The sequence below is a fragment of the Streptomyces humicola genome (assembly GCF_024436035.1).
Lineage (GTDB): Bacteria > Actinomycetota > Actinomycetes > Streptomycetales > Streptomycetaceae > Streptantibioticus_B > Streptantibioticus_B humicola.
Window position 1 is genome coordinate 172,779 of the sequence record NZ_JANFNG010000010.1, and the last position, 40,958, is coordinate 213,736.

At 70.9% G+C, this 40,958-nt stretch carries 35 protein-coding genes (1 of these 35 only partly in view); 25 read left to right on the top strand and 10 right to left on the bottom strand.

What is annotated here, in order from left to right; all coding sequences use genetic code 11:
- Both NGB36_RS15600 and hemW read left to right on the top strand, forming a co-directional pair.
- Positions 1–1,428, top strand: the 3' portion of a protein-coding gene (locus tag NGB36_RS15600) for an AMP-dependent synthetase/ligase (RefSeq protein WP_255920870.1). Its footprint begins 453 nt before the window's first position; only the last 1,428 of its 1,881 coding nucleotides appear in the window; its start codon lies off the left edge, out of view; the stop codon is at positions 1,426–1,428.
- 54 nt (positions 1,429–1,482) lie between these two features.
- Positions 1,483–2,715, top strand: coding sequence for a radical SAM family heme chaperone HemW (gene hemW / locus NGB36_RS15605; protein WP_255920871.1), 1,233 nt, complete (start codon positions 1,483–1,485; stop codon positions 2,713–2,715).
- 160 nt (positions 2,716–2,875) lie between these two features.
- On the opposite strand, the gene NGB36_RS15610 is transcribed toward hemW, so the two are convergent.
- Positions 2,876–3,703 (bottom strand): DUF3097 domain-containing protein, encoded by an 828-nt coding sequence (locus tag NGB36_RS15610; protein ID WP_255920872.1) that lies wholly within the window; start codon positions 3,701–3,703, stop codon positions 2,876–2,878.
- Positions 3,704–3,740: 37 nt separating this feature from the next.
- The gene (locus tag NGB36_RS15615; protein ID WP_255920873.1) at positions 3,741–4,481 is read right to left on the bottom strand and encodes an MBL fold metallo-hydrolase; all 741 of its coding nucleotides are present in this window, start codon (positions 4,479–4,481) and stop codon (positions 3,741–3,743) included.
- A gap of 318 nt (positions 4,482–4,799) precedes the next feature.
- Between NGB36_RS15615 and hrcA the strand changes: the two genes are divergently transcribed.
- The 8 genes from hrcA (at position 4,800) to NGB36_RS15655 (ending at position 15,035) form a co-directional block, all read left to right on the top strand.
- Positions 4,800–5,816: a heat-inducible transcriptional repressor HrcA gene (gene hrcA, locus NGB36_RS15620; protein ID WP_255920874.1), complete on the top strand. Its 1,017-nt coding sequence runs from the start codon at positions 4,800–4,802 to the stop codon at positions 5,814–5,816.
- On the top strand, positions 5,817–6,956 hold the full coding sequence (dnaJ, locus tag NGB36_RS15625) for a molecular chaperone DnaJ (RefSeq protein ID WP_255920875.1): 1,140 nt from the start codon (positions 5,817–5,819) through the stop codon (positions 6,954–6,956).
- Positions 6,957–7,023: 67 nt separating this feature from the next.
- On the top strand, positions 7,024–8,094 hold the full coding sequence (locus tag NGB36_RS15630) for a nitronate monooxygenase (protein WP_255920876.1): 1,071 nt from the start codon (positions 7,024–7,026) through the stop codon (positions 8,092–8,094).
- 153 nt (positions 8,095–8,247) lie between these two features.
- Positions 8,248–8,985 (top strand): 16S rRNA (uracil(1498)-N(3))-methyltransferase, encoded by a 738-nt coding sequence (locus NGB36_RS15635; protein WP_255920877.1) that lies wholly within the window; start codon positions 8,248–8,250, stop codon positions 8,983–8,985.
- A gap of 77 nt (positions 8,986–9,062) precedes the next feature.
- Positions 9,063–12,365: a S41 family peptidase gene (locus NGB36_RS15640; protein WP_255920878.1), complete on the top strand. Its 3,303-nt coding sequence runs from the start codon at positions 9,063–9,065 to the stop codon at positions 12,363–12,365.
- A 116-nt stretch (positions 12,366–12,481) separates the two neighbouring features.
- Positions 12,482–12,841: a histidine triad nucleotide-binding protein gene (locus NGB36_RS15645; RefSeq protein ID WP_255920879.1), complete on the top strand. Its 360-nt coding sequence runs from the start codon at positions 12,482–12,484 to the stop codon at positions 12,839–12,841.
- 56 nt (positions 12,842–12,897) lie between these two features.
- Entirely contained in the window at positions 12,898–13,803 is a 906-nt protein-coding gene (locus NGB36_RS15650; RefSeq protein ID WP_255920880.1) for a ribonuclease Z, read from the top strand.
- Positions 13,804–14,003: 200 nt separating this feature from the next.
- On the top strand, positions 14,004–15,035 hold the full coding sequence (locus NGB36_RS15655) for an adenosine deaminase (RefSeq protein WP_255920881.1): 1,032 nt from the start codon (positions 14,004–14,006) through the stop codon (positions 15,033–15,035).
- On the opposite strand, the gene NGB36_RS15660 is transcribed toward NGB36_RS15655, so the two are convergent.
- Complete coding sequence (locus tag NGB36_RS15660) at positions 15,022–16,413, bottom strand: family 4 glycosyl hydrolase (protein ID WP_255920882.1); 1,392 nt, start codon at positions 16,411–16,413, stop codon at positions 15,022–15,024. The genes NGB36_RS15655 and NGB36_RS15660 overlap by 14 nt on opposite strands.
- Positions 16,414–16,509: 96 nt before the next feature.
- Between NGB36_RS15660 and NGB36_RS15665 the strand changes: the two genes are divergently transcribed.
- From NGB36_RS15665 to era, 6 genes are all read left to right on the top strand, one after another.
- Positions 16,510–17,598, top strand: coding sequence for a carbohydrate kinase family protein (locus NGB36_RS15665; protein ID WP_255920883.1), 1,089 nt, complete (start codon positions 16,510–16,512; stop codon positions 17,596–17,598).
- 219 nt (positions 17,599–17,817) lie between these two features.
- Positions 17,818–18,909: a PhoH family protein gene (locus NGB36_RS15670; RefSeq protein ID WP_255920884.1), complete on the top strand. Its 1,092-nt coding sequence runs from the start codon at positions 17,818–17,820 to the stop codon at positions 18,907–18,909.
- An 11-nt stretch (positions 18,910–18,920) separates the two neighbouring features.
- Entirely contained in the window at positions 18,921–19,418 is a 498-nt protein-coding gene (ybeY, locus tag NGB36_RS15675) for an rRNA maturation RNase YbeY (protein WP_255920885.1), read from the top strand.
- A 19-nt stretch (positions 19,419–19,437) separates the two neighbouring features.
- Positions 19,438–20,751 carry a hemolysin family protein gene (locus NGB36_RS15680; protein WP_372509453.1) on the top strand — a complete coding sequence of 438 codons (1,314 nt, stop codon included), beginning with the start codon at positions 19,438–19,440 and terminating at the stop codon, positions 20,749–20,751.
- 28 nt (positions 20,752–20,779) lie between these two features.
- Complete coding sequence (locus tag NGB36_RS15685) at positions 20,780–21,133, top strand: cytidine deaminase-like protein (RefSeq protein ID WP_255920887.1); 354 nt, start codon at positions 20,780–20,782, stop codon at positions 21,131–21,133.
- Positions 21,134–21,181: 48 nt separating this feature from the next.
- Complete coding sequence (gene era, locus NGB36_RS15690) at positions 21,182–22,123, top strand: GTPase Era (RefSeq protein ID WP_255920888.1); 942 nt, start codon at positions 21,182–21,184, stop codon at positions 22,121–22,123.
- On the opposite strand, the gene NGB36_RS15695 is transcribed toward era, so the two are convergent.
- The gene (locus NGB36_RS15695) at positions 22,120–22,407 is read right to left on the bottom strand and encodes a protealysin inhibitor emfourin (protein WP_255920889.1); all 288 of its coding nucleotides are present in this window, start codon (positions 22,405–22,407) and stop codon (positions 22,120–22,122) included. The two genes, era and NGB36_RS15695, sit on opposite strands and share 4 nt — an antisense overlap.
- 9 nt (positions 22,408–22,416) lie before the next feature.
- The gene (locus NGB36_RS15700; protein ID WP_255920890.1) at positions 22,417–23,544 is read right to left on the bottom strand and encodes a M4 family metallopeptidase; all 1,128 of its coding nucleotides are present in this window, start codon (positions 23,542–23,544) and stop codon (positions 22,417–22,419) included.
- 263 nt (positions 23,545–23,807) lie between these two features.
- Here NGB36_RS15700 and leuA point away from each other — a divergent pair, with 263 nt between their 5' ends.
- The 5 genes from leuA to NGB36_RS15725 all read left to right on the top strand — a co-directional run bounded on the left by leuA (position 23,808) and on the right by NGB36_RS15725 (position 28,522).
- Positions 23,808–25,574, top strand: a complete 1,767-nt coding sequence (gene leuA / locus NGB36_RS15705; protein ID WP_255920891.1) for a 2-isopropylmalate synthase — start codon at positions 23,808–23,810, stop codon at positions 25,572–25,574.
- Positions 25,575–25,757: 183 nt separating this feature from the next.
- Positions 25,758–26,513: a TerB family tellurite resistance protein gene (locus NGB36_RS15710; RefSeq protein ID WP_372509451.1), complete on the top strand. Its 756-nt coding sequence runs from the start codon at positions 25,758–25,760 to the stop codon at positions 26,511–26,513.
- A gap of 12 nt (positions 26,514–26,525) precedes the next feature.
- Positions 26,526–26,888: a response regulator gene (locus NGB36_RS15715; protein ID WP_255920892.1), complete on the top strand. Its 363-nt coding sequence runs from the start codon at positions 26,526–26,528 to the stop codon at positions 26,886–26,888.
- 4 nt (positions 26,889–26,892) lie between these two features.
- Positions 26,893–27,666 carry a DNA repair protein RecO gene (recO, locus tag NGB36_RS15720; protein ID WP_255920893.1) on the top strand — a complete coding sequence of 258 codons (774 nt, stop codon included), beginning with the start codon at positions 26,893–26,895 and terminating at the stop codon, positions 27,664–27,666.
- A gap of 13 nt (positions 27,667–27,679) precedes the next feature.
- Positions 27,680–28,522 (top strand): isoprenyl transferase, encoded by an 843-nt coding sequence (locus NGB36_RS15725; protein ID WP_255920894.1) that lies wholly within the window; start codon positions 27,680–27,682, stop codon positions 28,520–28,522.
- Positions 28,523–28,575: 53 nt separating this feature from the next.
- Here the strand turns inward: NGB36_RS15725 and NGB36_RS15730 are convergent, their stop codons facing one another.
- Positions 28,576–28,992, bottom strand: a complete 417-nt coding sequence (locus tag NGB36_RS15730; RefSeq protein WP_255920895.1) for a Fur family transcriptional regulator — start codon at positions 28,990–28,992, stop codon at positions 28,576–28,578.
- Between the two features lie 301 nt (positions 28,993–29,293).
- On the opposite strand from NGB36_RS15730, the gene NGB36_RS15735 reads away from it, so the two are divergent.
- Entirely contained in the window at positions 29,294–30,676 is a 1,383-nt protein-coding gene (locus NGB36_RS15735; protein ID WP_255920896.1) for a glycine--tRNA ligase, read from the top strand.
- Positions 30,677–30,749: 73 nt separating this feature from the next.
- Here the strand turns inward: NGB36_RS15735 and NGB36_RS15740 are convergent, their stop codons facing one another.
- The 3 genes from NGB36_RS15740 to NGB36_RS15750 all read right to left on the bottom strand — a co-directional run bounded on the left by NGB36_RS15740 (position 30,750) and on the right by NGB36_RS15750 (position 34,209).
- Positions 30,750–31,205, bottom strand: a complete 456-nt coding sequence (locus NGB36_RS15740) for a MarR family winged helix-turn-helix transcriptional regulator (protein WP_255920897.1) — start codon at positions 31,203–31,205, stop codon at positions 30,750–30,752.
- Positions 31,205–32,650: an MFS transporter gene (locus NGB36_RS15745; protein ID WP_255920898.1), complete on the bottom strand. Its 1,446-nt coding sequence runs from the start codon at positions 32,648–32,650 to the stop codon at positions 31,205–31,207. Before NGB36_RS15745 ends, NGB36_RS15740 begins: the two co-directional genes overlap by 1 nt.
- Positions 32,651–32,745: 95 nt before the next feature.
- Positions 32,746–34,209 (bottom strand): MFS transporter, encoded by a 1,464-nt coding sequence (locus tag NGB36_RS15750; protein WP_255920899.1) that lies wholly within the window; start codon positions 34,207–34,209, stop codon positions 32,746–32,748.
- A gap of 101 nt (positions 34,210–34,310) precedes the next feature.
- Here NGB36_RS15750 and NGB36_RS15755 point away from each other — a divergent pair, with 101 nt between their 5' ends.
- From NGB36_RS15755 to ppdK, 3 genes are all read left to right on the top strand, one after another.
- On the top strand, positions 34,311–35,189 hold the full coding sequence (locus tag NGB36_RS15755; protein ID WP_255920900.1) for a helix-turn-helix transcriptional regulator: 879 nt from the start codon (positions 34,311–34,313) through the stop codon (positions 35,187–35,189).
- A gap of 68 nt (positions 35,190–35,257) precedes the next feature.
- On the top strand, positions 35,258–36,475 hold the full coding sequence (gene dusB, locus NGB36_RS15760; RefSeq protein ID WP_255920901.1) for a tRNA dihydrouridine synthase DusB: 1,218 nt from the start codon (positions 35,258–35,260) through the stop codon (positions 36,473–36,475).
- Between the two features lie 458 nt (positions 36,476–36,933).
- Positions 36,934–39,648 (top strand): pyruvate, phosphate dikinase, encoded by a 2,715-nt coding sequence (gene ppdK / locus NGB36_RS15765; RefSeq protein ID WP_255920902.1) that lies wholly within the window; start codon positions 36,934–36,936, stop codon positions 39,646–39,648.
- A 66-nt stretch (positions 39,649–39,714) separates the two neighbouring features.
- Here the strand turns inward: ppdK and NGB36_RS15770 are convergent, their stop codons facing one another.
- On the bottom strand, positions 39,715–40,653 hold the full coding sequence (locus NGB36_RS15770; protein WP_255920903.1) for an oxidoreductase: 939 nt from the start codon (positions 40,651–40,653) through the stop codon (positions 39,715–39,717).
- Positions 40,654–40,958: the final 305 nt, after the last annotated feature.

The following is a 40,958-nucleotide window of genomic DNA, read 5'->3' on the forward strand; positions in this document are numbered from 1 at the left end:
AAGGCCTCCGACGCGCAGGACCTGGACGGCGACGGCTGGGTGCTCTCGCTGGAGGAGCTGGAGAAGCGCGGCCAGGCCTACCTGGAGAAGCACCCCGAGTGCATCAACGAGACCGTCGCCGGGATCGCTCCCCCGCAACTGGCCACCCTCATCTACACCTCGGGCACCACCGGCCGCCCCAAGGGCGTGCGGCTCCCGCACGACGCCTGGGCGTACATGGCCAAGGCGATCGCCTCGACGGGCCTGATCGGCGCCGAGGACGTGCAGTACCTGTGGCTGCCGCTCGCGCACGTCTTCGGCAAGGTGCTCACCGCCGGCCAGATCGAGGTCGGGCACGTCGTCGCCGTCGATGGCCGCGTCGACAAGATCATCGAGAACCTGCCGGTGGTCAAGCCCACCTACATGGCGGCCGTGCCCCGGATCTTCGAGAAGGTCTACAACGGTGTGGCCGCCAAGGCCCGCGAGGGCGGCCCCGCCAAGTACAAGATCTTCCAGTGGGCCGCCGAGGTCGCCCGCGAGTACGGCAGGGTCAGCCAGGAGAACCGGCGCGCCAGCGGCAACCCCTCGGTGCCGTTCGGCCTCGCCGCCAAGCACGCCGTGGCCGACAAGCTCGTCTACGTCAAGCTGCGCGAGGCCTTCGGCGGCCGGCTGCGTGCCTGCGTCTCCGGTTCGGCCGCGCTCGCACCCGAGATCGGCTACTTCTTCTCCGGCGCCGGCATCCACATCCTTGAGGGCTACGGCCTGACGGAGTCCAGCGCGGCCAGCTTCGTCAACCCGGGCGAGGCGTACCGCACGGGCACGGTCGGCAAGCCGCTGCCGGGCACCGAGGTCCGCATCGCCGAGGACGGCGAGATCCTGCTGCGTGGGCCGGGCATCATGCAGGGCTATCACGGGCTGCCCGACAAGACCGCGGAGGTCCTGGAGCCGGACGGCTGGTTCCACACCGGGGACATCGGCGAGCTCTCCGACGACGGCTTCCTGAAGATCACCGACCGCAAGAAGGACCTGATCAAGACCTCCGGCGGTAAGTACATCGCGCCGGCCGAGGTCGAGGGCCAGTTCAAGGCGGTCTGCCCGTTCATCAGCAACGTCATGGTCATCGGAGCCAACCGCAACTTCTGCACCGCGTTGTTCGCCCTCGACGAGCCGACGATCATGGGTTGGGCGAAGGAGAACGGCCTCGCAGGCGTCAGCTATGCCGAGGTCGTCGCATCGCCGCAGGTCAACGACTTGATGGGCGGCTATGTCGCTCGTGTCAACGAGGGCCTGCAGAAGTGGCAGACGATCAAGAAGTACCGCGTTCTGCCGCGCGACCTCGACATCGAGCACGGTGACCTCACCCCGAGCCTCAAGCTCAAGCGCCCGGTGGTCGAGCGGGAGTTCAAGGACCTGATCGACGACATGTATGCGGGCACCAGGGAGGCGTAACCGCCAGGGGGAAGCCGTGGCGGCCGATGCGGGCCGATGCCGGACAATGGCGGTATGCCTTCCGCACTGCCCGACGGTGAGCCCATGCCCGTGGACGGCGCGCTGCCCGCCCATGCACTGGCGGGCGCCGCCGACCGGCCGCTCGGCTTCTACCTGCACGTTCCGTATTGCGCAACGCGTTGCGGATACTGCGACTTCAACACCTACACGGCGAGCGAGCTGCGCGGCTCCGGCGGCGCGCTCGCGTCGCGCGACAACTACGCCGACACCCTCATCGAGGAGATCCGGCTCGCCCGCAAGGTGCTGGGCGACGACCCCCGGCAGGTCGGGACGGTCTTCGTCGGCGGCGGCACGCCGACCCTGCTCGCCGCCGCCGACCTCGGCCGCATGCTGGGTGCGATCCGGGACGAGTTCGGGCTCGCCGCAGGCGCCGAGATCACCACTGAGGCCAATCCGGAATCGGTCGACCCGGCGTACCTGGAGCAGCTGCGCGCGAGCGGCTTCAACCGCGTCTCGTTCGGCATGCAGAGCGCCCGGCAGCACGTGCTGAACGTCCTCGACCGCACACACACGCCCGGGCGCCCCGAAGCGTGCGTAGGGGAAGCGCACGCCGCCGGGTTCGACCACGTCAACCTCGACCTGATCTACGGCACGCCGGGGGAGAGCGACGACGACTGGCGCGCCTCCCTCGACGCCGCGCTCGGCGCCGGCCCCGACCACATCTCGGCCTACGCGCTGATCGTCGAGGAGGGCACGCAGCTGGCGCGCCGCATCAGGCGTGGCGAGGTGCCGATGACCGACGACGACGTGCACGCCGACCGCTATCTGATCGCCGAGGAGCGCCTCGCCGCCGCCGGCTTCGGCTGGTACGAGGTCTCCAACTGGGCCACGTCGCGCGAGGCGCGCTGCCGCCACAACGAGCTGTACTGGACGGGCGCCGACTGGTGGGGCGCGGGACCGGGAGCGCACAGCCACGTCGGCGGCGTGCGCTGGTGGAACGTCAAGCACCCTGGCGCCTACGCGCAGGCGCTGTCGGAGGGGCGCTCCCCGGGCGCCGGGCGGGAGCTCCTGGGCGCCGAGGACCGCCGCGTCGAACGCATCCTGCTGGAGCTGCGGCTGGCCGACGGCTGCCCGCGTGACTTGCTCACGCCGGTCGGCTCCCGAGCAGCCGAGCGCTTCATCGCGGACGGCTTGCTGGAACCGGAATCGTACGAGCAGGGGCGGGCGGTGCTGACGCTGCGCGGGCGGCTGCTGGCGGACGCGGTGGTGCGCGATCTGGTGGACTGATCATCCGGTGGGGTGAACTCAGGTGCGTACCGGGTATGGCCCCCTCATCTGGACATGGGCTGCCGTGCGTACGCGCGGCGGATCGGGATGTGGAGGACCACGGAGATGACCGCTGTGGAAGAACGACCTGTGGCCAAGGACACCGCCAAATTCCAGACCCTCAGCTGACCGCCGTCACGAAATCGATCAACTCCTCCACTCTGCCCAGCAGTTCCGGCTCCAGGTCCTTGTACGAGCGCACCGCGCTCAGAATCCGCTGCCAGGCGGCTCCGGTGTTCTCCGGCCAGCCCAGCGCCCGGCACACGCCCGTCTTCCAGTCCTGGCCGCGCGGCACGGACGGCCAGGCCGGGATGGCGACGGCCGACGGTTTCACCGCCTGCCAGACGTCGATGTAGGGGTGGCCGACGATCAGAACATTCTCGTCCGTCACCTCGGCCGCGATCCGGGACTCCTTCGAGCCGGGGACGAGGTGGTCGACGAGGACGCCGAGGCGCGCATCCGGACCGGGCGCGAACTCCGCGACGATCGCCGGGAGATCGTCGATCCCCTCCAGGTACTCCACGACCACCCCCTCGATCCGCAGGTCGTCGCCCCAGACACGCTCGACCAACTCGGCGTCGTGCCGCCCCTCGACGTAGATGCGCCCGGCGCGTGCGACCCGCGCCCGCGCGCCCGGCACCGCGATCGAGCCGGAGGCGGTCAGCCGCGGGCCGCGGGGAGCCGTCACGCCTTGCGGGCGCACCAGGGTGACGACCTTGCCGTCCAGCAGGAAGCCGCGCGGCTGGAGCGGGAAGACGCGCAGCTTGCCGAAACGGTCCTCCAGTGTCACCGTGTGGCCCTGCGCGGTCTTCTCGCAGCGTACGACCGCCCCGCAGAATCCCGTTGTGACCTCCTCGACCACCAGATCGCGCTCGGCGGCGACCTCGGGGACGGGCTTGTTCCTCTTCCAGGGCGGCGTGAGATCCGGGCCGTAACTCCTGCTGCGCATGGGCGAGATCGTATCCGTGCGGCGCCTGCGCAGCCGTCTAGACCGCCCCGAACCGCTCGGCCAGCCGGTCGCGTTGCTCACGGACGAACCGGGCGTCCACCACCGCTCCGTGGCCGGGGACGTACGCGGCCGTCTCCCCGCCGAGCTCCAGCAGCCGGTCCATCGCCAGCGGCCACTCGCGGGGCACCGCATCCGGCCCGGCCTGCGGCTCGCCCGACTCCTCCACCAGGTCGCCGCAGAAGACGACGGTGGGCGTGCCCGGCACGGCGACCGCCAGGTCGTGGCCGGTGTGGCCGGGCCCGACGGAGGCGAGCACCACCTCGCGGCCCCCGAGGTCAAGCCGGCACGAACGGTCCACCGGATGGTCCGGGCGCACCAGCACATCGGCCGCCTCGGCGGCCGCGTGCTGGTCGACGCCGTACCGTACGGCGTCCGCCCTCAGCTCGTGGCGGTGCCGGTCGAGATAGGCGCCGAGCGCGGCGTCACCGTAGACCTCGACGCCGGCGAAGGCGGCCGTGCCGAAGACGTGGTCGAAGTGGCCGTGGGTCAGTGCGACATGGGTGACTGGGCGGCCGGTCAGCTCGCGGATCTCCCGGCGCAGCCGTGCTCCGTCGCCAAGCGTCGGACCGGTGTCCACGACCAGCAGACCGTCGGTGCCGACCACGACGCCGACTGTCACATCCAGGTCGGGCAGCCGCCGCCGCGCGCATCCGGCGGCGAGTTGTTCCCATCCGGAGCCCTTCTCCGGGTCCGCGAGCTCTTCCCATCCTGCGTCCACACCGCGACGCTATCCGCAGGCAGCGCGCGTCGCTCGCGGTACGGTGAGCGTCGCACACGAGCAGGCGGAGGGGTGCCCCCGTGGAGCTGGGGGAGGCCGGCCGAGGAACGAGGCCGTCCGCGAAGCCTGCGAGTGGGCGACCGCAACATCAGCCGCCGGCGGGGCGGGGCGAACTCAGAGCGGTGACTGATCGCACCCGCGGCTGCCTTGCCTGGCCCTCGCTACTGCGCCGTACACTTATTGGGGGGATCTGGCACTCACGCACAGCGAGTGCCAGGGGGAACGAACCGACGGACCTGACGCTTGGAGGTGCGCGCGATGCTGAGCGAACGCAGACTCGAGGTGCTGCGCGCCATCGTCCAGGACTACGTCGGCACCGAAGAGCCTGTCGGGTCGAAGGCGCTCACCGAGCGCCACCGACTCGGCGTCTCGCCCGCCACCGTGCGCAACGACATGGCGGTGCTGGAGGACGAGGGCTTCATCCAGCAGCCGCACACCAGCGCCGGGCGGATCCCGACCGACAAGGGCTACCGGCTCTTCGTCGACAGGCTGGCGGGCGTCAAGCCGCTCAGCCCCGCAGAGCGCCGCGCGATCCAGAACTTCCTCGACGGTGCGGTGGACCTCGACGACGTCGTGGCCCGCACGGTACGGCTGCTCGCCCAGCTCACGCGTCAAGTCGCCGTCGTCCAGTACCCGTCGCTGACCCGGTCCACGGTGCGCCACGTCGAGCTGCTCGCGCTCGCGCCGGCCCGCGTCATGCTCGTCCTGATCACCGACACCGGGCGGGTCGAGCAGCGGCTGGTGGACTGCCCGGCGCCGGTCGGCGAGACGACGCTCGCGGATCTGCGGGCGCGGCTGAACAGCCGGGTGGTGGGCCGCCGCTTCACCGACGTGCCGTCGCTGGTGCAGGATCTGCCCGACGCGTTCGAACACGAGGACCGCGCAACGGTCTCCACGGTGCTCTCCACGCTGCTGGAGACGCTCGTCGAGGAGACCGAGGAGCGGATCATGCTCGGCGGCACAGCGAACCTGACCCGGTTCGCCCACGACTTCCCCTTGACGATCCGCCCGGTCCTGGAGGCGCTGGAGGAGCAGGTGGTCCTGCTGAAGCTCCTCGGCGAGGCCAAGGACGCGGGCGTAACGGTGCGAATCGGTCACGAGAACGCCCATGAGGGCCTGAACTCCACGTCCGTCGTCGCGGTCGGCTACGGTTCGGGAGACGAGGCGGTCGCCAGGCTGGGTGTGGTCGGGCCGACCCGTATGGACTACCCCGGAACGATGGGAGCGGTACGCGCAGTGGCGAGGTACGTCGGACAGATCCTGGCGGAGTCGTAAGTGGCCACGGACTATTACGCGGTCCTGGGCGTACGCCGCGACGCCGGTCAGGACGAGATCAAGAAGGCGTTCCGCCGACTCGCTCGCGAGCTGCACCCGGACGTCAACCCGGACCCGAAGACCCAGGAGCGGTTCAAGGAGATCAACGCCGCTTACGAGGTGCTCTCCGATCCGCAGAAGAAGCAGATCTACGACCTCGGCGGCGACCCCCTGTCCTCCTCGGGTGCGGGTGCCGGCGGCGCGGGCGGCTTCGGCGCGGGCTTCGGCAACTTCAGCGACATCATGGACGCCTTCTTCGGGCAGGCCTCGCAGCGCGGGCCGCGCTCGCGGACCAGGCGCGGCCAGGACGCGATGATCCGGCTCGAGATCGAGCTCGACGAGGCTGCGTTCGGCACCACCAAGGAGATCCAGGTCGACACCGCCGTCACCTGCACCACGTGCAACGGCGAGGGCGCCGCGCCCGGGACCTCCGCGCAGACATGCGACATGTGCCGCGGCCGCGGCGAGGTCTCCCAGGTCACACGCTCCTTCCTCGGCCAGGTCATGACCTCGCGGCCGTGTCCGCAGTGCCAGGGCTTCGGCACCGTCGTCCCGACGCCGTGTCCGGAGTGCGCGGGCGACGGGCGGGTGCGCTCGCGCCGCAGCCTGACGGTGAAGATCCCGGCGGGCGTCGACAACGGCACGCGCATCCAGCTGGCGGGCGAGGGCGAGGTCGGCCCCGGCGGTGGCCCGGCCGGCGACCTGTACGTCGAGATCCGCGAGCTGCCGCACCCCGTCTTCCAGCGGCGCGGCGACGACCTGCACTGCACGGTCACCATCCCGATGACGGCGGCTGCGCTCGGCACCAAGGTGCCGCTGGAGACGCTCGACGGACTCGACGAGGTGGACATCCGCCCCGGTACCCAGTCCGGTCAGTCGATCCCGCTCCACCAGCGCGGCATCACGCACCTGCGTGGCGGCGGCCGTGGCGACCTGGTCGTCCATGTGGAGGTGCAGACGCCCACCAAGCTCGACCCCGAGCAGGAGGAGCTGCTGCGCCGCCTCGCCGTGCTGCGCGGCGAGGAACGTCCCTCGGGGCACTTCCAACCTGGGCAGCAGGGGCTGTTCTCCCGCCTGAAGGACGCGTTCAACGGCCGCTGACAGGGGTCGTTGCGGGTCCCGACGGGGCGGGAGAGGCGCTGTCACAGGGGCGTGACAGGATGTGTCCATGCCCGCGTTGACCGAGCTCTCCCCGCTGCCGATCGTCCAGGCCCCGATGGCCGGCGGAGCGTCCTGTCCGCAGCTCGCCGCTGCGGTGAGCGAGGCCGGCGGCCTCGGGTTCCTCGCTGCCGGGTACAAGACGCCCGAGGCGATGTACCAGGAGATCAAGACGCTGCGGACGCTCACCGCCCGCGCCTTCGGCGTCAACCTGTTCATGCCGCAGCCCTGCACCGCCGACCCCTCGGCCGTCGCCGTCTACCGCGAGCAGCTCGCCGGCGAGGCGGCCTGGTACGACACCCGGCTCGGCGACCCCGACTCCGGTCTGGACGACGGGTTCGAGGCGAAGGTGGCGATCCTCCTCCAGGACCCGGTGCCGGTGGTCAGCTTCACCTTCGGCTGCCCGGAGCGTTCTGTCTTCGACGCGTTCGCCCGCGCCGGGACGTACACCGTCGTCACCGTCACTTCGGTGGCCGAGGCGCAGGCGGCGCAGTGGGCGGGCGCGGACGCGGTGTGCGTGCAGGGAGTGGAGGCCGGCGGCCACCAGAGCACGCATCGCGACGACCCGTGGCTCGACGCGGCGGGCGTGGGGCTGCTCTCCCTTCTCCCCGCGGTACGGGAGGCCATACAGCTGCCCATCGTCGCGGCGGGCGGCATCATGCGCGGCGGGCAGGTCGCGGGGGTGCTCGCGGCGGGCGCGAGCGCCGCGCAGCTGGGCACGGCGTTCCTGGTGTGCCCAGAGTCCGGCGCGCACGAGCTGCACAAGCAGGCGATGACCGATCCGGTCTTCACCCACACCGAGTTGACGCGCGCCTTCTCCGGACGCCCGGCGCGCGGCCTGGTCAACCGTTTCGTCCGTGAGCACGGCCCGTACGCGCCGGCCGCCTATCCGCAGGTGCACCACCTGACCTCCGGGCTGCGCAAGGCGGCCGCCGCGGCCGGCGACCCGCAGGCGATGGCGCTGTGGGCAGGGCAGGGCCACCGGCTCGTCCGCGCGATGCCGGCGGCCCAGCTGGTGGAGGTGCTCAGCGCTGAACTGGAGGCGGCGCGCCAGGCGTTGAGCACGGAAGCGACGCTGTGAGCGACGCATGCGAGGCCACCGGGCCGCAGGCGGCGACGAAACCCGCGCCTCGCGCCTCGCGGCCGTGCCCGTGGCGGAGCCACTGATGTTGCCCGTGGCAAAGCCACTGATGTTGCCCGTCGCCGCTGGCGCGGCGGGGCGAAGGGAGGGACCGTGACCGCTCCCGTTTTCGTCGTCGCGCCCGGGGCGCTGCGCGGCGGCCGCGTGATGCTCGACGGGCCCGAGGGACGCCATGCGGTGTCGGTGCGGCGGCTGCAGGTGGGGGAGGAGATCGTGCTCACCGACGGCGCGGGCAGCGGCGCATACGGCACGGTGGCTGCCATCGAGGGCAAGGACCGCCTCGACGTCGCCGTCACCGAGCTGCGCACCGAGCCCGAGCCGGCGCCCCGCATCACCGTCGTCCAGGCGCTTCCCAAGGGCGACCGCGGCGAGTTGGCCGTCGAGACGATGACCGAGACAGGGGTCGACGTGATCGTTCCGTGGGCGGCCTCGCGCTGCATCACCCAGTGGAAGGGCGAACGCGGCGCGAAGTCGCTCGCCAAGTGGCGGGCGACCGCCCGGGAGGCCGGCAAGCAGGCGCGGCGGCTCCGGTTCCCTGACGTGACAGACCTGATGACGACACGTCAGGTCGCGGAGTTGCTCTCCGGCGCGGCCCTCAGCGCCGTGCTCCACGAGGCGGGCGGTGAACCGCTCGCGTCCGCGCCGCTGCCCGCCGACGGCGACATCGTGCTCGTCGTCGGCCCCGAGGGTGGTGTCGCCCCGGACGAGCTCGATGCGTTCGCGGCGGCGGGCGCCAGGCCGTACCGGCTCGGACCGAGCGTGCTGCGCACCTCGACCGCCGGGGTCGCCGCCACCGCGGTGCTGCTGGCACGCACCGGCCGCTGGGGCTGACACGGGGCGCGGCTGCCGACGTTCGCCGATCACGAAACACCTCGTGGCATCGGCGTTGTGTGGCTAATGTGGCCAGGGTGACGCAGCCTTCCTACCTCCGGTATCCGCACCCGCACGGCGACCTGATCACGTTCACGGCCGAGGACGACGTCTGGGCGGCGCCGTTCGACGGCGGCCGAGCCTGGCGGGTGAGTGCCGACAACGTTCCCGTCACACACCCACGCATCTCGCCGGACGGCGAGCACATCGCCTTCACCTCCACGCGTGACGGGGCGCCCGAGATCCACGTCGCGCCCGTCGACGGCGGCCGGACCAGGCGGCTGACGTACTGGGGCAGCGGCAAGACCTCCGTGCGCGGCTGGACCCCGGACGGCGAGATCCTCGCCATCAGCACCTACGGGCAGGCCACGCTGCGCCGCACCTGGGCCTGGGCCGTCCCCGTCGACGGCGGGCCCGCGCGCAGGCTCCCGTACGGGCCGGTCGGCGATGTGGCTTTCGACGGGCGCGAAGCGCCTTCCATTGAGGGGGGTGGTGGGCGACGGGCGGAAGGGCCCGGCGGCGCCGTGGTGCTGCTGTCGGCGACGATGGGGCGCGAGGCCGCCCACTGGAAGCGCTACCGCGGCGGCACCGCAGGCAAGTTGTGGATCGACCGCACCGGTGACGGCGAGTTCGAGCGGCTCCACGCCGACCTCGACGGCAACATCGAATGCCCGCTGTGGATCGGCGGCCGCGTGGCCTTCCTCTCCGACCACGAGGGAACCGGAGCCCTCTACTCCAGCCTCTCCGACGGCTCCGACCTGCGCAGGCACAGCCCCCTCGACTCCTTCTACGCCCGCCACGCCGCCACCGACGGCACCCGCGTCGTCTACACCTCGGCCGGCCGCCTCCACGTCCTCGAAAGCCTCGAGGACGAGCACGCCGAGCCGCGCCCGCTCGACGTGCGCCTCGGCGGCCAGCGCACCGACCAGCAGCCGCACCCCATCCGCGCCGCCCACTACCTCGCCGACGCCCACCCCGACCACACCGGCCGCGGCAGCGCCGTCGAGGTGCGCGGCGCCATCCACTGGCTCACCCACCGCGAGGGCCCTTCCCGCGCCCTCGCCGCCCAGCCGGGAGTGCGCGCCCGGCTGCCGCGCACCTTCACGCAGGGCGGCGCCGACACCGAACCGCAGGTCGTGTGGGTCACCGATGCCGAGGGTGAGGACGCAATCGAATTCGCCCCCGCGGCGGGACGGCCCGCGGGCACCGCGCCGCGCCGGCTCGCCGCAGGACGCCTCGGCCGCGTCCTGGATCTCGCCGTCTCGCCCGACGGCCGCCGCATCGCGGTGGCCTCGCACGACGGCCGCGTGCTGCTCGTCGAACGCGAGACCGGCGAGGTGCGCGAGGTCGCCGCCAGCGAGCACGGCGACGCCTCGGGGCTCACCTTCTCGCCCGACTCCGGCTGGCTCGCCTGGTCCCACCCCGGGCCCGAACCGCTGCGCCAGCTGAAGATCGCCAACACCGCGACCCTCTCCGTCGCCGACGCGACACCGCTGCGCTTCAACGACTTCGCGCCCGTCTTCACCGCCGACGGCAAACACTTGGCGTTCCTCTCCGAGCGGGCCTTCGATCCCGTCTACGACGCGCACGTCTTCGACCTGTCGTTCCCCAACGCCTGCCGCCCGCACCTGATCACACTCGCCGCCGACACCCCCTCCCCGTTCGGTCCGCAACGCCACGGCCGCCCGCTCGGCGGTGCGGGCGAGGAGAAGTCCGACGGCGACTCGCGGCACGACGGTGAGCACGAGGGCGAGGAGAGCCCGCGCACGCCCGTCACCCGCGTGGAACTCGACGGCCTCGCCGACCGCATCGTGCCGTTCCCCGTCGAGGCCGCCCAGTACTCCACGCTGCGCGCCGCCAAGGGCGGAGTACTGTGGCTGCGCCACCCGCTGCAGGGCGTGCTCGGCTCCTCGCTCGCCACGCCGCAGGCACAGCCGCCCACCACCGGCCTGGAGCGCTACGACCTGGAACGGCTGAAGTTCGACCAACTCGCTGACGACGTCGACGACTTCGCCGTCACCGGAGACGGCGAACGGCTCGTCGTGCACACCGGCGGCAAGCTGCGCGTCGTACCCGCCGACAGCAAGGGCTCCGACGAGGACGAGAGCGACAACAGCATCACCGTCGACCTGTCGCGGCTGCGCCTGACCGTCGACCCGGCCGCCGAATGGCGCCAGATGTACGACGAGGCGGGCCGCCTGATGCGCGACAACTTCTGGCGCGCCGACATGTCCGGCGTCGACTGGGACGGCGTCCTCGAACGCTACCGCCCGGTGCTCGACCGGGTCGCGACCCACGACGACCTTGTCGACCTGCTCTGGGAGGTCCACGGCGAGCTCGGCACCTCCCACGCCTACGTCACCCCTCCGGGCGGCCACCGCGACGGGCTGTGCGGTCAGGGCCTACTCGGCGCCGACATCTCCCGCCACCAGGACGGCCACTGGCGCATCGACCGCGTGCTCCCCTCGGAGAGCTCCGACCCACAGGCCCGCTCCCCGCTCGCCGCGCCCGGCGTCGCCGTACGGCCCGGGGACGCGATCCTCGCCGTCGACGGCCACCCGCTCGACCCGGCCGCGGGCCCGGGACCGCTGCTGATCGGCACCGCCGGCAAGCCCGTCGAGCTCACCATCGCCGCGGCCGGCGGCGAACCGCGCGCGGTCGTCGTCGTCCCGCTCTCAGATGAGGAGCCGCTGCGCTACCACGACTGGGTGCGGGATCGCCGCGCCTACGTCCACCGCCAGTCCGGTGGACGGCTCGGCTATCTGCACGTGCCCGACATGGTCGGCTCCGGCTGGGCTCAGCTCCACCGCGACCTGCGCGTCGAGGTCGCCAGAGAGGGGCTCGTCGTCGACGTACGGGAGAACCGCGGCGGCCACACCTCGCAGCTCGTCGTCGAGAAGCTGGCCCGGCGGATCGTCGGCTGGGACCTGGCGCGGGGCATGCAGCCGATGAGCTACCCGCAGGACGCCCCGCGCGGCCCGGTCGTCGCGGTCGCCAACGAGTTCTCCGGCTCCGACGGCGACATCGTCAACGCGGCGATCAAGGCGCTCGGCATCGGTCCGGTCGTCGGCACCCGCACCTGGGGCGGCGTGATCGGCATCGACCAGCGCTACGAGCTCGTCGACGGCACGAGCGTCACCCAGCCCAAGTACGCCTTCTGGTTCGACGGTTACGGGTGGGGCGTGGAGAACCACGGCGTCGACCCCGACGTCGAGGTGGTCCAGGCGCCGCAGGACTGGGCCGCCGGCCGGGACCGGCAGCTCGACGCCGCCATCGGCCTGGCCCTCGACGCCCTCGCCTCCACGCCGGCAAAGACGCCGCCGGCCAGGCCCGGGCAGTGACGCTGCCGCCGGGCTTCGCCGGTGCCCTGCTGCTGCGGCGGCGCGTCGCCACCGAGGACAACGCGGCCCGGTAACATGCGGCCCGTAGGAAACACACCCACGAGGGAGACGCCGCCGTGGCGGGAGAACCGCAGGCCGACTGCCTGTTCTGCAAGATCGTGACGGGCGACATCCCCGCGACCATCGTCCGGGAGACCGAGACCACGGTCGCCTTCCGCGACATCAACCCGCAGGCGCCCACGCACGTTCTCGTCATCCCCAAGGTCCACTACCCCGACGCCCGCACGCTCGCGGAGCAGGCCCCCGAGCTGTGCGCGGACCTGCTGCGGGAAGCGGGCGCGGTCGCCGCCGAGGACAAGGTGGACGACACCGGCTACCGCATCGTCTTCAACACCGGCAGCGGCGCAGGCCAGACCGTGTGGCACGCCCACGCCCACGTACTCGGCGGCCGCGGCTTCAACTGGCCTCCCGGGTAGGCCCGCCCGTCTCCCACCACCCTCAAACGAGGCGCTGCGCGCCGCAATGGAGTCTCTTGTCCGTACGCGAGCTGATCGTCCTCGGCACCGCGAGCCAGGTGCCGACCCGGCACCGCAACCACAACGGCTACGTGCTGCGGTGGGACGCGGAGGGCATCCTCTTCGACCCGGGCGAGGGCACCCAGCGGCAGATGCTGCACGCCGGCGTCACTGCCCACGACCTCACCCGCATCTGCGTCACCCACTTCCACGGCGACCACAGCCTGGGCCTCGCGGGTGTGATCCAGCGCATCAACCTGGACCGCGTCCCGCACCCGGTCACCGCCCACTACCCGGCGAGCGGTCAGCGGTTCTTCGAACGGCTGCGGTACGCCTCCGCGTACCGGGAGACGGTGATCCTGCATGAGGCGCCGGTCGCCGACGACGGCGTGCTGCCGTCGCCGCCCGCGTTCACCCTTTCCGCACGCAGGCTCGACCACCCCGTGGAATCCTTCGGCTACCGCCTCGTCGAACCGGACAGCCGCCGGATGCTGCCCGAACGCCTCGCGTCGCTCGGCATCGAGGGGCCGGACATCGGTCGCCTGCAGCGGGAGGGCGAACTGCGCGGCGTGCTCCTGGAGGACGTCAGCGAGCCGCGTTCCGGCCAGTGCTTCGCGTTCATCATGGACACCCGGCTGTGCAACGCGGTCTTCGACCTCGCGGCCGGCTGCGACCTGCTCGTCATCGAATCGACCTTCCTCGACGAGGACGAACCGCTCGCGAGCGAGCACGGCCATCTGACGGTGGGGCAGGCGGCGCGCGTCGCCGCGTTCGCCGGCGTCCGACACCTGGTGCTCACGCACTTCTCCCAGCGCTACGCCGACCCCGCCGACTTCGAACGCCAGGCGCGTGAGGCGGGGTTCGCAGGCGAGCTCACCATCGCTCGCGACCTGGACCGGATCGCCGTGCCCAAGAGGGATTAGGCCCAAAAGGGTTCAAGCGGTTGCGCCGCCACCGCGCAGATAGCCTCCCCCTGCTCCGCGGGGACCCCTTCTCGCGGTCCGCGGACGGCCTCGTTCCCCCGGCCGGCCCCCCTGCCTGCGGCGGGAGGTGCCCCCTCCGCTTGCTCGCATGCGCCGCTCACGGAGGCCAGCGGGACGGTGCGGCCCGTACGATGATCGCCGTGTCGTTCCTCTCGCACCGCCCCCGGTACCGGCCCGTCCCCAAGGCCGAGCTCCACCTGCACATCGAAGGCACCCTCGAACCCGAGCTCGCCTTCGCCCTCGCCGAGCGCAACGGCGTGACGCTGCCGTACGCGACCACCGACGAGCTGCGCCGCGCGTATTCCTTCACGGATCTGCAGTCATTCCTCGACCTCTACTACGCGCTGATGGCCGTGTTGCGCACCGAGGACGACTTCTGCGAGCTCGCCGACGCCTACCTCACGCGCGCCGCGGAGCAGGGCGTACGGCACGCCGAGATCTTCTTCGACCCGCAGGCGCACACCGCGCGCGGCATTCCCGTCGCCGCCGTCATCGAGGGACTGTGCCGGGCGCTCGACCGCAGCGAGCAGCAGTACGGCATCACCACACAGCTGATCATGTGCTTTCTGCGCGACCAGTCGGCAGAGTCGGCGATGGAGGTCTTCGACGCCGCCCAACCCTTTCTCCACCGGATCGCCGGTGTCGGACTCGACTCGGCCGAAGTCGGCAACCCGCCCGCGAAGTTCCGCGCGGTGTACGAGCGTGCAGCGGCAGTGGGCCTGCGCCGCGTCGCGCACGCCGGCGAGGAGGGCCCGCCCTCGTACATCCGTGAAGCGCTCGACGTCCTCGGTGCGGAGCGGATCGACCACGGGCTGCGCTGCCTGGAGGATCCCGGACTCGTCGAGCGGCTGGTCCGCGACCAGGTGCCGTTGACCGTCTGCCCGCTGTCCAACGTGCGGCTGCGGTGCGTCGACACCCTCGCCGGCCATCCCTTGCCGCGCATGCTGGATGCCGGGCTGCTGGTCACCGTCAACTCCGACGACCCCGCCTACTTCGGCGGATACGCCGACGACAATTTCCGTGCGGTCCGAGAGGCGCTTGCACTCGACGACGAGACGCTGCGCCGGCTCGCCGCCAACTCCTTCCGCGCCGCGTTCCTCGACGAGACCACGCGCGCCGCCTATCTGGCCGAGGTGGACGGGCACACGTTCACGGCATTCACGGACGGCTGAGCCCGGGCACCTGCGCCCGTTGAAGGATCCGCGACGCGACCGCCGCCGAGTCGACGAGCGGGTGGAGGGCGAGGGCGCGCAGCGCCGCGCGGCGCGATCCGCTCTGCGCCGCCTCGATCGTGGCGCGCTCGACCGCCTTCACCGACAGCATCAGGCCCGCCTGATGGTCGTCGGGCGCGGCCACCGGCATCGGCCGGGCGCCGTCGGCGCCCACCTCGCACGGAACCTCGATGACGGCGTCCGCGTCCAGCGCCGGGACCGTCGTGCCGTTCGGAACGTTGAGAATCAGCCGCGTGCGCTCACCTCGCGCGATCGCCCGCATCAGGGCCAGCGCCACGCGGTCGTAGCCGCCGCCGTCCAGGTCCTGCGCGTCGCGCTGCCAGCCCCCCGACGCCTCCCGGCTCTCCGCCATGTAGGTCTCCTCGCGCTCCAGCCGCGTCCGCTCCCACGCCGCGTGCGCGCCCGCCGGATCCGCCGCCGCGGCCTCGGCGAAGAACGCCGCCTGCTGACGGTCGAGGAACTCCCCGCGCGTTGCCTCCGCCGCACGCGCCGCCGCGACCGCCTCGCGCGTGAAGTAGTAGTAGTGCAGGTACTCGTTGGGAATCGAGCCGAGCGTGCGCAGCCACTCCGCGCCGAACAGACGCCCCTCCTCGAAGGACCCCAGCGCCGCGTCGTCTGCGAGCAGCTGCGGCAGCAGCTCCCGCCCGTCCGGGGCTGTCAGGCGCCGCAGCCAGCCGAGGTGGTTGAGGCCAACGTAGTCGTACGCAACCCCCTCCGGCGCCGCGCCCGCCGCCCGCGCCGTCCGCCGTACCAGGCCCGCCGGCGAGTCGCAGATCCCGATCACGCGCGCGCCCCAGCCCTTGTGCGTCAGGCCGCTTTGCTTCAGGCCCCTCTGCTTCAAGACCCGCGACATCGCCTCGGTCACCATCCCCGCCGGATTGGTGAAGTTGATCACCCATGCGTGTGGTGCAACCGCCGCCACGCGCTCGGCGATGGCGACCGCGACCGGCAGCGTCCGCAGCCCGTACAGCACCCCGCCCGCGCCCACCGTCTCCTGACCCAGCACGCCCTCCGCCAGCGGGATCCGCTCGTCGCACGCCCGGCCCGCCATGCCGCCCACCCGGATGGCCGAGAAGACGAAGTCCGCGCCGCGCAGGGCGTCGTCCAGGCCGTCCGCGATCCGCACGGCAGGCGCGCCCGGCACGCCGGCCGCCTGCGCGGCGAGGACGGAGGCGATCACCCCCAGCCGTGCCCGGTCGGTGTCGTACAGCACGAGTTCCTCGCACGCGCCGGGCGCCCCCGAGGCGCTGTCCTCCAGCAGCGCCCGGTACACCAGCGGAACCCGGAAACCCCCGCCGCCGAGAATCGTGAGCCTCATGCGTCTGCGTCACCGCTTTCCCTGTCCGTGTCCTGTCTGTGATGGACTTGTCGCGTCTGTCGGGGGAAGAGGAAGGCACAGGAAGGAGAAGGCCCCGTGTCAGACCGGCCTGTCCTCGACCCGCTCGCCACGGTCCGCTCCAAGGGTGACCCGGCGACCGACGTGTATCTGACGGGCACCGTCTTCCTCGACATCATCTTCACCGGTCTGGACCGTGCGCCTGTGCGTGGCACCGAGACCTGGGCCCGCGGCATGGGATCGAGCCCCGGCGGGATCGCCAACATGGCGACGGCCCTCGCCCGCCTGAGCCTGCGCACCTCCCTCGCCGCCGCCTTCGGCGACGACATGTACGGCGACTACTGCTGGGAGAGCCTGGAGCGCGACGAGGGCATCGACCTCTCGCTCTCCCGCAAGGTCCCGGGCTGGCACTCGCCGGTCACCGTCTCCATGGCGTACGAGGGCGAGCGGACGATGGTCAGCCACGGTCACGAGGCCCCGCCGCCCGAGGAGCCCGCGCCGCCGTGCCCGCCCCCGTCCCGCGCCTGCGTAGCCACCCTCCACCCGGGTATGCCCCGCCAGGAGTGGATCGCGCTCGCCGCCGCGCGCGGCGGCCGCATCTTCGCTGACGTCGGCTGGGACGACTCGGGGCGCTGGGACCCCGACGACCTCGCCGACCTGCGGCACTGCGACGCCTTCCTTCCCAACGCGGTGGAGGCGATGCGCTATATGCGCACCGACTGCCCGCGCGAAGCCGCCCGCAGGCTCGCCGAGCTAGTACCGCTGGCCGTGGTGACCCTCGGGGACGAGGGCGTCTACGCGGTCGACTCCGCGGCGGGCGAGACCGCCGAGGTGCCCGCCCTCACCGTCGAGGCGCTCGACCCCACCGGCGCCGGCGACGTCTTCGTCGCGGGTTTCGTCACCGGCTCCCTGGCGGGCTGGCCGCTCGCTGACCGCCTCGCCTTCGCGAGCCTGACCGCGGCACTGTCGGTCCAGGAGTTCGGCGGCTCGCTCTCCGCACCCGGCTGGATCGAGATCGCGCACTGGTGGCAGCACGCCAAGGCCTACGACGACCAAGACCGCGAGGCGCTGCGCCGCTATGCCTTCCTCGACGACCTCCTGCCCACCGCTGCCCGCCCCTGGCCGCTGCGCCGCGCCGTCCCGACGATCGGCTTCCGCCGGCCCTGACCACGCGGGCTGATCATGAACACGCGGGCCGATCACGGGTGACGCCCGCCCTCGATGCGCGACAGGAGGTCACCGACAGTGAGGCCGGCCTTCGCGGAGTGGAAACCCACCCGTAAAACCGCTCGGGCCCGGTCCCGTCCCGTCGTACCCTTGAACCCCAGGCCCTCACGGGCATGTCGAGCACACGAAGGCGGGACCAGTAGGCCTCAGAGCCGGCCCATGACTCAGACAGACACGCAGGAATCGAAGGCGCGCGCCCACTTCGTCGTACCGGCCAAGCACCCCATGGTCACAGTCCTGGGATCGGGTGACTCACTCCTGCGAGTGATCGAGCGGGCCTTCCCGACCGTCGACATCCATGTCCGTGGCAATGAGGTCAGCGCTGCCGGAGATGCCGGCGAAGTCGCTCTTGTGCAGCGCCTCTTCGACGAGATGATGCTGGTGCTGCGCACCGGCGCACCCATGACGGAGGACGCAGTGGAGCGGTCGATCGCCATGCTCCGGCAGAACGGCAGCGCGGAAGCGAGCGAGGCGGCGGCCGCTGAGACGCCGTCGCAGGTGCTCACCCAGAACATCCTCTCCGCCCGCGGTCGTACCATCCGCCCCAAGACGCTCAACCAGAAGCGCTATGTCGATGCGATCGACAAGCACACCGTCGTCTTCGGCATCGGCCCGGCCGGCACCGGCAAGACCTACCTGGCCATGGCCAAGGCCGTGCAGGCCCTGCAGTCCAAGCAGGTCAACCGGATCATCCTCACCCGCCCCGCCGTCGAGGCCGGCGAGCGGCTCGGCTTCCTGCCCGGCACGCTCTACGAGAAGATCGACCCGTATCTGCGCCCGCTCTACGACGCGCTGCACGACATGATCGACCCGGACTCGATCCCGCGGCTGATGGCGAACGGCACGATCGAGGTCGCCCCGCTCGCGTACATGCGCGGCCGCACCCTCAACGACGCGTTCATCATCCTCGACGAGGCGCAGAACACCAGCCCCGAGCAGATGAAGATGTTCCTCACCCGGCTCGGCTTCGACTCCAAGATCGTCATCACGGGCGACATCACGCAGATCGACCTGCCCGGCGGCGGCACCAAGAGCGGCCTGCGTCAGGTGCAGGAGATCCTCGAAGGCGTCGAGGATGTCCATTTCTCCCGTCTGACCAGCACAGACGTGGTCCGCCACAAGCTGGTGAGCCGGATCGTCGACGCCTACGAGGCCTACGACAGCTTGCAGGGCCACGACGGCCGCGGCTCCCGCGACAGCCGGCGCACCGACGCCCGCCCTCCCCACGGCCACGACACCAGAGGAAAGTAACCACCCGCACCATGGCGATCGACGTCAACAACGAGTCCGGCTGGGAGATCGACGAACCGTCGGTGCTCGACGCCGCCCGCTACGCCCTCCAGCGCATGCGCATCCACCCGCTCTCCGAGCTCTCGGTGATCGCGGTGGACGCCGCCGCCATGGAGCAGCTGCACCGCCAGTGGATGGACCTGCCGGGCCCCACCGACGTGATGTCCTTCCCGATGGACGAGCTGCGCCCGCCCGGCAAGGACGACGACGAGCCGCCGCAGGGGCTGCTCGGCGACATCGTGCTCTGCCCCGAGGTCGCCAAGAAACAGGGTGAGGCCGCGCCGACGAAGCACTCGATGGACGAGGAGCTGCAGCTGCTCACCATCCACGGCGTGCTCCACCTGCTCGGCTACGACCACGAGGAGCCGGGCGAGAAGGCCGAGATGTTCGGCCTGCAGAAGGCGATCCTCGACGACTGGCGAGCCGAACGCGGCCTCGAAGGGCCCTCGCCGGCCCCGACCGTCCACTGACGAGCGCGCCATGAGCGCCATGATCGTCGCAAGCGTTCTTCTGGTCGTCGTCGCCTGGCTGGCGGCGTGCGCCGAGGCCGGCATCGCCCGCACTTCCCGCTTCCGCGCCGAGGAGGCGGTACGGGCCGGGCGGCGCGGCAGCGCCAAGCTGCTCGCCGTCGCCTCCGACCCCACCCGCTACCTCAACGTCGCACTGCTGCTGCGCGTTGCATGCGAGATGGCGGCTGCGGTGCTGATCACGGTGGTCAGCCTGCGCTCCTTCCACCAGACCTGGCAGGCGGTGCTGGTGGCGATCGCCGTGATGGTGCTCGTCAGTTACGTCGCCGTGGGCGTCTCGCCGCGCACCATCGGCCGCCAGCACCCGCTCAACACCGCCACCGTGGCCGCGTACGTGCTGATGCCGCTCGCCGGGATCATGGGCCCGATCCCCAAGCTGCTCATCCTCATCGGTAACGCCATGACACCAGGCAAGGGGTTCCGCCAGGGCCCGTTCGCCTCCGAAGCGGAACTGCGCGCGCTGGTCGACCTCGCCGAGAAGGACTCGCTCATCGAGGACGAGGAGCGCCGCATGGTGCACTCGGTCTTCGAACTCGGCGACACCATCGTCCGCGAGGTGATGGTGCCGCGCACCGACCTCGTCATGATCGAGCGCTACAAGACACTGCGCCAGGCGCTCACGCTCGCGCTGCGCAGCGGCTTCTCCCGCATCCCGGTCACCGGCGAGAACGAGGACGACGTCGTCGGCATCGTCTACCTGAAGGACCTGGCCCGCCGGGTGCACATCAACCGCGAATCCGAGGCCGACCTGGTCGCCACGGTGATGCGGCCCGCCACCTTCGTCCCCGACACCAAGAACGCCGGCGACCTGCTGCGCGAGATGCAGAAGGACCGCAACCACGTCGCCGTCGTCATCGACGAGTACGGCGGCACCGCAGGCATCGTCACCATCGAGGACATCCTCGAGGAGATCGTCGGCGAGATCACCGACGAGTACGACCGCGAACTGCCCCCGGTCGAGGACCTCGGGGACGGCAGGTACCGCGTCACCTCACGCCTCGACATCGGCGACCTCGGGGAGCTCTACGGGGTCGAGCTGGACGACGAGGACGTCGAGACCGTCGGCGGCCTGCTCGCCAAGTGGCTCGGCCGCGTGCCGATCCCCGGTGCCACCACCGTCGTCGTCCTGCCCGCGGACGCCTCGTCGTCCGGCGCGCCGGACGCCCCGACGGCGCTGCGCCTGACCGCGGAGTCGCCCTCGGGACGCCGCAACCGCATCGGCACGGTCGTCGTCTCCCCGGTCGGGCCCGCGGCCCCGGAGCCCGGCGAGGAGTAGCGGCAGCGACCCGCATATGCTCGCCTCCATGAGCGATGCCGCAACGCTTGATCCACAGGACCGCAAGATCATCACTCTCGCGCGCTCCACGCGTGCTCGCAATGGAGTGCCCGAGGGCGCTGCGGTGCGGGACGAGACGGGACGTACGTACGTTGCGGGCTCGGTCGCGCTCGCCTCGCTGAAGCTGAGCGCCCTGCAGACCGCCGTGGCGATGGCGGTGGCGAGCGGCGCCACGTCGCTGGAGGCCGCGGCCGTCGTCACCGAGGCGGTGTCCGCCTCCGACGCCGACCGCGCCGCCGTACGGGACCTGGGCGGCCCGGCCACCCCCATCCTGCTGGCCGGCCCGGACGGCGAGGTGCGCGCCACCCTCACGGCGGGCTGAGGCCGGGTACGGTCAAAGCCGCCCCGCTGATCGGGGAGAATGGGCGGCATGAGCGTTCGCACAGACTCCTCCTCCACCACGCACCGGGCCGGTTTCGCCTGCTTCGTCGGGCGGCCCAACGCGGGCAAATCCACCCTGACGAACGCTCTCGTCGGCACCAAGGTGGCCATCACCTCCACCCGGCCGCAGACCACCCGGCACACCGTGCGCGGCATCGTCCACCGCCCCGATGCGCAGCTCGTTCTCGTCGACACCCCTGGGTTGCACAAGCCGCGTACGCTGCTCGGCGAGCGGCTCAACGACATCGTGCGGGCCACGTGGGCCGAGGTGGATGTGATCGGCTTCTGCCTGCCCGCCGACCAGAAGCTGGGCCCCGGCGACCGGTTCATCGCCAAGGAGCTCGCCGGGATCAAGAAGACGCCGAAGGTCGCGATCGTCACCAAGACCGACCTGGTCGATCCCGAGCAGCTCGCGTCCCAGCTGATCGCCGTCGACCAGCTCGGCAAGGAGCTCGGCATCGAGTGGTCCGAGATCGTTCCCGTCTCCGCGGTCGGAGACAACCAGGTGGCGCTCCTCGCCGACCTGCTCGTGCCGCTGCTGCCCGAGGGCCCGGCGCTCTACCCCGAGGGCGATCTGACCGACGAGCCCGAGCAGGTCATGGTCGCCGAGCTGATCCGCGAGGCGGCGCTGGAAGGCGTGCGCGACGAGCTGCCGCATTCGATCGCGGTCGTCGTCGAGGAGATGCTGCCGCGCGAAGGCCGCCCGGAGAACAAGCCGCTGCTCGACGTCCACGCCACCGTCTACATCGAGCGGCCCAGCCAGAAGGGCATCATCATCGGCCCCAAGGGCGCCCGACTGAAGGACGTGGGCACCAAGTCCCGCCGCCACATCGAGGCGCTGCTGGGCACCCCCGTCTTCCTCGACCTGCACGTCAAGGTGGCGAAGGACTGGCAGCGCGACCCCAAGCAGTTGCGCAAGCTCGGTTTCTAGACCTCGTCCTCCGGGCGTCCTGGCTCGGCACTCAGCACTGCCCGGATCAGCGCCCGCTGGGCCTCGCTCACCTCCGGGTCGGCGCAGTGGATCGTGGCGTCGCCGATCGTGATCTCGTACTGGAAGGCGTCGCGCGCGCCCGGCGGCGCGGCGGACCGGCCCGCGGCCAAGGCGGCGCGGGCCAGGTCCGTCAGCTGCGGGGCGTCCGGCCGGCCGGCGGTCTCCAGTTCGGCCTTCCGCGTGATGCCGGCGAAGCCGCCGGTACGGGTCACCGCGATGCGCATGACCGATGTCTACCCCTGAGGGGCCGATTCCGCACCTTCCGGCGCGGCTGCCTGGTGCGGGAGCGGTGCGCCGTGCGGGGCGGGCGTCACGCCCACCCCTGACCAGGCCGCGAGCACCGCTTGCTTCTCCTCGCCGTCGCCGAAGCGCGCCTGCGCCGCGGCCACCGTCACCCCGGCGAAGGTCGCGAAATCCGCAGCCGAGCGGAGCTGCCCGCCGGTGAGCGCGTCGTACCAGATCCGGCCCGCGCGCTCCCAGGCGTACCCGCCGAGGGCCGTCGCCAGCAGATAGAAGGCGTGGTTGGGGATGCCGGAGTTGATGTGCACACCGCCGTTGTCGTCACTGGTGCGCACGTACTGGTCCATATGGGCCGGCTGCGGGTCCTTGCCCAGGCGAGGGTCGTCGTACGCCGTGCCCGGCGCCTGCATCGAGCGCAGCGCCACACCGTGCACACCGGGCTCCAACAGCCCCTTGCCGATGAGCCAGTCGGCGTCCTGGGCGCTCTCCCGCAGCGCGTACTGCTTGATCAGCGAGCCGAAGACGTCGGAGACCGACTCGTTGAGCGCACCGGACTGGCCCTCATAGGTGAGATTGGCGCTGAACTGGGTCACGCCATGCGTCAGCTCGTGGCCGATGACGTCCACCGGGATGGTGAAGTCCTTGAAGATCTTGCCGTCGCCGTCGCCGAAGACCATCTGGGATCCGTCCCAGAATGCGTTGTCGTAGCCCTCGCCGTAGTGGACCGACGCGTCCAGCGGCAGCCCGGCGCCGTCCACGGAATGCCGGCCGTACGCCGTCAGATAGAAGTCGAAGGTCGCACCGAGGCCGTCGTAGGCGCGGTTGACGGAGGCGTCGGCGCTCGGCTTGCCGCCCTCGGCGCGCACCTCGGTGCCGGGCAGCGTCTGGTGGTGCCGCGCGTCATAGAGCGTGCGCCGCGGCGAATCGTCCGCCCCGGGCGACGGCTTGGACGCCCCCGAGGACCGGACGGCGATCCGGCGGCGGTCGCGGTGCTCGGCGTCCAGCCGGAGGGAGCGGCGGGCCGGATGGTGGAGCTCCGGGTCCTCGTGCCGGGCGAGCCGCTCCAGCAAGTGCGGCGGGACGATCGTGCAGAACACGGACGATGCGCAAGTGAAGGCCATGATCGGCAATCTGGCACTCCGTAGCCGCATTGTCACTGGTCGCGGCCGTCGTGTCGCCGCGCCGTCTTGCATACTGAGAGACACGGGCTCGTTCAGTGCGCGCCACGGAAGCGTCGGATAAGCTGCAACGCATCATGCGTTTCGGGCTGCTTCTCCTTAGCTGCCGCGGCGAGGGCCTGTAGTCGAGGCCGACCCCCTCCCCGCGGAGTTCGGTGCTGCCCCACCGTCGGCCGTCTCGAGCCAACGACTCTGGAGACCCCAGCATGAGTACGCCGAACGCTGTCGGCCGCCCCACCCCGATCACCGCCACGACCGTACGGCAGCAGCCTTCCGGGATGCCGATCCACAAGTACGGCCCGTACGAGGCCGTGGACATCCCCGACCGCACCTGGCCGGACAACCGCATCACCAAGGCCCCGCGCTGGCTGTCGACCGACCTGCGCGACGGCAACCAGGCGCTGATCGACCCGATGTCGCCCGCCCGCAAGCGCGCGATGTTCGACCTGCTGGTGACGATGGGCTACAAGGAGATCGAGGTCGGCTTCCCCTCCTCCGGCCAGACCGACTTCGACTTCGTGCGCTCCATCATCGAAGAGGGCGCGATCCCGGACGACGTGACGATCTCCGTCCTGACCCAGGCGCGCGAGGAGCTGATCGAGCGCACCGTCGAATCGCTGGTCGGCGCATCGCGCGCGACCGTGCACATGTACAACGCCACGGCGCCGCTCTTCCGGCGCGTCGTCTTCCGTGGCGGGCGTGAGGAGACCAAGCAGATCGCGGTCGACGGCACCCGGCTGGTGATGGAGTACGCGGAGAAGATCCTCGGCGACCGTACGGTCTTCGGCTACCAGTACAGCCCGGAGATCTTCACCGACACGGAACTGGACTTCGCGCTGGAGGTCTGCGAGGCAGTGATGGACGTCTGGCAGCCCGAGGAGGGCCGCGAGATCATCCTCAACCTGCCCGCCACGGTGGAGCGTTCGACGCCGTCCACGCACGCCGACCGCTTCGAGTGGATGTCGCGCAACCTCTCGCGCCGGGAGCACATCTGCCTGTCGGTTCACCCGCACAACGACCGGGGCACTGCCGTCGCCGCCGCCGAGCTGGCGATCATGGCCGGGGCGGACCGGATCGAGGGCTGCCTGTTCGGCCAGGGCGAGCGGACCGGCAACGTCGACCTGGTCACGCTGGGGATGAACCTGTTCTCCCAGGGCGTCGACCCGATGATCGACTTCTCGCAGATCGACGAGATCCGTCGCACTGCCGAGTACTGCAACCAGATGGAGGTCCACCCGCGCCACCCCTACGCGGGCGACCTGGTCTACACCGCCTTCTCCGGCTCCCACCAGGACGCCATCAAGAAGGGCTTCGAGGCGCTGGAGGCCGATGCGGCCTCGCAGGGCAAGACGGTCGACGAGATCGAGTGGGCGGTGCCCTACCTGCCGATCGATCCCAAGGACGTGGGACGCACCTACGAGGCGGTCATCCGCGTCAACTCCCAGTCCGGCAAGGGCGGTATCGCCTACGTCCTGAAGAACGACCACAAGCTGGACCTGCCGCGCCGGATGCAGATCGAGTTCTCGAAGATCATCCAAGCGAAGACCGACGCGGAGGGCGGCGAGGTCACCCCGGCGCAGATCTGGGAGGTCTTCCGCGACGAGTACCTGCCCACCCCGGACAACCCCTGGGGCCGCATCGCGCTGCGCTCCGCGCAGACCTCGACCACCTCGGGCGGCCACGACGCGCTCACCGTCGAGGCGGTCGTCGACGGCACTGAGACGGTGCTGAGCGGCTCGGGCAACGGCCCGCTCGCCGCCTTCTTCGACGCGCTGGCCGCGATCGACGTCGACGTGCGGCTGCTGGACTACGTCGAGCACACGATGAGCGAGGGCGCGGCCGCCCAGGCTGCCGCGTACATCGAGTGCGCCATCGACGGCAAGGTGCTGTGGGGCGTCGGCATCGACGCCAACATCGTGCGCGCCTCGATCACGGCGGTCGTCTCCGCCGTCAACCGCGCATCCCGCGGCTGACCCCTGCCTCTACTGTTCGCCCTCCGCCCGCCGCGCACCCGTACGGCCCCGTCGCAGTCCGCTGCGGCGGGGCCGTCGGTGTCCAGCGTTTTTCGCACTGTCTGTGTACGCGGTACTGACCGCACGTCATCGATGTGGTTAACATCACTGCAACACCGGCGCCGCTGCCGGAGCGGTCGAGCGATGCATCGCCCCTCACGTGCGCCCGTGCCTCGGTACGTGCCAGGACGAGACGGCGGAGGTCGCAACGTGGGACTGTGCATCTGGGGCGTGCGTATCGCTTGGCACACCGAAGGCGACGGCGAGTTCTTCTGCCCTGGCTGCGGCGGAGACCGCAACTACCGGCTCCGCACCGGGAAGAGCCGCCTCGTCGTGCTCGGCGTCCCGGTGCTCTCCCGGGGACCGGCGGGCGCGGTGATCGAATGCGGCGTCTGCGAACGCCGCTTCGGCCCGGAGGCGCTCGACGAGCCCACCAGCAGCCGCTTCTCCGCGATGCTGCGCGACGCCGTGCACACCGTGGCCCTCGCCGTCCTCACCGCGGGCGGCGCTGGCTCCCGTCACGCGCGCGAGACCGCACTGGAAGCCGTCCACGACGCCGGGTTCAGCGACTGCACCGAGGCGCAGCTCGTCGGGCTGCTCGCGGCGCTGGCCGCCGACGAGGGGCGCCTGCCCGGTGCGTACGACCCGCTGTCGGGACCGCTCGACGGATGCGGCACCTGGCTGTCGGTCGAGCTGCACGAGGCGCTCGCGCCGCTCACCCGCCACCTCGCCCCGCAGGGCCGCGAGCGGCTGCTCCTCCAAGGCGCCTGGATCGCCCTCGCCGACGGCCCGTACCTGCCCGCGGAGCGCGAGGCCCTGGCCGCGGTCGGCCGGTCGCTGATGCTGCCCGCCGAGGACACCGAGCGACTGCTGGAGGCAGCCGCCCGGACCCCGTCCTGAGGGGTGTCGTGGGTGGCCAGGCCCGCTCCCGTCCGCGTGGTGCTCGCCGATGCGCTGCCCCTGGTGCGAGCGGCCCTGGCGATGCTCGTGGAGTCCGCGTGGGACATGGAGGTCGTCGGGCAGGCGGGCAGCGCCGGCGAGGCGGCGGGTCTGGTACGTGACGAACGCGCCGACGTGCTGGTGATCGACACCGCGCTGCTCGCCGACGTGCAGGTGCCCACCGGCGTGCGGGTTCTGCTGCTCGCCGCGCACGACGAGTACGACGAGTACATCGTGCCTGCCTCCGCGTTCGGCGTGCTCCCCAGGAACGTCAGCCCCGATGAGCTGCTGCGGGCGATCCGCAGCGCAGCCGCGACGACGCATCGGGGACAATGAACGCATGACCCTGTTCCGCGACGACGGCATCGTGCTGCGCACCCAGAAACTGGGCGAGGCGGACCGGATCATCACCCTGCTCACCCGGCGCAACGGCCGGGTGCGTGCCGTGGCCCGTGGGGTCCGCCGCACCAAGTCGAAGTTCGGGGCGCGGCTGGAACCCTTCTCCCACGTCGACGTGCAGTTCTTCGCGCGCGGCGGCGAGCTGGTCGGACGCGGGCTGCCGCTGTGCACCCAGGTCGAGTCGCTCGCCGCGTACGGCAGCGGGATCGTCACCGACTACGCCCGCTACACGGCGGGCACGGCGATGCTGGAGACCGCGGAGCGCTTCACCGACCACGAGGGCGAGCCGGCCGTCCAGCAGTACCTGCTGCTGGTCGGGGCGCTGCGCACGCTGGCGGGCGGCGAGCACGACCCGCGTCTGGTGCTCGACGCGTTCCTGCTGCGGTCGCTGGCCGTCAACGGCTACGCACCGAGCTTCGAGGCGTGTGCCCAGTGCGGCATGCCCGGACCGAACCGATTCTTTTCGGTCGTATCGGGAGGAGCGGTGTGCGGGCAGTGCCGGGTACCCGGAAGCGTCGTACCCTCTCCGGAGTCCCTTGAACTCCTCGGAGCGCTGCTCGCGGGGGACTGGGAGAGGGCGGATTCGGCGGAGGACCGGTACTGCCGCGAGGGCAGTGGGATCGTCGCCGCGTATCTGCAGTGGCATCTGGAACGGGGACTGCGCTCCTTGCGGTTCGTCGACAATGGCACTGTGTCGGGAAGAAGCCAGCAGTAGGAGAGAAACGCGCATGGCACGTCGTGGGATTCTCAGCCTGGGTCGCCGGGAGTACCGGACCCCGGACCCGCACCCGTCCGGTGAGCGGCCCCCGAAGATCCCCGCAGAGCTGGTGCCGAACCACGTGGCGATCGTCATGGACGGCAACGGCCGTTGGGCCAAGCAGCGCGGTCTGCCCCGCACCGAGGGCCACAAGGTGGGCGAGGCCGTCGTCCTCGACGTGCTCAAGGGCAGCCTGGAGCTGGGTATCAAGAACCTGTCCCTTTACGCCTTCTCCACCGAGAACTGGAAGCGTTCGCCGGAAGAGGTCCGCTTCCTGATGAACTTCAACCGCGACGTGATCCGGCGACGCCGCGACGAGATGGACGAGCTCGGCATCCGGATCCGCTGGGTCGGGCGCATGCCGAAGCTGTGGAAGTCCGTCGTCCAGGAGCTGCAGGTCGCCGAGGCGCAGACGCGGACCAATGACGCGATGACGCTGTACTTCTGCGTCAACTACGGCGGCCGTGCGGAGATCGCCGACGCGGCGGCCGCGCTCGCCGCGGACGTGAAGGCGGGCAGGCTCGACCCGTCGAAGGTGAACGAGCGGACGCTGTCGAAGTACATGTACTTCCCGGACATGCCCGACGTCGACCTGTTCGTCCGCCCGTCCGGCGAGCAGCGCACCTCCAACTACCTGATCTGGCAGTCGGCTTACGCGGAGATGGTCTTCCAGGACGTCCTGTGGCCGGACTTCGACCGCCGCGACCTGTGGCGCGCGTGCCTCGAATACGCCTCGAGGGACCGCCGCTTCGGCGGGGCCAAGCCCAACCAGGTCGCCCCCAAGGGTGCGCCGCCCGCTCCGGCGGAGGGGTAGCGGGGCCCCCACGGGTCCACGCCTGCACCGCCCGGGGGTGCGCTCCCGGGCGGTTACTCCTGCGCGCTCGCCGCGCAGTCGGCGCAGGTGCCGAAGATCTCGATCGTGTGATCCACGTTGACGTACCCGTGCTCCGCCGCAATCGCGTCGGCCCACTTCTCCACCGCGGGCCCTTCCACCTCGACCGCCTTGCCGCAGCCGCGGCAGACCAGGTGGTGGTGGTGGCCGCTGCTGCACCGCCGGTAGACCGCCTCGCCGTCGCTGGTGCGCAGCACGTCCACCTCGCCGGCGTCCGCGAGCGACTGCAGCGTGCGGTAGACCGTCGTCAGGCCGACCGAGTCCCCGCGGTGCCGCAGCAGGTCGTGCAGTTCCTGTGCGCTGCGGAACTCGTCGACCTCGCTGAGGGCGGCGGACACGGCGGCACGCTGGCGGGTCGAACGGCCCTGCACGGGCGGGTTGGCGGTGGGCACGGTCGTCCTCCTCGGTCGTGCACGGGCGGGCTCCCCGATTGCCCACCCATTGTGCCAGCGCAGCGTGATCACTGGGGCGTCGGACCCGCACCGATCGCCGATTGCCAAAAATGGAAATCATTGTCAATGATAATCGATTGCCGACCGATTTGATCCGAGGGGTGCGCCCGCCGGTAATCTGAGGTATTCGCTGGGCCGCAGTGGGCCGCACAGTTGTGACAGACATGACGGATGTGACAGATGTGCACGCGTGCTCCGGCGGATCCCACACTGACCGCTTCGTCGTACTGAAGAGAGCACCGTGGCCGCCGACAAGATCGACACCATCGTCAGCCTGAGCAAGCGCCGTGGCTTCGTCTACCCCTGCTCCGAGATCTACGGAGGCCAGCGCGCCGCGTGGGACTACGGGCCGCTCGGCGTGGAGCTCAAGGAGAACATCAAGCGCCAGTGGTGGCGCTCCATGGTCACCTCGCGCGACGACGTGGTCGGTATCGACTCGTCGGTGATCCTGGCCCGTGAGGTCTGGGAGGCCTCCGGTCACGTGGCCACCTTCACCGACCCGCTCACCGAGTGCACCTCCTGCCACAAGCGGTTCCGCGCGGATCACCTCGAGGAGGCGTACGAGGCGAAGCACGGCCGCATGCCCGAGAACGGCCTCGCCGACATCAACTGCCCCAACTGCGGCAACAAGGGCGGCTTCACCGAGCCCAAGCAGTTCTCCGGCCTGCTCTCCACCCACCTCGGCCCGACCCAGGACTCCGGCTCCATCGCCTACCTGCGCCCCGAGACCGCGCAGGGTATCTTCACCAACTTCGCCGCCGTCCAGCAGACCTCGCGCAAGAAGCCGCCGTTCGGCATCGCCCAGATCGGCAAGTCCTTCCGCAACGAGATCACCCCGGGCAACTTCATCTTCCGCACCCGCGAGTTCGAGCAGATGGAGATGGAGTTCTTCGTCAAGCCGGGTGAGGACGAGAAGTGGCACGAGTACTGGATGGAGCAGCGCTGGAACTGGTACCGCGACCTCGGCATCCGCGAGGAGAACATCCGGTGGTACGAGCACCCCAAGGAGAAGCTCTCCCACTACTCCAAGCGCACCGCTGACATCGAGTACCGCTTCAACTTCGGCGGCACGGAGTTCTCCGAGCTCGAGGGCGTGGCCAACCGCACCGACTTCGACCTCTCCTCGCACGCCAAGGCCTCCGGGCAGGACCTCAGCTACTTCGACCAGGAGGCCGGGGAGCGCTGGTTCCCCTACGTCATCGAGCCGGCAGCCGGCGTCAACCGTGCGATGCTCGCCTTCATGCTCGACGCCTACAACGAGGACGAGGCGCCGAACGCCAAGGGCGTGATGGAGAAGCGCACGGTGATGCGGCTCGATCCGCGCCTCGCCCCGGTCAAGGTCGCCGTGCTGCCGCTGTCGCGCAACCCGCAGCTGTCGCCGAAGGCCAAGGGCCTGGCCGCATCCTTGCGTAAGTACTGGAACATCGACTTCGACGACGCCGGTGCCATCGGCCGCCGCTACCGCCGCCAGGACGAGATCGGCACGCCGTTCTGCGTCACCGTCGACTTCGACACCCTGGACGACAACGCGGTGACGGTGCGCGAGCGCGACACCATGAAGCAGGAGCGCGTCTCCCTCGACCAGGTGGAGAGCTACCTGGGCAGCCGCCTCCTCGGCTGCTGAGGCCGCTGACGCCGCCGACGTCACCGACGCACGAGGGGCCTGGGGTTCGAACCCCCGGCCCCTCATCGGTTTCTCAGCCGAGCAGCCGCGCGACGATCCGGTCGAGCGTGGCCATGTCGTCCGGGTCGAGGGTGCGCAGCGAGTCCGGCGGGGTGTCCAGGATCCGTCCCGCGGTCCGGGCCGCGGCCAGCCCCGCCTCCGTCGCATGGACCAGCTTGCAGCGGCGGTCCTCCGGATGGGCCGTGCGCTCCACCAGCCCCCGCTTGACCAGGTCGTCGACGACGAGCGTGGTGTACGGGGCGTCGATCACCAGGTGCGCGGCGAGCGCGCGCAACGTCAGCGGCTCGGCGGCGATGCGGATCAGCGCCTTGGCGCGGATGAAGCTCATGCCGAGCGCTTCGGCGGCCTCCTTGCGGCGGTCGTTGCGGTCCAGGACCAGTTCGCGCAGCCCCCGCCATACGCGGCGTGCGGCCTCCTCGCCGCGGTCCTTCACGACGGCGTCCATCCCGAGCTGTCTGACCTCGCCCATCACGCGTTCACCGGCATCTTGATCTCGTCCGTCTGCAGGCGTTCCGCCGTACGGTTCGCCGTGGCCCGCGCCCAGCGGCCCGACGTGATGCTACCGACGACCAGGACAGCGGCCCCGCATCCGGCGATGATCCACCACGCCGTTCGGCCGGCGTCGGTGAACCCGGCGCCGAAGCCACCCGTCGCCCCCGCGGCCATCACCGAGCCGATCACGGCGACCCCGAGCGAGGCGCCGACCTGACGGCTGGTGGAGGCCACCGCCGCCGCCACGCCGGCCTGGGTGCGCGGCATTCCGGAGACGGCGGTGTTGGTGATCGGGGCGTTGACCAGGCCGAAGCCGATGCCGAACAGGACGTAGCCGCCGGTGATCACCGTGAGCGGGGTGGTGGGGGAGAACCGCAGGGCGAGGCCGAGGCCGCTCAGACACATGGCTGTCCCCGCGAGCAGCAGCGGCAGCCGTGGCCCGCGGCTGGCGACGATGCGGCCGGACAGCGGCGCGAAGAACAGCGACATCGCGGCCATCGGCAGCATGAACAGGCCGGCGTGGAGCGCGTCGAGGTGCCGTACGTCCTGCAGGTAGAGCGTGTTGAGGAAGAGGAAGCCGCCGAGCGCCGCAAAGCCGCAGATCGCTATCACCGTGGCGCCCGAGAACGGCGCGCTGCGGAAGAACCGCAGGTCGAGCAGGGGTTCCTTGCACCGCGGCTCGTACGCCAGCAGACCGGCGAGCGAGAGCACGGCGATCACGATGCACGTGACGATCAGCGGCGAGGAGAGGCCGCGGCTTGGGGACTCGATGATCGCGTAGGTGACGGAGGCCAGCAGGGCGATCATCAAGACCTGGCCGACCGCGTCGACCCGGCGCGACTTGGGCGCGCGCGACTCGGGCACGAACAGCTTGGTCAGCAGCAGTGCCGCGAGGCCCACGGGTACGTTGATCCAGAAGATCGCACGCCAGCCGGTGGTCTCGACGAGCAGTCCGCCGATGACGGGCCCGGCCGACATGCTGATCCCGACGACCCCGCCCCACACGCCGATCGCGCGGGCGCGCTCCTTGGGGTCGGTGAAGACGTTGGTGATGATCGACATCGCGACCGGGTTGAGCATCGAGCCGCCGATCGCCTGCAGCGTGCGGAAGCCGACGAGCCACACCAGGGAGGGGGCGAGGCTGCACAGCAGCGATGCCGTGGTGAAGATCGCCAGGCCCACCTGGAAGGTGCGGCGGCGGCCTATTCGGTCGGCGGTCGAACCGGAGAGCATCAGCAGGCTGGCCAGGACGAGGGTGTAGGCGTCGATGGTCCACTGCAGGCCCGAGACCGTGGTGTGCAGCTCCCTCTGCATCGACGGCAGCGCGACATTGAGCACCGTGTTGTCGAGGCTCACCATCAGCAGGCTCATGCAGCAGATGGCCAGGACGAGCAGGCGCCGCCTGCGGCTGAGTTCGGGCACGTACATCTCCTCGGAGCGATTAGTTGTAGACGTGGAATTATTTTTATCCTACAACTGCGGGCGTCACGCCCCAAGGGCCCGGGACGGGCCCGCCGTCAGCGGACCGTGCGCGGGAGCCGGACGCTCAGCCCGACCGACGCCGCGACCCCCGCGACCTGGGCCAACAGGGCAACCGCCAGTGCGTCGCGCATGCCTATCGAGCCCGCGAGCGACAGGAAGAGCGTGCCCAGCGTTGCCACACCGAGCGCCAGCGAGGACTGCTGGGTGGTCACCATCACGCCGCTGCCCACGCCCGCCCGCTCGGCCGGCACCTCGGAGAGCACGATGCGGAAGAGCGTTGTCATCGCCAGCCCCTGCCCGAAGCCGAGCACCAGCATCCCGGGGAGGAAGTCGAACGCGCCCAGGTGCGGCCAGCCGCCCTGCAGAACGGTGGCGACCACTACGAGGACCCCGATCCCCTGCAGCGAGAGCCCCGTGGTCACCACGCGCCGCCCGTACCGCGTCACGAGCCGCGGAGCGAGCAGCGACGCGGCGAAGTAGGCCGATGCCATCGGCACCAGCGCCGTGCCCGCCGCGACCGGGCCGAGGCGCAGCCCCTGCTGGAGCGCCACCGCGATGACGAACATGAAGCCGCCGAAGCCAGTGAAGAAGAACAGCGCCACCCGCAGCCCGCTGCGCATCCCGTGGTTGGCCAGCAGCGTCGGCGGGATCAGCGGGTCACCGCCGGTGCGCTCGCCGCGCCGCTCCACCAGCCAGAACGCGGCGCCCACGAACGGCGTCGCGGCCAGCAGCAGCCAGCACCACAGCGGCCAGCCGACGGCGTGGCCCTCCATCAGCGGCACCAGCAGTGCGAGCAGCGTCGCGCCCAGCAGTGCCGTGCCCTTGGCGTCGATGCGCGACGGGTTCGCCGAACGGGTCTCGGGGACGGACCGCAGCGCGAGCAGTATGGCCGCGGCCGCGACGGGCACATTGACCAGGAATATCGAGCGCCAGCCGGTGCCCAGGAGGTCCGCGGCGACCAGCCAGCCGCCGAGCACCTGACCGGCCACCGCCGCGATCCCGCCGGTGGCCCCGTACAGACCCAGCGCCCGGCCGCGCTTGGCGCCCGAGGTGGTGGCGTGGATGGTGGCGAGCACCTGCGGCAGCATCAACGCCGACGCGGCACCCTGTGCCACCCGGGCCCCGACCAGGGTCCAGGCGTCGGGCGCGAGACCGCAGGCGAGCGAGGTCAGCGCGAACAGCGCCGTGCCGAGCAGGAAGAGGCGCCGGCGTCCGACCATGTCGCCGAGGCGTCCGCCGAGGACGAGCAGCACGGCGTAGGCGACGCCGTATCCGGCCGCCACCATCTCCAGCAGGGCGGGTCCGGCGTGCAGGTCATGGTCGATGGTCGGCAGTGCGACGTTGACAATGAAGAAGTCGATCATGGGCAGGGCGGCGCCGAGCAGCAGGGTCAGCAGTCCGAGCGCGCTGAGCACTGGCGGGGTCGCCGCCGTTGGTGTCGCGGCCCTGGTGGGGGTGAGGACATCGGTCCCGGTGAGTGCTGTGTTCGCTTTGGTCACGGGGTCAACTGTGCGGGAGCCAATAGGGTGGTACCAGAGTGTGGTTATCCAGGTATTGGGACAACCTGGCAACTGGCTGAGCGGTGCGGCATGCTGGTCTAATGAGCGCGAGCACCGACATACGCCGACGTGAGCTGGCCGACTTCCTGCGCAGCCGCCGCGAGCGCATCACCCCTGAGCAGGTCGGCCTGCCCAACGGGCGGCGCCGCCGTACCCCCGGCCTGCGGCGCGAGGAGGTCGCGCAGCTCTCCGCGGTCGGGGTCACCTGGTACACCTGGCTCGAACAGGCGCGGGACATCAAGGTCTCCGCCCAGGTTCTCGACGCCGTCGCGCGCACCCTGATGCTCGACCGCGCGGAGCGCGCCCACCTCTTCGTACTCGCCGGCCTCTCCGACCCGGCGCCGAACCTGGAGTGCCCCACGGTCACGCCATCGCTCCGCGCCACCATGGAGCAGCTCGAGCCGCTGCCCGCATGCGTGATGAACGCCCGGTACGACATCCTCACGTACAACCGCACCTACGGCCGACTCGTCCGCGACCTCGACGCGCTGCCGCCCGAGAACCGCAACGTGCTGTGGCTGATCTGCACCGACCCTGATTGGCGGAAAGCGGTCGTCGACCGCGACCAGGTACTGCGCCGGTGCATCGCGCAGTTCCGCGCCGTGATGGCCGAGCACGTTGCGGAGCCGGTGTGGAAGTGCCAGGTCAAGCGGCTCCAGCAGGCCTCGCCCGAGTTCCGCGAGGTGTGGGAGCGGCATGAGGTGGTCGGACCGTCCAACCGCCCCAAGCGCTTCCTCAACGCCCACGTCGGCCTGCTGAACATGGAGCACACCAGCATGTGGCTGCAGCCGGGCGCCGGCACCCGGCTGGTGATCTACACGCCGCTCGACGACGAGACCCGTGAGCGCCTGGAAAGGCTGCACGCGCTGGCGGTCGCGGATGCGGGCGGCGGTGTGCGCGAGATGGCCGTGGCGGTCTGAGCGCGCGGCGGGTGGGGGAGAATGGGAGGTCCGTCGTCCGCCCGTACCCGCCCGGAGGAAGCCCGCCGATGAAGCCTGAGCAGGCCCTGCGGATCAGTCCGCACACCGTGTGGCCGCCTGTCGTGCTCGCGCCCATGGCCGGTATCACCAATGCGCCGTTCCGCACGCTGTGCCGTGAGTTCTCCGGCGGCAAGGGCATCTTCGTCTGCGAGATGATCACCACGCGGGCGCTCGTCGAGCGGGACACCAAGACGATGCGGCTGATCCGCTTCGATGCCGGAGAGAAGCCACGCTCCGTCCAGCTGTACGGCGTCGATCCGGCGACCGTCGGCCGCGCGGTGCGGATGATCGCGGACGAGGGTCTCGCCGACCACATCGACCTCAACTTCGGTTGCCCGGTGCCCAAGGTGACCCGCAAGGGCGGCGGCTCCGCCCTCCCGTACAAGCGCAACCTGCTGCGGTCGATCCTGCGCGAGGCGGTCGCCGGGGCCGGTGATCTGCCCGTGACGATGAAGATGCGCAAGGGGATTGACGACGATCACCTCACCTACCTCGACGCGGGACGCATCGCTGTCGGTGAGGGCGTCGCCGCGATCGCGCTGCACGGCCGCACCGCGGCCCAGCACTACGGGGGCACGGCCGACTGGTCGGCCATCGCCCGGCTGAAGGAGGCTGTACCGGAGATCCCGGTGCTCGGCAACGGCGACATCTGGTGCGCCGACGACGCGGTACGGATGATGCGCGAGACCGGCTGCGACGGCGTCGTGGTGGGGCGTGGCTGCCTGGGGCGGCCGTGGCTCTTCGGCGATCTCGTGAACATCTTCGAGGGCCTGGCGGAGCAGGGGGTGGCGCGCAGGGAGTCCCCCCGGACGGAGTCCGGGGGAGCCTCCACTGAGGGTAGTGGTGGGCGACGGGTGGGCCAGGCCCGGCCGACGCTCAAGGAGGTCGCCGGCGTGATGCGGCGCCACGCGGAGCTGCTCGCCGAATGGCTGGGGGACGAGCAGCGCGGGGTCATCGACTTCCGCAAGCATGTCGCCTGGTACACCAAGGGCTTCGCGGTCGGCTCCCGGCTGCGGCAGCGCCTCGCCATGGCCTCGTCGCTGGCCGAGCTCGACGAGCACCTGGGCGCGCTCGACCTGGACCAGCCGTGGCCGCAGGACGCGGAGGGCCCGCGCGGGCGGACCGCCGGGACCAAGCGCGTGGTGCTGCCGGACGGCTGGCTGAGGGATCCGTACGACTGCGCCGCGGTGAGCGCGGACGCGGAGCTCGACACCTCCGGCGGCTGACGCTGCCCGGGAGGGAGAGCGGCCGGGGCGTAAAACAGGCCAAACCGGTGTCCACGATGTAAGACTGAAGCCATCGACGGCGCGTGATTCTCGCCACGCTTGATAGGGCTTGCGCTCAGATGAGCACTCTCGAAGTGCCCTCCGGGTTGTGGACACCCTCCAAAGCCTGGCACTGAGTGCCACGCCCGTTCCATTCGATCAATCAAACGATCAATACGGATCGTGACCGAGAGGCGGACGGATGATCACACATCGGCGTTATGTGTTCGAGAAATGAACGCAGCTTGAGGATCTCTTGACTTCCCGCAATCGCAGGCGCGAGGGGCTGTTTCGCATTCGATCTCGTGGCAGACGCGCGGTTACAGCCATGTGTCGTGGTTCTGGACGCACTGCGTCGCCTGGGAGATGGGTACGCTCCCCGGCGTCAGGGCAACCCCGCACGCGAGGAGAACGGTCCCGTGTCGGAACAACAAGCACCCCAGAAGTTCGTCTACGACTTCACTGAGGGCAACAAGGACCTCAAGGACCTGCTCGGCGGGAAAGGCGCGAATCTCGCCGAGATGACCAACCTCGGTCTGCCCGTCCCTCCGGGTTTCACCATCACCACCGACGCCTGCAAGGTCTACCTCGACTCCGGCAGTGAACCGCCGGAGCTGCGCGACGAGGTGAGTGCGCACCTCGACGCGCTCGAACAGCGCATGGGCAAGAAGCTCGGCCAGAGCGACAACCCCCTGCTGGTGTCCGTGCGCTCCGGGGCGAAGTTCTCCATGCCCGGCATGATGGACACGGTCCTCAACATCGGCCTCTCCGACACCTCCGTGGACGGCCTCGCCGCCCAGGCCGGCGACGAGCGATTCGCGTGGGACTCCTACCGCCGCCTCATCCAGATGTTCGGCAAGACCGTGCTCGGCGTCGACGGCGACCTGTTCGAGGAGGCGCTCGAAGAGGCCAAGCGCGCCAAGGGCGCCTCCACCGACCTCGGCCTCGACGCCGCCGACCTGCGCTCCCTCGTCGACGCATTCAAGCAGATCGTGCTCAAGGAGGCCGGCCGCGAGTTCCCGCAGGAGCCGCGTGAGCAGATGGACCTCGCCGTACGCGCGGTCTTCGACTCGTGGAACGGCGAGCGCGCCAAGCTCTACCGCCGCCAGGAGCGCATACCCCACGACCTCGGCACCGCCGTCAACATCTGCTCCATGGTCTTCGGCAACCTCGGCCCCGACTCCGGGACCGGCGTCGCCTTCACCCGCGACCCGGCCAGCGGCCACCAGGGCGTCTACGGCGACTACCTGCAGAACGCCCAGGGCGAGGACGTCGTCGCCGGCATCCGCAACACCGTGCCGCTCGCCGATCTCGAGAAGATCGACAAGGCCTCCTACGACCAGCTGATGCAGATCATGGAGACGCTCGAGACGCACTACAAGGACCTGTGCGACATCGAGTTCACCATCGAGCGCGGCAAGCTGTGGATGCTCCAGACCCGCGTCGGCAAGCGCACCGCCGCAGCCGCCTTCCGCATCGCCACCCAGCTCGTCGACCAGGGCCTGATCGACGAGGCCGAGGCGCTGCAGCGGGTCAACGGAGCGCAGCTGGCGCAGCTGATGTTCCCGCGCTTCGACGAGTCCGCCCAGGCCGAGCAGGTCGGCCGCGGCATCGCCGCGTCCCCGGGCGCGGCCGTCGGCAAGGCCGTCTTCGACTCATACACCGCGGTCAAGTGGTCGCGCTCCGGCGAGAAGGTCATCCTCATCCGCCGCGAGACCAACCCCGACGACCTCAACGGCATGATCGCCGCCGAGGGCATCCTCACCTCCCGCGGCGGAAAGACCTCGCACGCCGCCGTCGTCGCCCGCGGCATGGGCAAGACGTGCGTGTGCGGCGCCGAGGAGCTCGAAGTCGACACCAAGCGGCGGCGGATGACCGTCCCCGGCGGCACCGTCGTCGAGGAGGGCGACGTCGTCTCCATCGACGGCTCGACCGGAAAGGTCTACCTCGGCGAGGTACCCGTCGTACCGTCCCCGGTCGTCGAATACTTCGAGGGACGGATGCACGCGGGTGCGGACGACGCCGACGAGTTGGTCAAGGCCGTGCACCGGATCATGGCCTACGCCGACCGGGTGCGCCGTCTGCGCGTACGGGCCAACGCCGACAACGCCGAGGACGCCGCGCGCGCCCGCCGCTTCGGCGCCCAGGGCATCGGCCTGTGCCGCACCGAGCACATGTTCCTCGGCGAACGGCGTGAGCTCGTCGAACGGCTCATCCTCGCCGACACCGACGACGAGCGCGCCTCGGCGCTCGAGGCGCTGCTGCCGCTGCAGCGCCAGGACTTCGTCGACCTCTTCGAGGCGATGGACGGGCTGCCGGTGACGGTACGGCTGCTCGACCCGCCGCTGCACGAATTCCTGCCTGACATCACGGACCTGTCGGTCCGCGTCGCGCTCGCCGAGTCCCGCCACGAGGACCACGAGAACGACCTGCGGCTGCTGCAGGCCGTCCACCGGCTGCACGAGCAGAACCCGATGCTCGGCCTGCGCGGAGTCCGCCTCGGGCTGGTCATCCCCGGACTGTTCACCATGCAGGTACGAGCGATCGCGGAGGCCGCGGCGCAGCGGCTCGGCGCGGGCGGCGACCCGCGCGCCGAGATCATGATCCCGCTGGTGGGCACCGTCCAGGAGCTGGAGATCGTGCGCGATCAGGCCGAGCAGGTCATCGCCGAGGTGCAGCAGGCATCGGGCACCGACATCAAGCTGCCGCTGGGCACGATGATCGAGCTGCCCCGCGCAGCCCTGACGGCCGGTCAGATCGCGGAGGCCGCCGAGTTCTTCTCCTTCGGCACCAACGACCTCACCCAGACGGTCTGGGGCTTCTCCCGCGACGACGTCGAAGCGAGCTTCTTCACCGCCTACCTGGAGAAGGGCATCTTCGGCGTCAGCCCCTTCGAGACCATCGACCGCGACGGCGTCGGCTCCCTGGTGCGGGCGGCGGCCGAGGCGGGCCGGGCCACCCGGCCCGACCTCAAGCTCGGGGTCTGCGGAGAGCACGGCGGCGACCCGGAGTCCGTCCACTTCTTCCATGAGGTGGGCCTGGACTACGTCTCGTGTTCGCCGTTCCGGATCCCGGTTGCGCGTCTCGAGGCGGGCCGGGCCGCCAGCGAGAGCCGGGGCAGCGACCACCGATGAGCCACCTGTAGAACCCTCACCGGGGGCGGCGCCTGTGCGGAGGCGCCGCCCCCCATTCGTCGGGCGCTACCCCGCGGCCGCGAGCCCCTCGTAACGGACCCCCGTCAGCTGCTCCGATGCACTCCACAGCCGCTCGGCGGCCACGTCGTTGAGCGTCCACGGCGCGCGCCAGGAGCGGACGGGACTGCCGCGCCAGCCCTGCCAGCGCGGCCCGATGAAGTCGTCGGGCCGCACGCCGGGGGCGGTAGCCGCGTAGAGGGTGGGCAGCGCCCCGGCGTCGGCGGACTGGGCGACGATCCGGTTGCCGATCCGCGCCAGCTGTTCGAACAGGCGCCGGTCGCCCATGCGGGCGCTGGCATACGTCAGATTGGTGTCGGCGTACCCCGGATGGGCGACAGCCGCGACCAGGTCGGCATCGACCGCGGCGACACGGCGCGCCAGCTCGTGGATGAACAGCAGGTTGGCGGTCTTCGAGCGGCCGTAGGCGGTCCAACTCCCGTACTTGCGCTCGCTGTTGAGGTCACCGGGATCGATGTTGGCGAGCGCGTGGAATCCGCTGGAGACGCTGACCACGCGGGCGCCCGGAGTGGCGAGCAGCTTCGGCAGCAGCAGACCCGTCAGCGCGAAGTGGCCGAGGTGGTTGATCCCGAACTGCATCTCGAAGCCGTCCGCCGTCCTGGTGTACGGCACCGCCATCACGCCCGCGTTGTTGACGAGCAGATCCAGCCGCTCGCCGCCCTCGTCACCGTACCTCTTGGCGAAGGCCCGCACGCTCGCGAGATCCGCCAGATCCAGCAGGCGCAACGTCACCTGGGCGTCCGGCACCTCGGAGGTCAGCCGGCGCACGGCCTCGGTGCCGCGCTGCTCGCTGCGGCAGGCGAGCACCACGCGGGCGCCGTGCCGCGCGAGTTCCCGTGCCGCGCAGTAACCGATGCCGCTGTTGGCACCGGTCACCACGGCTCTGCGGCCGGTCAGATCGGGGATGTCGTTCGCGGTCCAGCCCATGTCAGCAGCCCACTCCTCGGGTACGCGTCGATCCCATTTCATCTACCCCGTCCGGCTACCGCCACTCGGCGCCGAACGACCTGGTCCGATCACGTGGGTGCGCCTCGGCGTCGTTGGGGCCGAAGGCATTCGAGGGATTGATGCCCTACAGCCGAGTGACCGTTTGCCGTGACTGGTCTGGTCACGTGGGAGGGGTCACGTGGGCCTTGGCGCCGTTGCCGTCACTGGCCTGATCACGTGCCCGGGCTCGCGTTGCGCCGTGGCGTCGTTGGGGGGTCGGTGCCGCTGTGGGGTGCCTCCTCGGC

Coding starts and splice junctions, on each gene's coding strand:
- hemW (WP_255920871.1), top strand. CDS start 1,483: ATGCCTTCCGCACTGCCCGACGGTGAGCCCATGCCCGTGGACGGCGCG.
- NGB36_RS15610 (WP_255920872.1), bottom strand. CDS start 3,703: ATGCGCAGCAGGAGTTACGGCCCGGATCTCACGCCGCCCTGGAAGAGG.
- hrcA (WP_255920874.1), top strand. CDS start 4,800: ATGCTGAGCGAACGCAGACTCGAGGTGCTGCGCGCCATCGTCCAGGAC.
- NGB36_RS15630 (WP_255920876.1), top strand. CDS start 7,024: ATGCCCGCGTTGACCGAGCTCTCCCCGCTGCCGATCGTCCAGGCCCCG.
- NGB36_RS15660 (WP_255920882.1), bottom strand. CDS start 16,413: ATGAGGCTCACGATTCTCGGCGGCGGGGGTTTCCGGGTTCCGCTGGTG.
- NGB36_RS15670 (WP_255920884.1), top strand. CDS start 17,818: ATGACTCAGACAGACACGCAGGAATCGAAGGCGCGCGCCCACTTCGTC.
- ybeY (WP_255920885.1), top strand. CDS start 18,921: ATGGCGATCGACGTCAACAACGAGTCCGGCTGGGAGATCGACGAACCG.
- NGB36_RS15680 (WP_372509453.1), top strand. CDS start 19,438: ATGATCGTCGCAAGCGTTCTTCTGGTCGTCGTCGCCTGGCTGGCGGCG.
- NGB36_RS15685 (WP_255920887.1), top strand. CDS start 20,780: ATGAGCGATGCCGCAACGCTTGATCCACAGGACCGCAAGATCATCACT.
- era (WP_255920888.1), top strand. CDS start 21,182: ATGAGCGTTCGCACAGACTCCTCCTCCACCACGCACCGGGCCGGTTTC.
- NGB36_RS15695 (WP_255920889.1), bottom strand. CDS start 22,407: ATGCGCATCGCGGTGACCCGTACCGGCGGCTTCGCCGGCATCACGCGG.
- NGB36_RS15700 (WP_255920890.1), bottom strand. CDS start 23,544: ATGGCCTTCACTTGCGCATCGTCCGTGTTCTGCACGATCGTCCCGCCG.
- leuA (WP_255920891.1), top strand. CDS start 23,808: ATGAGTACGCCGAACGCTGTCGGCCGCCCCACCCCGATCACCGCCACG.
- NGB36_RS15710 (WP_372509451.1), top strand. CDS start 25,758: ATGCATCGCCCCTCACGTGCGCCCGTGCCTCGGTACGTGCCAGGACGA.
- recO (WP_255920893.1), top strand. CDS start 26,893: ATGACCCTGTTCCGCGACGACGGCATCGTGCTGCGCACCCAGAAACTG.
- NGB36_RS15725 (WP_255920894.1), top strand. CDS start 27,680: ATGGCACGTCGTGGGATTCTCAGCCTGGGTCGCCGGGAGTACCGGACC.
- NGB36_RS15740 (WP_255920897.1), bottom strand. CDS start 31,205: ATGGGCGAGGTCAGACAGCTCGGGATGGACGCCGTCGTGAAGGACCGC.
- NGB36_RS15755 (WP_255920900.1), top strand. CDS start 34,311: ATGAGCGCGAGCACCGACATACGCCGACGTGAGCTGGCCGACTTCCTG.
- dusB (WP_255920901.1), top strand. CDS start 35,258: ATGAAGCCTGAGCAGGCCCTGCGGATCAGTCCGCACACCGTGTGGCCG.
- NGB36_RS15770 (WP_255920903.1), bottom strand. CDS start 40,653: ATGGGCTGGACCGCGAACGACATCCCCGATCTGACCGGCCGCAGAGCC.